The sequence below is a fragment of the Pseudomonas sp. DrBHI1 genome (assembly GCF_002205115.1).
GTDB classification, from domain to species: Bacteria; Pseudomonadota; Gammaproteobacteria; order Pseudomonadales; family Pseudomonadaceae; genus Aquipseudomonas; species Aquipseudomonas mosselii.
This window is the reverse complement of the sequence record NZ_NIBE01000069.1, coordinates 64,539-122,209: the sequence shown is the minus strand read 5'-3', so window position 1 is coordinate 122,209 and position 57,671 is coordinate 64,539. Positions and strand designations below refer to the sequence as shown.

The window sequence follows — 57,671 nt, the reverse complement described above, 5'->3', positions numbered from 1 at the left end:
TGGAGTCGTGCATGGGCTACATGTCCACCCTCGGCGGCAAGCGCGTGCTCACCATCGAGTACACCCTGCTCAAGGACGTCAACGACCAGCCCGAGCACGCCGCGCAGATGATCGAGCTGCTGCGTGATGTGCCGTGCAAGATCAACCTGATCCCGTTCAACCCGTTCCCGCACTCGGGCTACGAGCGACCGAGCAACAATGCCATCCGTCGCTTCCAGGACCTGCTGCACCACGGCGGCTTCAACGTGACCACGCGCACCACCCGCGGTGACGACATCGATGCCGCCTGCGGTCAGCTGGTGGGTCAGGTCAACGACCGTACCCGCCGCAGCGAGCGCTACATCGCCGTACGCCAGCTGGCTGCCGACGAGCCGCAAGACAGCGCCGCGCGCCCCTGACGAGCACCTGCCCCATGAGCCTGCGCGCCGCGCTGTCGATCCTGACGCTTTCGCTGCTGGCCGGCTGCGTGTCCGGCGGCGCGGGTGACCCTCTGGCCAGCCGCCAGGGGCGTGAGGCGGCGGGGCAAGCCTACGTGCAGTTGGGGCTGGGGTATTTGCAACAAGGTTTAACTGAGCGCGCCAAGGCGCCGCTGGGCAAGGCCTTGGCCCTGGACGCTCGTGACGGCGAGGCCCATGCGGCACTGGCCCTGGTGTTCCAGGCCGAGGATGAGCCGGTACTTGCCGGCGAGCACTTCGCCAAGGCCTTGGCCATCCGCCCGGATGACACACGAATCCGCAACAACTACGGCAGTTTCCTATATGCTCAGGGCCGTTTCGACGAGGCCCGGGCGATGTTCCTCCAGGCTGTCGCCGATACCCTGTATCCTGAGCGTTCCCGCGTGTACGAGAACCTGGGGCTCACCGCCTTGAAGCTGGGGCAGGGTGAGCAGGCGCGTGTCTACCTGGAAAAAGCCCTTCGGCTCAATCGGCGGCAACCGAGGGCATTGCTCGAAATGGCTGAGTTGTCCTACGAAAACAGGCATTATGTGCCGGCCCGGGATTACTACGATCGATTCAGCCAGCTGAGCGACCAGGATGCCCGCAGCCTGCTGCTGGGCCATCGCCTGGCAATCGCCCTCGACGAACAGGGCACAGCGACCCGTCTGGGCCAGCAATTACAACGACTTTATCCCGGTACGCCGGAATATCAGCAATACCTGTCGGAGCAACGATGAAAGCCGCGCACACTGAAGTAGCAGCAGCGACTCGCCAGAACCCCGGTGATGTCTTGCGCCAGGCCCGCGAAAAGCGCGAATGGAGCCAGGCCGAGGTCGCTCGCAAGCTCAACCTCACGGTATCTTCGCTGAACAACCTGGAAAACGGCGCCTTCGACAAGCTGCCCGGGCACACCTTCGCCCGTGGCTATATCCGCGCCTACGCCAAGCTGATGGACATGGACCAGGCGCCCCTGGTCGAGGCCTTCGACCAGATCACCGGCACCCACGCCCAGGGCAGCGAAGTGCACGCCCTCGGTCGCATCGAAGAGCCGGTGCGGCTGTCGCACAATATCCTGCGGGTGGTCAGCCTGTTGCTGCTGGTCGCGGTGGTCGGCGGTGGCTTCTTCTGGTGGCAGGACCAGAGCAGCCTGCGCGGCAAGGACTTGGCCAAGATCGCCCTGGAGCATGTCGAAGTCGAGAGCGCCGACGGCACCACGCAGATTCATCCGCTGGACGAGCCGGAAGACCAGGCCGTGAGCGAGGGCCAGCAGCCCGAGGGCCAGGCTCTGCCACTGGAACCTAACGTTACCGAGCAGGCGCCGGTCGTCGAGGCCCAGGCGCCAGTTGCGGCCGTGACACCCGCCGCGCCAGCCACCGGCGCCGCGCCGACCGCCGTCGCTCCCGCGGCACCGGTTGCCGCGCCTGTTGCGGCAGCGCCAGCCGCTCCTGTCGCGCCGACCGCAGCAGCTGCGCCCGTTGATGCCGCACCGGCCCCGGCCGGCAGTGCCAAGGTCCATATCCAATTCACCGCCGATTGCTGGACCCAGGTCACCGACGGCAACGGCAAGGTGCTGTTCAGCGCCATCAAGCGCAAGGGCGACAGCCTGGAACTGACCGGCAAGCCACCGTTCGCGGTGCGCCTGGGCTTCGCCCGCGGCGCCCAGGTGAGCTACAACGGCCAGGCGGTCGATGTCGCCCCGTTCACCAGTGGCGAAACCGCTCGCCTGAAGTTGGGACAGTAAGTCATGCACGGCGAATCTCCGATCAAACGTCGCGAATCCCGCAAAATCTGGGTCGGCAATGTGCCGGTGGGTGGTGATGCGCCCATCGCGGTGCAGAGCATGACCAACACCGACACCAACGATGTCGCCGCCACCGTGGCGCAGATCCAGCGCCTGGTCGATGCCGGCGTGGACATCGTGCGTGTCTCGGTGCCAGACATGGACGCCGCCGAGGCGTTCGGCCGCATCAAGAAACTGGTCAGTGTGCCGCTGGTCGCCGACATCCACTTCGACTACAAGATCGCCCTGCGCGTGGCTGAGCTTGGCGTCGACTGCCTGCGCATCAACCCGGGCAACATCGGCCGTGAGGACCGTGTGCGCGCCGTGGTCGACGCGGCCCGCGACCGCGGCATCCCGATCCGTATCGGCGTCAACGCCGGTTCCCTGGAAAAGGACCTGCAGAAGAAGTACGGCGAGCCCACTCCGGCGGCGCTGGTCGAGTCGGCGCTGCGCCATGTCGAGCACCTCGACCGCCTGGATTTCCAGGACTTCAAGGTCAGCGTCAAGGCCTCCGATGTGTTCATGGCCGTCGAGGCCTACCGCCTGCTGGCCAAGCAGATCATCCAGCCGCTGCACCTGGGGATCACCGAAGCCGGCGGCCTGCGCTCGGGGACGGTGAAATCCGCCGTCGGCCTAGGTATGCTGCTGGCCGAAGGCATCGGTGACACCATCCGCATCTCCCTGGCCGCCGATCCGGTCGAGGAAGTGAAGGTCGGCTACGACATCCTCAAGTCGCTGCACCTGCGTTCCCGTGGCATCAACTTCATCGCCTGCCCGAGCTGCTCGCGGCAGAACTTCGATGTGGTCAAGACCATGAACGAACTGGAAGGGCGCCTGGAGGACCTGCTGGTACCGCTGGACGTGGCGGTGATCGGTTGCGTGGTCAACGGTCCGGGCGAGGCCAAGGAATCGCACGTGGGCCTGACCGGCGGCACGCCGAACCTGGTCTACATCGATGGCAAGCCATCGCAGAAGCTGAACAACGACAACCTGGTCGACGAGCTGGAAAAGCTCATCCGCCAGAAAGCGGCCGAGAAGGCCGAGGCCGACGCGGCGCTGATCGCCCGCGGCTGAGACACAGATTCGTAAGGACTACTCGTGAGCAAATCGCTGCAAGCCATCCGTGGCATGAACGACATCCTGCCCGACCAGTCGCCGCTGTGGCGCTATTTCGAGGGCACCGTGGCCGGCTTGCTGGACAGCTACGGCTACAGCCAGATCCGCACGCCGATCGTCGAGTTCACCGAGCTGTTCAAGCGCTCGATCGGTGAAGTCACCGATATCGTCGAGAAGGAAATGTACACCTTCGAGGACCGCAACGGCGACTCGCTCACCCTGCGCCCCGAAGGCACCGCAGCCTGCGTGCGTGCCGTGCTCGAGCACGGCATCACCGGCAACGGCCAGGTGCAGAAACTCTGGTACATCGGCCAGATGTTCCGTCACGAGCGTCCGCAGAAGGGCCGCTACCGCCAGTTCCACCAGATCGGTGTTGAGGTGTTCAACCTCGATGGCCCGGACGTCGACGCCGAACTGATCATGCTGACCTGGCGCCTGTGGGGCCTGCTGGGCATCCAGGACGCGGTCGAGCTGCAGCTCAACAGCCTGGGCACCAGCGAAGCCCGCGCCCGCTATCGCGACGCGCTGGTCGAGTTCCTCTCGGCCCGCCTCGAGCAACTGGACGAGGACAGCCAGCGCCGCCTGAAAAGCAACCCGCTGCGCATCCTCGACAGCAAGGATGCGAACACCCAGGCGGTGCTGGTCGGCGCGCCGAAGTTGGAAGACTACCTGGACGAAGAGTCCCGCGTGCACTTCGAGGGCCTGAAGGCCCGCCTCGACGCCGCCGGCATTCCGTTCGTGATCAATACCAAGCTGGTGCGCGGCCTGGACTACTACAGCAAGACCGTGTTCGAGTGGGTCACCGACAAGCTCGGCGCCCAGGGTACCGTCTGCGCCGGTGGTCGTTATGACGGCCTGGTCGAGCAGATGGGCGGCAAGCCGACCCCGGGCGTCGGTTTCGCCATGGGCATCGAGCGCCTGATCCTGCTGCTGGAGACCCTGGGCAAGGTGCCCGAGTCGATCAGCCGCACCATCGACGTCTACCTGTGCGCCTTCGGCGAGCCGGCTGAGTTGGCCGGCCTGCGCCTGAGCGAAAGCCTGCGCGATCGCCTGCCGGGCCTGCGCCTGGCGGTCAATGCCGGTGGCGGCAGCTTCAAGAGCCAGTTCAAGAAGGCCGACAAGAGCGGCGCGTTGTTCGCGCTGATTCTGGGTGACGACGAGCTCGAGAAGCAGCAGATCGGTCTGAAGCCCCTGCGTGGCCAGGGTGAACAACAGAACATTGCCTGGGATGCGCTTGCCGCGCACCTGGAAACCGCGATCGCCCAGGCGTGACGCGGTCTGACAACGAATAGGCGAATAGGAGTATTGGGGTGTCGAGTACCGATGATGAGAGCCTGGCTGCAGCCAAGGACTGGTGGAACCGCAACGGCAAGCCGCTGCTGACCGGCGCCCTGCTGGCTGGCGTGGTGGTGTTGGGCTGGCAGACCTGGCACAAGTATCAGGCCAACCAGTCCCAGGGCGCCTCGGCGCTGTACCAGGCGCTGCTGGAAACCTCGTTGACGCCTGACGGCAAGCCCGACGCGAGCAAGGTCGCCGAGCTGTCCGGCAAGCTCAAGAGCGAGTTCGGCGGCACCGCCTACGCCCAGTACGGCAGCCTGTTCGTGGCCAAGGTCGCGGTCGAAAGCGGCAAGCTGGACGATGCGGCCAGTGAGCTGAAGAGCGTGCTGGACAAGCCGGCCGACGCCACCCTCGGCGAGATCTCGCGCCAGCGTCTGGCCCGCGTGCTCGCGGCCCAGGACAAGGCCGAGGACGCGCTCAAGCTGCTCGAGGGCGATACCGACAAGGCCTTCCTGGCCAGCCGCGAAGAACTCAAGGGCGACCTGCTGGTACAGCTGGGCCGCGCCGACGACGCGCACAGCGCCTACGAAAAAGCCAAGGCCGCGCTGTCCGACGACGCCGCGATCGGTGGCCTGCAACTGAAGCTGGATGACCTGGCCAAAGGGGACGCCTGAAGTGAAGGGTTGGAAACAAGCAGCAGTGCTCACCCTCGCCGTGCTGGCGGCGGGTTGCAGCAGCAACAGCAAGAAGGAACTGCCCCCGGCCGAGCTGACCAAGTTCACCGAGGAAGTGGTGCTGAAGAAGCAGTGGAGCCGTTCGATCGGTGACGGCCAGGGCGAGACCTACAACACCCTGGTGCCGGCCATCGAGAACGACCGCATCTACGCCTCCGACGTCAACGGCGAGGTCTTCGCGCTGAACCGCATCACCGGCGACGTGGTGTGGAAGAAGGACCTCGAGCTGCCGGTATCCGGCGCGGTGGGCGTGGGCTACGGCCTGGTCATGCTGGGGACCCTCAAGGGCGAGGTCATCGCCCTGGATTCCAGCACCGGCGAGGAGCGCTGGCGCTCGCGCGTCAGCAGCGAAGTGCTGGCGCCGCCCGCCAACAACGGTGACGTGGTGGTGGTACAGACCCAGGACGACCGTCTGGTCGGCTTCGACGCCGCCACCGGCGACCGTCGCTGGATCTACGAGAACAGCCCTGCCGTGCTGACCCTGCGCGGCACCGGCGCGCCGGTGGTGACCAACCGCCTGGCCGTGGCCGGCCTGTCCACCGGCAAGGTGGTGGCGGTCGATATCAGCAACGGCGTGCCGGTGTGGGAGAGCCGCGTGGCGATTCCGCAGGGCCGTTCCGAGCTGGACCGTGTGGTGGACATCGACGGCGGCCTGCTGCTGTCCGGTGGCACCCTCTACGTCAGCACCTACCAGGGCCGCGTCGCCGGCCTGGACCTGGAAAGCGGCCGCGTGCTGTGGCAGCGCGATGCTTCCAGCTATGTGGGTGTCGCTCAAGGCTTCGGCAACGTCTACGTGAGCGAAGCGTCGGGTACCGTGCAGAGCGTCGACGAGCGTTCTTCCAGCTCGCTGTGGAGCAACGATTCGATGGCCCGCCGTCAGCTGTCGGCGCCGGAAGTGTTCTCCAGCTACGTGGCGGTGGGCGACTTCGAGGGTTACCTGCACCTGCTCAGCCAGGTCGATGGCCGCTTCGTCGGCCGTGAGCGTATCGACAGCGATGGCCTGCGCGCCCGACCCCTGGTGGTCGGCGACACCATCTACGTCTTCGGCAACAGCGGCAAGCTCGAGGCACTGACCATCCGCTGAAGCTATGCTTGAGCTCGCTCGCGGGCTCAGGCCGCGGCGCATGAAGCGCCGCCCGAACTCCGGCCGCTGCCTTGCAGCGGCCTTTGCATTTTCAAGAATTCAAGAGTGGAGAGCCGCATGGTTCCCGTAATCGCCCTGGTGGGCCGGCCGAACGTCGGTAAATCCACCATGTTCAACCGCCTGACCAAGACCCGCGACGCCATCGTCGGCGACCTGTCGGGCCTGACCCGTGACCGCCAGTACGGCGATGCCAGCTGGCAAGGTCGTTCCTACATCCTGATCGACACCGGTGGTATCACCGGTGACGAAGTGGGCATGGACGAGAAGATGGCCGAGCAGTCGCTGATGGCCATCGAGGAAGCCGACTACGTGCTGTTCCTGGTCGATGCCCGCGCCGGCATGACCGCCGCCGACCAGATGATCGCCGATCACCTGCGCAAGCGGAACAAGGAAGCGATCCTGGTCGCCAACAAGATCGACAACATCGATCCCGATATCGCCCGCGCCGAGTTCTCGCCGCTGGGCATGGGCAACGCCATCCCGGTGGCGGGCTCCCAGGGCCGCGGCATCAACGCCCTGATGGAATCGCTGCTCGGCCATATTCCCCGTGACCCCGAGGAAGAAGCCCTCGAAGAGGATGTCGCCGAAGGCGAGGAAGCCACGCGCATTCCCGGCCCGAGCGAGAAAGACGGCATCAAGATCGCCATCATCGGCCGCCCCAACGTCGGCAAGTCGACCCTGGTCAACCGCATGCTCGGCGAGGAGCGCGTGGTGGTGTACGACCAGCCGGGCACCACCCGCGACAGTATCTACATCCCGTTCGAGCGTGATGGCGAGAAGTACACCTTCATCGACACCGCTGGCGTGCGCAAGCGCGGCAAGATCCACGAGGAAGTCGAGAAGTTCTCGGTGGTGAAGACCCTGCAGGCGATCAAGGACGCCAACGTGGTGATCTTCGTCATGGACGCCCGCGAAGGCGTGGTCGACCACGACCTCAACCTGCTGGGCTTCGCCCTGGACGCCGGCCGCGCCGTGGTCATCGCCCTGAACAAGTGGGACGGCATGGAGCCGGGCGAGCGCGACTACGTGAAGACCGAGCTGGAACGCCGGCTGTTCTTCGTCGACTTCGCCGACATCCACTTCATCTCGGCGCTGCACGGCACCGGCGTGGGCCACCTGTACAAGTCGGTCCAGGCCGCGTTCAAGTCGGCGGTCACCCGCTGGCCGACCAGCCGCCTGACGCAGATCCTCGAAGACGCCATCAGCGTGCACCAGCCGCCGTTGGTCAACGGTCGCCGCATCAAGCTGCGCTATGCCCACCTCGGTGGTGCCAACCCGCCGCTGATCGTGATCCACGGCAACCAGACCGACAAGATCCCCAACTCGTACTCGCGCTACCTGGAGAACACCTACCGCCGGGTGCTCAAGCTGGTCGGCACGCCGATCCGCATCGAGTACAAGGGCGGTGACAACCCGTTCGAGGGCAAGAAGAACACCCTCACCGATCGCCAGGTCAACAAAAAGCGCCGCTTGATGTCGCACCACAAGAAGGCCGAGAAGAAGCGCCGCGACAAGCGTTAGTAACAACGCTTGCAGAACCCTCGTTGGGAGGGGCCCCGCGATGAGAGTGTTCAGGTCAGTTGACTGCCTGATCTGATCTCATCGCGGGGCAAGTCGCATCGGCGCACCGCCGCTCCCACGCTTCATTCTGCTGTTGGGTTGCAACGATTGACCCACCGCAATCCCCCTATTGTTTCAACCTTTTTCCTGACTGCTCGATCCGCTATGCTCGGACCCAACCCCGTGCCGGACAAACCCCAGGAAAGAGGGCTCCATGATCCGCAGCAAACTGCCGAACGTCGGCACGACCATCTTTACCACCATGTCGCAACTGGCCATGCAGACCGGTGCACTCAACCTGTCCCAGGGCTTCCCTGACTTCAATGGACCCCAGGCCCTGCTCGATGCCGTTGGCCGGCATGTGGCCGCCGGGCACAACCAGTATTCGCCGATGACCGGCCTGCCAGCCCTGCGCCAGCAGGTTGCAGCCAAGATCGCCCGGCTGTATGGCGTGGCAGTGGATGCCGATCACGAGGTGACCATTACCCCGGGCGCCACCGAGGCGATCTTCTGCGCCATCCAGGCGGTGATCCACCCCGGTGACGAGGTGATCGTCTTCGACCCCAGCTACGACAGTTATGAGCCATCGGTGGAGCTGGCCGGTGGCCGCTGCGTGCATGTGCCGCTGCGCGACGGCAGCTTCAGCATCGACTGGCAGAGGTTCAGCGACGCCCTGAGTCCGCGCACGCGCATGGTCATCCTCAATTCGCCGCACAACCCCAGCGGCGCCTTGATCAGCCGCGAAGACCTGGACCAGTTGGCCGCGTTGATCGGCAACCGCGATATCTATCTGATCAGCGACGAAGTCTATGAGCACCTGATCTACGATGGCGTGCGCCACGCCAGCGTGCTGGCCCACGCGCAGCTGTACAGCAGAGCCTTCGTCATCAGCTCGTTTGGCAAGACCTATCACGTCACCGGCTGGAAAACCGGTTACGTGGTTGCGCCACCGGCGCTCAGCGCCGAATTGCGCAAGGTGCACCAGTACGTCAACTTCTGCGGCGTGACTCCCTTGCAGTGCGCCCTGGCCGACTTCATGGCCGAGCACCCTGAGCACATCGACGAACTGCCGGCTTTCTACCAGGCCAAGCGCGACCTGTTCTGCGATTTGCTGCAGGCCTCGCGCTTCACTTTCACCCGCACCCCGGGCACTTACTTCCAGCTGGTGGACTATTCGCAGATCCGCCCCGACCTGAACGATGTCGACATGGCCCTGTGGCTGACCCGTGAGCATGGCGTGGCCAGCATCCCGGTGTCGGTGTTCTACCAGCAACCCATCCCCGAGCAACGCCTGGTGCGCCTGTGCTTTGCCAAACGCGAGGAGACGCTGCGCCAGGCAGCGGAGAAACTATGCGCGATCTGAGCCAACTGCCGAACCTGAAAATCGCCCTGGTGCAGACCACCCTGGCCTGGCACGACCGCGAGGCCAACTACGCGCACTTCGAGGAGCTGATCGGCCAGGCCGGCGAGGTGGACCTGGTGGTCCTGCCGGAAATGTTCACCACCGGTTTTTCGATGGAGTCCGAAAGCCTGGCGGAGCCGGAAAACGGCCCGACCTACAAGTGGCTCAAGGCCCAGGCGAAGAAAGCCAACGCGGTGATCACCGGCAGCGTGATCATCCAGGCCGCCGACGGCAGCCACCGCAACCGCCTGCTGTGGGCACGGCCCGACGGCGAGATCCTGCACTACGACAAGCGTCACCTGTTCCGCATGGCCGGCGAGCACAAGCACTACACTCCTGGCGAGCGCCAGGTGCAGTTCGAGCTCAAGGGTTGGCGGATCCGCCCGTTGATCTGCTACGACCTGCGCTTCCCGGTGTGGAGCCGTGACGCCCAGGACACCGACCTGCTGCTGTACACCGCCAACTGGCCGGCGGCGCGGCGCCTGCACTGGAACCGCCTGCTGCCGGCGCGGGGCATCGAGAACCTGTGCTTCGTCGCGGCGGTGAACCGGGTCGGCACCGATGGCAAGGGCTTCGCCTACTCCGGCGACAGCCAGGTGTTGGACTTCCAGGGCGAGAGCCTGCTGAGCGCGGGCGAGGCCGACGGGGTGTTCACCGTGGTGTTGCGGGCGGCGGAGCTTGCGGCGTACCGGGCGCGGTTCCCGGCGAACCTGGATGCCGATACCTTCGATCTGCATTAAGGGCCAATCGCGGGGCCAGCCCGCTCCCACGGTATCGTGGGAGCGGGCTGGCCCCGCGATGCTTTCAGGCTTCAGTACACATCTCGCCGATACCGCCCATCCTCGATCAACTGCTGTACGACAGCCTCGCCCAGGATTCCCTGCAACGCCGCATCCACCCCGGCCGCCATGCCTTGCAGGCTGCCGCAGACATACACGCAAGCGCCATCCTCGATCCAGCGCTTGAACTCGGCGGCCTGCTGCAACAGCACGTCCTGCACATAGATCTTCTGCGCCTGGTCCCGCGAAAACGCCAGGTCCAGCCGTTGCAGGTCGCCGCTTTCCACCCAGCCCTGCAGCTCCTCGCCGCACAGCAGGTCGTGCGCCCGGTTGCGTTCGCCGAACAGCAGCCAGTTGCGTTGCTCGCCTCCAGCAATGCGGGCCTTTAGCAGGCTGCGCAGACCGGCCAGGCCGGTACCATTGCCGATCAGCACCAAGGGCGCCGATTCGACGGGCAGGTGGAAACCGCTGTTGCGACGCAGGCGCGCGCTGACGCTGCCTTCCAGCGGCAGGTATTCGGTCAGCCAGCCGGAGCCAAGGCCCAGGTTGCCATCGGCGTGGCGCTCCTGGCGCACGATCAGCTCCAGCACGCCATCGCTGGCGATGGAGGCAATCGAGTATTCACGGGCGGTGAGTGGGATCAGTGCGTCGACCAGTGCCTGGGCATGCAGGCCGATCAGGTGTTCGCGGCTGACCGGCAACTGGCGGCTGGCCAGGGCCTGCGCCAGGGTTTCCTGCAGGCCGTCGAGCTGCACCGGGCTGCCTGGGTCAAGGCCCAGGCCGGCAAGGAAGGCATCGACACGGGGCTGGCCGTTGCGTGGCAGGACTTCGATCAGGTCACCGGCCTCCCAGGTTGCGGGCGCTTCTGCCTGCAGGCCCAACAGGTACACCGGCGCCCCCTGGCTGCCGGGGTTGAGCTGATCGCGGCGCGACAGGCGCCAGTTGCCGAAGCTTGGCGGCTGCCAGGCGGCGACCGGGCGGGCGCCGGTCAGGTGCGTCAGTTCCTGTTGCCACAGCTGCAGGGCGACGGGGTCGGCGTTGTCCACCTCCACCGGGCTGAAGGCGCAGGTGGCGCCACGTTCGCCGAGCCAGGCCTGGAGCCGGCGGGCGAAGCCGCAGAAGTGCGGGTACTGGCGGTCGCCCAGGGCCAGCAGGGCGTAGTCCAGGTGATCCAGCGGCCAGGCTTGGCCGAGGACCTTGCGCTCGAAGCCACGGGCGCTGTCCGGAGCTTCGCCGTCGCCGAAGGTGCTGACCACGAACAGTGCTCGGTTGGCCTGGCGCAATTCGGTTTCGCCCAATTCGGCCAGCGGGCGTACCTGCACCGGCAAGCCGGCGGATTGAAGTTGGCCGGCGCTCTGCCAGGCCAGCTGTTCGGCGAAGCCGCTCTGGCTGGCGAAGCCGATCAACCAGCTATCTCCGTCATTGGCCTGAGGGGCCACCGCGCCACGTGCGGCGCGAACCTGACGCTTCTTGCGTCGACGGTCGAGGTACAGCAGCCAGCCGGTGACGAAGAACAGCGGCATGGTCAGGCTGGCGAGGGTGACGATGATTCGCCCCGGCAGGCCGAAGTAGCTGCCCACGTGCAGGGCGTAGACGCTCTGCAGCAACTGGGCCTTGAACGACTTGTCGGTGTAACGCTCGTGACGTTTGACCTGGCCGGTGGCCGGGTCGAGGGTGAGGGTGTTCAGGGCGCGCTCGTGGTCGGCGCCTTGCAGCAGGTAGAACAGGGTCGCCGGTTGCCCGCCGGCCGGCGGCAGGCGCAGGTTGTAGGTGGACAGGCCGGGGCCTGCGGCGGCCTTGAGATTGGTCCAGATGGCATCGTAATCGACAACAAGAGGTGGGGCGTTCTTGTCCACCCTGGTCGGGCCATGGCGACCGCCGCGACCTTCGCCACGCTTCTGCTCGCCGGCCGCGGGTTGGTCGGCCAGCAGGCGATTGAGGCCTTCGCGGTACCATTCGTAGGACCAGAACAGCCCGGTCAGGGCGAACAGCAGGTAGAACAGCAGGCACCAGGTGCCGAATACCGCGTGCAGGTCCCAGTTGAAGGCGCGGCCTTTCTTCGCCCAGTCCAGCGTCAGCCAGGCCCGCCAGTCCAGTGCCTTGCGCGGCCAGCGCAGGTACAGCCCCGAGAGGCAGAAGAAAATCAGCATCAAGGTGCAGGCGCCGGTGATCTGCCGGCCTGTGTCGCCCATGGCCAGGAACCGGTGCAGGTTGAGCATGAGGTTGAAGAAGCCCAGGCCAGCCACGTCACCCTTGAGCTCGCCGGTATACGGGTCGGCGTAGCGCAGCGCGCCACGGCGCTCGCCGGGGGCGGGGGTAAAGAAGATTCGCGCGGCGTTGCCCTCGCGGGTATCGACCCAGAGCATGGAGACCTTGTCGCCTTGCGCGGCCTCGACCCGGCGCACCAGTTCAGCCGGCGCCAGCACGCCTTCCTGGCGGATCTCGACCTTCAGTACCTCGGCGTTGAATGCCCGCAGCAGTTCTTCCTGGAACGACCAGATCGCGCCGGTCACGCCCATCAGCGCCAGCACCAGGCCGGCGGTGATGCCAAGGAACCAGTGCAATTGGAACAGCGTCTTCTTCACCACATCGATTACCTTGTATTGCCGCCAGGGACTGCGCGGTGTGCATTATGCCTTGATACGCAAAAGCCCCGTTCAAGCGAATGAACGGGGCCTGGTGCTGCTGCATCAGAAGTGGAAGTTGGCGCTCATCAAGGCAGTGCGGCCAGCGGCCACATGGGCGTAGTGGGTCGAGAACACCTGGTCGAAGTAGCGTTTGTCCGTCAGGTTCTGCAGGTTCAGCTGCAGGTCCACATTCTTGGTCAGGCGATAGGTCGCCATGGCATCGTAGCGCCAGTAGGACGGTACTTCGACGGAGTTCGCCTCGTCACCGAAGCGGGCGTCGACGAAGGTCGCGCCAGCACCGAGGGTCAGCTGCGGCACGATGTCGTAGGTCGACCAGAAGGTGAAGTTGTTCCGCGGCGTACTCGGCATATGGTTGCCTTGGTTCGCTGCCGTGGTGGTCTTGACGATCTCGCTCTCCATGTAGGTGTAACCGCCGTAGACCTTCCACTTGCTGGTCAGGTTACCGGCGTAGGTCAGCTCCAGCCCCTGGACTCGCTGCTCACCATCGAGCACCTGGTACGTCGCATTGTCAGGGTCGGTGACCCGTGCGTTGGTCTTGTCGGTACGGAACAGTGCGGCAGTGAGCGAGAGGTTCTCGTCGAAGAAGTCCCACTTGGTGCCTATTTCGTAGTTGCGATTGCGTTCCGGATCAAGATTGCTGTTGTTGGCGGCCAGTTCCAGGCCACCGTTGCCGCTGGATTCACCCGACGGGTTGCTGGACGTCGACCAGGCCGCGTAGACGCTGCCGTTTGGCAAGGGCTTGTAGACCACACCCACTTGGTAGTTCCACAGGTGCGCATTGTTTTCACGGGAGAAGTCGCCGGCCACCGAGCCTCGACCGCCGGTGCTGTAGCCGCTGGACTTGGTCTGGTAGTCGTCGTAGCGCAGGCCGAGGTTCAGCGACCACTGTTCATTGAACGTGAGGGTGTCGAAGACATAGGCGGCGCTGGTCTTGGTGTCGGTGTCGGTGTAGGCCGGACTGTCGGTGATGGTGCCCGACCAGCTATCGTCCGGGGAGGGATCGTACAGGCTGGTGCAATCGCCGGAGGCGAGCAGCGCGGGGTTGCAGGTCGTGCCGGTTCCCGCGGCGGAGGTGATCACATAGCCACGGTTGTGGGTGTCGCTGTAGGTGAACTCCAGGCCAGTGACCAGGCTGTGTTCGATGAAGCCTGTGTTGAACTTGGCACTCAGGTCGGTCTGGTTGACCCAACCCTTGGAGGTGGAGTTGCGGTTCTTGGTGGAGCGATAGACTGTGCCGTTGGCAACGTTGCCCTTGCTGTCATCAGGGTTGGTGACGATGTAGTCGAGCGTCGAGCGCGACATGCGCAAGCTGTTGGACAGTGTCAGGTTGTCGTTCAGGTCATGTTCGATGCGCAAGGTGCCACTGTCGTTGCTGGTCTTGCGATAGTCGCGACCGTTCAGGCCATAGAAGTTGTCGCGATCGACATGTGCCGGCCCGTCCACGTTGTACTTGCTGCGCGTGGCACTGCGGTTCAGCGGGATGCCGTAGTCCGGCATATCGTCGGTCTTGAGATGGTAGTAACCCACCGTGACCCGGGTATCGGTGCCCAGGCCGAAGGCAAAGGAGGGGGCAACGCCCCAGCGACTGACATCCACATCGTCACGACCGGCGACATTGGCCTCGTGCTTCATCAGGTTCAGGCGAAAAGCCGAGCTGTCGGTCAACTGCTTGTTCAGGTCCAGGGTCGTGCGCTTGGTCTGGTCGCTGCCCCAGGTGAAGCCGCCATTGTAAGCATCACCCAATTTTGCAGTCTTGGTGACCAGGTTCAGACTGCCGCCAGTGGAGCCGGCGCCGGTAAAGGCCGAACCGGGGCCTTTGCTCACTTCGACCGACTCGACGTTGAAAATTTCGCGGCTTTGCGAGGCGACATCACGCATGCCGTCGACGAACACATCGCTTTCGGCATTGAAGCCGCGGATGATCGGTCGATCACCTGCGGGGTTGCCGCCCTCGCCCGCACCGAAGGTGATGCCTGGGGTCGTGCGCAATGCGTCCACCAGGGTGGTAGCCCCGGTGTCACGGATGACCTGCTGCGGGATGACAGTGACACTCTTCGGCGTTTCACGCAGGGGGGCCGTGTACTTCTTCGAGCTGGCCGTGTCCGACTTGTAGGTGGTGGCATCCTGCGTCGCATTCACGCTGGTGGCGTCCAGCGAGATGACGGCATCCGTGCTCTGCTCGGCAGCCAGCGCCCCTTGTGAAGCGGCGGCGGTGACGGCAACGCCGATGGCGGAGGCGAGCAGACGTGGTGAACTCACAGCAGATGGCACGTGACGCATTGTTGTAGACCTTCCCCAAGGTATGAAGGCCGTGGATGTTAATGTAAGCGAATGTAAGGAACAATTGAGAAGCGTTACCATTCGCCAGAAATTTACATTCTTTACAATTTTGCCTTACGGTTTTTGCGGTCTCATCCGTCGTGCCATGAATAAAGGGGCTTGTGGTAGGTAAAAGTGAATCAATATCATTGACGCTCCTATGGTCATATCTGGTGCCGCCGCCATGCTGCTTCACATTCCCGGGCTGTTCGACGCCGATGAGATCTCGCGCATCCGCGAGGCCCTGGAGCAGGCCGACTGGGCCGACGGCAAGATCACCGCGGGGTACCAGTCGGCCAAGGCCAAACACAACCTGCAATTGCCCGAGGGCCATGCGCTGGCCAAGGAGATTGGCAGTGCGTTGATCGAGCGGCTGTGGCGCAACCCGTTGTTCATGTCGGCGGCGCTGCCGCACAAGGTGTTCCCGCCGCTGATCAACTGTTACCGCGAAGGGGGCAATTTCGATTTCCACATCGACAACGCCCTGCGCCAGCCCAAGGGCAGCCCGGAGCGGGTGCGCACCGACCTGTCCTCGACGCTGTTCCTCAGCGATCCGGACAGCTACGACGGCGGCGAGCTGGTGATCCAGGACACCTATGGCGTGCGCGAGGTCAAGCTGGCCGCCGGCGACATGGTGCTGTACCCCGGCACCAGCCTGCACAAGGTCAACCCGGTCACCCGCGGTGCGCGCTATGCGGCGTTCTTCTGGACCCAGAGCTTGGTGCGCGAAGACAGCCAGCGCACCTTGCTGTTCGAGATGGACAACGCGGTCCGCCAGCTCACTGCCGATGTGCCCGAGCATCCGTCGCTGCTGCAACTGACCGGCACCTATCACAACCTGCTGCGCCGCTGGGCCGAGGTCTGAGCCGTGTCCTATCAGTTGCGTCGTGAGGATGTGGTGGATGTAGCCGGGTTGCAGGCGATGCTCGAACACAGCCCGGGTCAGGCCGCCCAGGCGATCCTCGCGGCGGCGGGGCAGGGGGTGGTCGAGGCGCAGTTGCTGCTCGGGCAGATTCTGCTCGATGGGCGCGGTATCGAAGAAGATGCCGGTGTGGCCCGCCGTTGGTTCGCCATCGCCGCCCAGGGCGGCAGCGCCATGGCGCACAACATGCTCGGCCGGTGCCTGGAGCACGGCTGGGGCGGCGAGGTGGATCTGGCGCAGTCGGCCATTCACTATGCCCGTGCGGCCGACGCCGGCCTGGACTGGGGGATGTACAACCTGGCCAACCTGCTGGCCACCGGGCGCGGGGTGCCGGCCGACCAGGCCCAGGCGTTGATGTGCTATGAGAAAGCCGCACAGCTGGGGCATGCCAAGTCGATGAACCTGTATGGGCGCTACCTGGAGCAGGGCATTGCCACCGCGCCAAGCCCTGCCCGGGCCGTGCGCTGGTATCGGCGTTCGGCCGAGGCCGGGGATTTTCGCGGGATGTTCAGCCTGGCGCTGGTGCTGGCCGAGCGGGGGGAGATCGGCGAGGCCGGGCCATGGCTGGAACGGGCCAGGGTCGAGGGCAACCTGAATTTCCTGCGCAGTGCGCTGGTGACGTTGCAGGGGGCGGGGCCGGCGCTGATGGCCCATGCGGCGCGCTATGCCGAAGAGATCGAACTGCGCGGTACTTGAGTATGTCCGTTCCGGTCATATCGCGGGGCAAGCCCGCTCCCACGGGTATTCACCACAGGCGTGGGAGCGGGCTTGCCCCGCGATGGAATTGAAAACGGGGCCTTGCGGCCCCGTTGTGCATTACAGGTAGTAGGCTTTCAGCGGCGGGAAGCCGTTGAACTCCACCGCGCTGTAGCTGGTGGTGTAGGCACCGGTGGACAGCCAGTACAGGCGATCGCCGATCGCCAGGTTCAGCGGCAGGCCGTACTTGTAGTTCTCGTACATGATGTCGGCGCTGTCGCAGGTCGGGCCGGCGATCACCACTTCCTCGGTCTCGCCTTTCTTCTCGGTCCAGATCGGGAACTTGATCGCCTCGTCCATGGTTTCGATCAGACCGGAGAACTTGCCCACGTCGGTGTAGATCCAGCGCTCGACCGCGGTGCGCGACTTGCGCGCCACCAGCACCACTTCACTGACCAGGATGCCGGCGTTGGCGATCAGCGAGCGGCCAGGCTCGAGGATGATTTCCGGCAGGTCGTCGCCGAAGTCTTCCTTGAGGAAGCGGATGATTTCCTCGGCGTAGGTCTCGAGGCTGTTGGTACGGGTGATGTAGTTGGCCGGGAAGCCACCGCCCATGTTGATCAGCTTCAGTTCGATGCCGTCTTCTTCCTTCAGGCGCTCGAAGATCACCTTGACCTTGGCGATGGCCGCGTCCCACACGCTGATGTCGCGCTGTTGGGAGCCGACGTGGAAGGAGATGCCGTAAGGCACCAGGCCCAGGTCGCGGGCGAGGATCAGCAGGTCCATGGCCATGTCGGTCTGGCAGCCGAACTTGCGCGACAGCGGCCAGTCGGCGGTGGTGGAACCTTCGGTGAGGATGCGCACATAGACCTTCGAGCCCGGCGCGGCCTTGGCAATGTTGCGCAGGTCGGCTTCGGAGTCGGTGGCGTACAGGCGCACGCCTTTCTCGAAGAAGTAGCGGATGTCCTTGGACTTCTTGATGGTATTGCCGTAGCTGATACGGTCGGGGCTGACGCCACGGCCCAGCACCTTGTCCAGCTCGTAGATCGAGGCGATGTCGAAGCTCGAGCCTTTCTCCTTGAGCAGGTCGATGATCTCGACCGCCGGGTTGGCCTTGACCGCGTAGTAGACCTTGGCGAATTCGAAACCGGCGCGCAGGTCGTCATAGGCCTGGCTGATCATCTGGGTATCGATGAGTACGAACGGGGTTTCCTGCTTGTCGGCGAACGCCTTCATCTTCTGGAAGGTGTCACGCGCAAAGTAGTCTTCGACCTGGATCGACATGCTCAAGGGCTCCATGGGCAAACTGAAAAGATAAGTGGCAGCACACTGAACGTCCTCCGTATCCCCACTTTGGTTCGCCTACTTCCCAAGGCATGTCGCCGAAAGCAAAAAGGTCAACCGTGCCGGGAAAGGGCGGCGGGTGACCTTGCTGTCTCGTCGTCAGTACTTGAGCCGGATGGATCGTTTCCAGCATGGACGTTCGGCGCGCACTTTAGGATGTGAAAACCGCAAGATCAACAGGCAGGTCCGGGGTGTTCGTCGTGTATCGACGCTCCACCGCTGCAATTACCGACCGGTGTGTGGCATGGATGTTCCGGAAAAGGCCGCAAGCGTTAAAAATTGTGGAATAGGTGGCGATCTGGTCGCGAACGGCTGAAAGCTGGGTTCTTTGCATGTTGGCTGGCTTTCGCCGCGAAAGAGCCGAAGAATCGGCAGAAGACCGTTTGTCGGAGTTGTGTGGTGAACGGGCTTTTTCCGGAGAGTGTTCATATTTATGGCCACGGTGTGACGCCCGTCATTTTTTTTGAATTCGTCATAAATTTTTTGTTACCGACACTGGAAACCACCCTTGGTCGGCTCAAGGCAGGGCCAATTGCCGTCATTGATGAGAAGCATTACTATTCGCGACCTCATCTGCCTCCCTGACGACCCCGAACGTGTCCGGACACAAAGGCTTTCTCGACCACTACCATGAGTTGATCGGCACCTGGACGCGCAAGTTGCGCAGTCGTCAGCAGGCCGAGGACCTCACCCACGACGCCTTTGTCCGGGTTCTGGAAAACCCGAGCGAGCAGGTCGAGCAGCCGCGTGCCTACCTGCACCAGACCGCCCGCAACATTGCCGTCGATGGCTTTCGCCGCGAGGACCGTCGCCAGGCACTGGAACTTGAGGCGTTCGCCGACGGCGCCGCCAATGGCAGCGACCCGGAGGCCTACGTGCAAGCCCTGGAACTGGCCGACAGCGTCGAGCGGGCGCTGGCCGAGTTGCCGCTCAACTGCCGCCGGGTGTTCATCTGGCAGAAACTCGAGGGCCTGACCCAGGCCGAGATCGCCGAGCGCATGGGTTTGACCAAGAACATGGTCGAAAAGTATATGATCCGCACGCTCCGACACCTGCGTGAGCACTGTCGGCCAGATGAGTCAGGAGACCCCATTGTTCAGACAGCACGCGCCCGACCCCGTGGGTGAGCAGGCGGCCAGTTGGTTCGCCCGGGCCCAGGAGGCGCCGCATGACAGCGCCGTGCAGCAGGCCTTGCAGGCCTGGCTGGCGCAGCACCCACGTCATCGCGAGGAGTATCAGCGCCTGGTACAGCTGTGGCGCGCCGCCGATTTCATCCCCCGACAACGCCTCGAAGCGCTGTGCCAGCCCGAGCCGGCGCGCCCGCTTGCGCGCCGCCGCCTGCTGCGCCAGGCCTTGGCGGCCGGTGTAGCAGTGGCCGCGCTGGGGCTGGGCTGGACAGGTTGGCAGTACCAGCAGCTCAACCATCAGGACACGTTGAGCACGGCCCTGGGCGGGCGGCGTCAGGTCGAACTGCCGGACGGTTCAAGGCTGGAACTCAACAGTGCCACCCAGGTGCAGGTGATGTTCTCTGCGGGGCGTCGCCATGTGCGCCTGGAGGCGGGCGAGGCGATGTTCATCGTCGCCCACGACAGTGGCCGGCCATTCGTGGTGAGCACCGCCCAGGGTGAAGTCACCGTCACCGGCACCCGCTTCGATGTGCGCCAGGACTTGAGCAGCACCCGCGTGGCGGTGGAACAGGGTTCGGTGAAGGTGCAGGGCGCGGCCGAGTCGCTGGCGCTGCTCGGCGCCGGCCAGGGTTCGCACATCGACGCCCAGGGCAAGGTCGCCGCGCCCTATGCCGTCGACGCCAATGCCGTGACCGCCTGGCGCCGGGGCAAGCTGGTGTTCGACAACGCGCCGCTGAGCGAGGTGGTGGTGGAAGTCTCCCGTTACCGCGCCCAGCCGCTGCATGTGGCACCCGGCAAGGCCGCCGCGCTGCGGCTGTCGAGCACCTTTAGCACCGACGACCCGGACGCACTGTTGCGCGCACTGCCGAGCATCCTGCCGGTGCAGGTGAAGACCCGTCCGGATGGCTCCAGCGAAATTATTTTGAAATAAATTCAGGTTTTTTTCCGTTCGTTCGTCTTCCCCGCCAGCTGCAACTGCCAAGCATTTCCATTTGCATGCGGTTGGCGTTTATCCCGATTCTCAGGACCCCTCGAAGACGTGAACAACAATAAGCCCCTTCTCCAGCTGCGCCGCCTGGCGCTGGCCCTGGCGGTCAGCGCCGCCGGCACCAGCTACGCCGACAGCATCCAGATCCAGGCCCAGCCATTGGCGGGCGCACTCAAGCAACTGGGTCAGCAGACCCACCTGCAGCTGTTCTTCAGCCCCGAACTGGTGGACGGCAAGCAGGCCCCGGCGGTGTCCGGCAACCTGGCGCCGGAGCAGGCCCTGCAGCAACTGCTGCAAGGCAGCGGGCTGACCTTCGAGCAGTCCGCGGACACCGTGGTGGTCAAGCCGGTCCAGGCCGCCGGCACCCTGACCACCGGCAGCCTGGAGCTGGCGCCCACCGATGTGAAAGTGGTTGGTGACTGGCTGGGCGACGCCCAGCAGAGCGTGGTGCAGAATCATCCCGGTGCTCGTACCGTGGTGCGTCGCGAAGCGATGGTGGAGAAGGGCACGATGAGCGTGCGCGATGCCCTGCGCGGCATCCCCGGCGTGCAGGTGCAGGACTCCAACGGCACCGGCGGCAGCGACCTGTCGCTGAACGTCGGCGTGCGTGGTCTTACCTCGCGCCTGTCGCCGCGCTCGACCGTGCTGATCGACGGCATCCCGGCGGCCTTCGCCCCTTACGGCCAGCCGCAGCTGTCGATGGCGCCGATCTCCTCGGGCAACCTCGACAGCATCGACGTGGTGCGCGGCGCCGGTTCCGTGCGCTATGGCCCGCAGAACGTCGGCGGGGTGATCAACTTCGTGACCCGGGCGATTCCCGAGAAGGCCTCCGGCGAGTTGTCCACCACCCTGGAGACTTCCCGCCATGGCGGCTGGAAGCACACCGAGTCGGCCTTCGTCGGCGGCACCGCCGACAACGGCATGGGCGTGGCGTTGCTGTATACCGGTGTGAACGGCGACGGCTACCGCAGCAGCAACAACGACAACGATATCGACGACGTGATGCTCAAGACTCACTGGGCGCCGACCGATGTCGACGAGTTCTGGCTCAACTTCCACTACTACGACGGCCGTGCCGACATGCCCGGTGGCCTGACCCAGGCCCAGTACGACCACGATCCCTTCCAGTCGGTGCGCGACTTCGACTATTTCAGTGGCCGGCGCAAGGACGTGTCGTTCAAGTGGCTGCGGCAGATCGACGACGCCACCCAGTTCGAGGTGCTGACCTACTACACCGACAGCTTCCGGGGCAGCGCCATCGCCGCGCGCGACATGAAGACCCTGTCGTCGTACCCGCGCAACTACCACACCTTCGCCATCGAGCCACGCCTGTCGCGGATCTTCTTCGTCGGCCCGACCACCCAGGAAGTCAGCGTCGGGTATCGCTACTTGAAGGAAGCCATGCGCGAGCAGTCCACGCGCCTGGCCCTGGTCGACAACGTGCCCACTGTCACCCCGACCTCCGACGGTCATGTGTTCCAGGACCGCAGCGGCGGCACCGAGGCCAGCGCCTATTACATCGATGACAAGATCGACGTCGGCAACTGGACCATCACCCCGGGCATCCGCTTCGAGCACATCAACACCGACTGGCGTGATCGCCCGGTGCTGGACGCCAACTACCGCCCGGTGCCGGAGAAGAACCGCAGCATCACCAGCAACGAACCGCTGCCGGCGTTGAGCGTGATGTACCACCTGTCCGACGCCTGGAAGCTGTTCGCCAACTACGAGACCTCGTTTGGCAGCCTGCAGTACTTCCAGCTGGGCCAGGGCGGTACCGGCAACAACACGGCCAACGGCCTGGAGCCGGAGAAGGCCAAGACCTACGAAGTGGGTACGCGCTATGACAACGGCGGCTTTGCCGGTGAGTTGACCGCGTTCTACATCGACTTCGACGACGAGCTGCAGTACATCAGCAACGACATCGGCTGGACCAACCTGGGGGCGACCAAGCACCAGGGCATCGAGGCCTCGGTGCGCTACGACCTGGCCGGTCTCGACCCGCGGCTGGAAGGCCTGTCGGTCAATGGTGGCTACACCTACACTCGCGCCACCTATGAAGGTGATATCCCCGGCTTCAAGGGCCGCGACCTGCCGTTCTACTCGCGCCAGGTGGCCACCGCCGGGCTGCGTTACGCCGTCAACCGCTGGACCTGGAACCTGGACGCGTACGCCCAATCCAAGCAGCGCGCGCCGGGAACCGGGATGAATGCCAACGGCAGCTTCAACGGCAACTACATCACCGAGCCGAGTGCCGACGGGCAGTATGGCGATATTCCGGGGTACGTGACCTGGCATGCCCGTGGCGGCTATGACTTCGGGCCGCAGCTGTCGAACCTGAAGCTGGCGGCGGGGGTGAAGAACCTCTTCGACAAGCAGTACTTCACGCGTTCCAGCGACAACAATGCCGGGATCTATGTGGGGGAGCCGCGCACGTTCTATGTGCAGGCCAGTGTAGGGTTCTGATTCGAGATTGCCGGGGCCGCTGCGCGCCCCCGGCTATCCATCAGGAGACTACTGCCTCCGCCGGCGACACGATACTGGTCTTACCGCCCCGCGACCTGCCCGAGCTCAGGTACGCCGCAATCGACTCCTGCGTCACCTCCCCCAGGAACACGCCTTCGCTATCCAGCACCGGCAACCACGCCCGATTGAACTCGTACATCCGCGACAGCAGGATGCGCAGGTGCTCGTCATGCGCCGCCGTGGCGTTGAACGGTCGCAGGAAATCCCCACACGTCCCGTGCTGTCGGTGCATGTCGCGCCGGCGCACATAGCCCAGCGCCTTGTTCGCGGCATCTGTCACCACTGCATAACGGCGATCGTGCTCATCCAGCAGTTCCAGCGCCTCGCTCACCGACGTATCCGGGCTCAACGCTGGCGCGTTGTCCGCCGCATCCTCGGCGCGCACCAGCAGCAGGCGTTTCAGGGTGCTGTCCTGGCCGACGAAGTTACTGACGAAATCGTCCACCGGATGGGCCAGCAAGGTGTCCGGGTGATCCAACTGCAGCAACTTGCCGGCGCGGAAGATAGCGATCTTGTCGCCCAGCTTGATGGCCTCGTCGATGTCATGGCTGACCATGATCACCGTCTTGTTCAGTGCCCGCTGCATCTCGAAGAACTCGTTCTGGATCATCTCGCGGTTGATCGGGTCGACCGCGCCGAACGGCTCGTCCATCAGCAGCACCGGCGCCTCGGCGGCCAGGGCGCGGATCACGCCGATGCGCTGCTGCTGGCCGCCGGAGAGCTCGCGCGGGTAGCGCTGCAGGTACTGCTTGGGCTCGAGCTTGATCATGTGCATCAGCTCGCGAGCGCGGTCGTGGCATTTCTGCTTGTCCCAGCCGAGCAGGCGCGGGACCACGGTGATGTTCTCCTCGATGGTCATGTTGGGGAACAGTCCGATCTGCTGGATCACATAGCCGATATGACGACGCAGGGTTACCTCGTCCAGCGCGCTGGTGTCTTCGCCGTTGATGAACACCTGGCCCGAGGTCGGGGTGATCAGGCGGTTGATCATCTTCAGCGTGGTGCTCTTGCCGCAGCCCGAGGGGCCGAGGAACACGCAGATTTCGCCCTCGTTGACGGTGAGGCTTACCGCGTCGACGGCTTTGACGTCCTTGCCGTTGACGTTGAAGGTCTTGCTGAGGTTCTTCAGTTCGATCATGGGCGCAGTCCTTCCGGAGTCAGGGCACGTTGCAGGGTTTGCAGGAGCAGGTCGGCGATGATCGCCAGCAGGCTGACCAGCACGGCGCCGACCAGCAGCATCGACATGTCGCTGCGGCTGATGGCGGTGAGGATGAGCACGCCCAGGCCACCGGCGCCGATGGTCGCGGCGATGGTCATCACGCCGATGTTCATCACCACGGCGGTGCGCACGCCGGCGAGGATCACCGGCACGGCAATGGGCAGCTCGACCATGCGCAGGCGCTGGCCGAAGGTCATGCCGATGCCGCGGGCGGCCTCGCGGATGCCCGGCTCGACGTTGGTCAGGGCCAGGTAGGTGTTGCGCAGGATCGGCAGCAGTGAATAAAGGAACACGGCGGTGATCGCCGGCAACGGCCCCAGGCCCTGGCCGAACTTCGAGTAGAACGGCAGCAGCAGACCGAACAGGGCGATCGAGGGGATGGTCAGCAGCACCGTGGCGCTGGCCTGCAGGGGGCCGGCGAACACCGGGAAGCGGGTCATCAGGATGCCCAGCGGCACGCCGACGACGATGGCCAGGCCCACGGCGATGCCGACCAGGGTGATGTGCTGCCCGGTCAGTTGCAGGACTTGCGCCCAGTCGAGATGGGCAAAGGTGTCGAGCAAGTTCATGGTTGTACCTCGCCGAGTGAGTGCTCACGCAGGAACGCCGCGGCGACCACGGTCGGGCTCTGGTGCTCGACATCGACCTGGGCGTTGAGCTTGCGCATGGTCTGGTCGTCGAGCTGACTGGCCAGCGGCTCGAGCAGGGTGGCCAGTTGCGGGTGGGCGTCGAGTACTGCCTTGCGCAGCACGGGCGCCGCGGTGTAGTCGGGGAAGTAGTGCTTGTCGTCTTCCAGCAATTTGAGATCGAAGGCGTCCAGGCGCCCGTCGGTGGTGTAGACCAGGCCGGCGAACACTTGGTTGTTGCGCATCGCGGTGTAGACCAGGCCGCCATCCATCTGGCGGATGTTGCGCCGGTCCAGGGGCAGGCCGTACATCTCGCGCAGGCCGACCAGGCCATCGGGGCGGTTGGCGAACTCGGTGTCCAGGGCCACCAGGTGGTGACGGTCGGGCTCGTCACGCAACACGTGGTTGAGATCGCTGATGGTGTTGACCTGCGGGTAGGCCGCGGCGACCTCCCTGGGCAGTCCCAGGGCATAGGTATTGCTGAATTTCGACGGAGTCAGCCAGACCAGTCCTTTCTTCGCATCGAGTGCCTTGACCCGGGCGTAGGTGGCTGCGGCGCTGGGCATGCGCTCGTCGATATGGTTGTAGGACACCAGCGAGACGCCGGTGTATTCCCACATCAGGTCGAGCTGGCCGGTTTCCTGGGCCTGGCGGGCGATGTTGCTGCCAAGGCCGGCGGTCACCCGTACATCGAAGCCGTTGGCACGCAGGTACTGGGCGGTGATTTCGGCGAGCACGGTCTGTTCGGTGAACACCCGCGCGCCGATGCGGATCAGCGGTTTTTCCGCCGCCTGGGCAAAGCCTGCGCATAGCAGGGCCGCGCCCAGCAACAGGGCGATTGTCTTCTTCATGGTTTCCCTCTCGTTAACGGGCCAGGCCACGTTCCAGCCAGCGCTTGCTGGAGAAACTCACCAGCGCGTCGAGCGCCAGGGCCAGCAGCGCGGTGCACGCGGCACCCAGCAACAGCTGCGGCTGGTTGTTCAGGGCGATGCCGGGGAAGATCAGGCTGCCCAGGCTGTTGGCGCCGATCAGGAATGCCAGCGGCGCGGTACCCACGTTCAGCGCCAGGGCCACGCGCACCCCGCCGACGATGATCGGCACGGCATTGGGCAGTTCCACCTGCCACAGCTGCTGGCGCGGGGTCATGCCGATACCGGTGGCGGCTTCCTTGAGCGAGGCGGGGACGTTTTTCAGGCCCTCGTAGGTATTGCGCACGATGGGCAGCAGGGAGGCGAGGAACAGCGCGAAGATCGCGGGACCTGCGCCGATGCCCAGGATGCTCAGGGCGATGGCCAGGACGGCCAGGGGAGGAATGGTGTTGCCAACGTTGAAAAACTGCATGAAGCGCTCGGCCTTGTCGACCCGGTGCGGTCGACTCAAGGCAATGCCGGCGGGGATGCCCACGGCCAGCGCCGCCGCCATCGAAGCCAGCACCAGGACCAGGTGCGCTTGCAGGTAGAACCCAAGATCGTCGCGGTAGCGGGCGATCGTGTCGATGCCGATCCAGTGGACCAGCAGGGCCAGGATGACGAGCACGGCGGCCCATCCCAACAGCCCTTTTCCGTAGCGTGCAGCCACAGGCGGACTCCTTTTTTATAGTCGGCGATCACACCCCCGTGCGGCCGGCCATTCCTGGCGGCGGGCAGCGTGGTCGCGAGCAGCAGCCCGATGCGCGGCATCAGGCCATGAGCCGAACCCCGTCGGGCTCGTGAAGCAGGTGAAACCAGCCCTGAACCAAAGCGGGTTGCAGGGGAGTGGACGTCTCCGTGGAGGGAAAGGTTCCCATCTTGGGCGGCATTTGGCCAGTGTTAATAACTGGTTGCTTGTAAAAATGACGAGAAAAAACGGCGTATTTAAGTGCTGAAGGCGTTGAAGTAACTGTCCTGTGGCCATTTGTCGTGATAAAGCGATTGTACGGTAGATTGGTTGTGGTTGTTCCGGTCCTTTCGCGGGCAAGCCCGGTCCCACGAGTGCCCGTTCGGGGGGCGCCTTTCGTATCTTCGGTTTTGGCCCGCGCCCCGACTTCAGGTATGATATCGCCCCTTTTTGAATCCCCAGTCAGGCGATTTCCCATGACCAACCAGGCCGCCGAAGTCGCGAAGCGCCGCACTTTCGCAATCATTTCCCACCCCGACCTTACCCTCTAGGTCAGGCTGCGACAGGCCCTGCCATATTCTTAAACAATCTACTGATTTTATTGAAGAATCCCTGGTCACCCGCGACAATCAAAGACATCCGAAGACAGGCTAAGCCGCTTAAGTTATGAATCGCCCCTGGTTTCCTAGACACTCTCCAAGCTCAGAAAATAGCGTTTCTCATACTCTACTGGAGACAGCTGCATAGCACTGCTGTGTCGACGCTTGGGGTTATAGAACATCTCGATGTAATCGAAAATATCACTTCGGGCTTCGTCACGCGTTGCGTAGATCTTTCGTCGGATTCGCTCCCGCTTCAAAAGCTGGAAAAAGCTCTCGGCTACGGCATTGTCGTGGCAGTTTCCCCGTCGGCTCATGCTGCTGATCACATTGTTGGCCTTCAGGAAGCTTGTAAGCGATCCATGAACCCCACCTACCGAGAATAGGAAGTCGCAGTTATCGTGGCATCTCCGGCGAGCAGTTCCACGGCAGTAGCGCTTCATAGTCTGCTACAGACTGCGCGTGGGGCAGTCGCTCCAGTACGTGGCGCAGCCACGTATAAGGCTCTTGGCCGTTGATCTTTGCAGTCTCGACCAATCTGTAGATCTGGGCACTGGCCGTGGCCCCCTTGGGCGTGTCGCTGAACAGCCAGGCCTTGCGACCGATGACAAACGGCTTGATCGAGCGCTCAGCCAGATTGTTGTCGATTGGTAGATAACCAGCCTCGACGTAACGCACCAACCGGCTCCAGTTATTCGCCAGATAATTCACGGCCTTGCCCAGCACGCTTTGCGGCGTCACTTGGGATTGGGCCTTGTCCAACCAACTTTTCAACTGGGTCAGGACTGGCAGGCTTTGCGCCTGTCGCGCTACATAACGCTGCTCGTCACTGGCGTCTTTCAGTTCGCGCTCGATGCCATACAGCTTGTTGATCATTGCCAGTGCGACATCGGCCCGTCCGGTTTTGCCTTTAGGCTGCACTTTCTGAGCGTCGACGAATTTGCGCCGGGCATGCGCCATGCACGCCAACCGTTCCACGCCAGGCTGCAGCGCCAACGCGTTATAGCCGGCGTAATCGTCCGTCATGACATACCCGCGATAACTTTCCAGCAGGCGCAACGGCACTTCCTGCGCCCGACTGGAGCTGTAGTCGAACAGCACGATTTTTCGGTCAGGCGGTCCGCTGACTTGCACCCACATCCAGGATTGGCTGGTCGGGTCTCGATCCGGTTCTTTCAGTACCAGGACACGGGTTTCATCGCAATGGATGACCGGACTTTCCAGTAATCGCTCACGCATCAAATTCAGCAGCGGCTGGACATGTTCGCTGCATTGGATGATCCAGCGCGCCAGTGTCTGACGTGGAATGTCGATCCCGTGCCGGCTCAGGACACTTTCAAAACGGTGCAGCGGCAAGCCATCGACATACTTGGTGGTCAGCAACATCGCCAACACGCTCGGGCTGGCCATGCTCTTCTCGATCAGTTGAGCCGGTTTGTCTGCCGTGATCGGGGCAACTTCACATCCCCGGCAGCCGTAGACCTTACGGACATGTTTGAGCACGCGGATCTGCATCGGCACGATATCCAGCTGCTCGCTGATTTCCTCACCGATCTCATGCTTGCGGCAACCGCATGCACAGGTCAGTTCGTGTTCAGGCAGTTCGTGGATGACTTCGATACGCGGCAGATCAGCCGAGAGTGGCTTGCGTTTTCCCCGGCGTGGCGCTGGTGTGACGACTTCTTCATCCGGCGTCTCCACCGTCAACAGAGGCTCGCTCTCTGCCTCGTTGAACATCGCCAGTTGCGGCGTGTTGGGGTCGATGGCCTGCTCGGACTTGCGGCCGAAAAGACGATCACGCAGCAACTTGATCTGTTCTTTCAGATCAACGATGTGGGTGGCGTAGGCTTCTTTGACTTCCTGCTCACGCGAGCGTGCTGCGTAAGCCTCAAGGAGCATTTGCTTGAGCAGGACAGGGTCATCGGGAAGGTCATCGGGCATGGAATTCATGCCGAGGATTATACCGATTCAGGCAACGAAACGAGGGGTCAAAACCTGATGCGGACGGTTGCGCCAGAGGTCGAAGCCGTCGAGTAGCCAGTTCAGCTCCTGAACAGTCAGGACAATGGCTTCGTCAGTGATGTCGGGCGAGGTTTTGAAGCGCTCGGATTCCAGGCGCTTGAGCCAGAGACAGAAACCGTTGCGCTCCCAATAGAGGATCTTCACGCGATTGCGCGGTTTGTTGAGGAACACGAAAAGAACCGGGTCGAACACGGCCACCTTGATATCCAGTTCAACCAAGGCTGCGAGGCCATCGATGGATTTTCGAAAGTCGACGGGCTTGGGGTAGAGATAGACTTTTTCGACTTTGGCGTCGGGGCGCATCATCGTCGGCAGGCTCCAGAAAGAAATCGGGAGCACAGCATCGGGGATCAGGTAAGCGCTTTGAATGTGGGGTTCATGGAGCGCTTACCGATGTCATGGCTGCCTTCGAGCAGGCGCGCCAGGCGCCGCGCAACCCGTTCCCGGACGTGATGGCAGCGTTTGAACGCGCCACTGCTGTATTCCGCCGGGAAAGAAAGGAGCAGCGCGAAGGTGAGGGGCCAAAGAAGCCCAGGCCGTTAACGCCGTCGCGTCACCGCAAAGGCCATGAGCCTGATCGGGAGCGTTAAAATAGAAGGCTCAAATGTCTCAGCATACGTCACTCATCTTGCTTGCTGTTGGACAGGACGTAACCAGCTACAGTCCCAAGAAGTGCTGCCAGTGTTTCAATTTGGAATTTAGTAAGTAGTGCAAGTATTAACAATGTTGGGATGAATAGGACAACACCAATTGCCTTGAGTGAGTTAGGCCCAAACCCTTGATTCTTTGCTTTAACCCGTTTGTAAACAATGTTTAAGCCGTAAAGCATTGCTATTACAGCGCCTAGAACTGCTATGAAATGCACCCATGTAATATCTGGTTGTGTAGGCACTATGCTCTCCTTGCTGCGTGATTGTAATACATAACTATAGCCTTTCCCTTGGTGCTGCAAGTCGCTGGTTCTCTCAGGCTATGGAGTTTAACCGGCGAATTTTGGGGTGATTCTCTCTCAGCGGGTCACTAAGTAACCCGCTGAGAGAATCCATTCACACATTAATTAGCTCAGGATTTGCTTGAGCTTTTCAGTCAAGATGGGTCTTCTGGCCTCAATAAATTCTCCAAAATCTTCAAATTCCAGACTGACATCCGGTATTAAATGATTATTCAGGAAAGTGACGCGATCCTGACTTTTCGTCTGTGAATTGACCCAAGACGACAGATCATTGTGCTGTTTCGACATGTTTTCGTTCGCGTCCAGCATCTGAAGATTTAATATGGAGTTGTAAGTCCACCAGCCATATTCTTCGTTGTCGTCTACCGAAAGATCGTTAAACATCCCTTCTGGATGCATATGATCTTTATGGAAGTTGTTGTTTTTATAATCAAGATTTGGATAAAGTAACGCCAGTATGGAGAAGGCGTACATGTCATCTTTTTGAGTCAGCAGAATGTCGGCGATGAATTCGTCTGTAATGCCCGTATCTCTTTTCGTATTTTCATTGATGCTGTTAACGGGGAAAAGAGGTGCATCAAACTCAATGGCGGCCAGGGATACATCATTGGTAAATGCCTTGCGGATTTGACTCAGTACGCTATCAGATGTGCCGCCAAATATTCGTTTGATCAAGACAACATGAAGCCATTTTTTAATGATGCTCCGGTCATCTGCGCATGAGACTTTGGTGTGAAAGTCTTTATAGATGTCTTTGTGGTAGAGATAATATATTATGGGGATTAGCGCATTTTTAGATGTCAGGGTTGAATCCGAAAATCCAAATGATTTGACGAGATCAAAAACAGACAGCACAGAGTCTCTGATTTTGTCCCACTCTTTTTCAAACTCAATAGCATTGCTTTTTGAGAAGTTCGTGACTTTGAATTTGATGTCCTTGCTGTGAAGGTAGAGGAATGCCTTCAGGATAAAATCTTTTGAGATTGTGAATCCTTTGTCTCGCACATTGTCGACGAGAGTATGGATTTCTTTTCGGGCGTCTTTTTTATCCCAGTTTGCAACAGCAATGGACATTATCAGGTCAGAGAAATTCAATGGCTCGCCGCCACTGTTTATTCTGATGAAAATGTTCAGCGCCTTATCAATGCTTTGCTCTGTTTCCAGGAAGAAGTTGATGATTGGCTTTGAGTGAATTACGTTTTTGAGTGTTGCCAGGCTTCTGTACGAAAACTCACTTGATTTCAGGTTGTGAAGATCAAGGTATTTATTGAACTCGAAGTCGTCTGAAAGGGCCAGGATTTCAGAGACCTTAAACCACTTTGCCCTGTTTGATTCAAACTCGTTTTTTGTCAGGAACTTGAACTCATAAATTCTGCCGTCCTCTTCATTTTCCAGCGGGTTCTCGATGTTCAAATACAGATGCCTAGTTGGATAGACGCGCTCTGTGTTTTCCTCGTGGAGACGTGGTGTCCGATATGCATAACTTCCGCGCAGGCCGATGTAAAGAGATGTTAATCGTTGCTGGCCATCCAGAACCGCTGTGAAGTCATTGTGGGTGCTGGTGCTGAATTCTTCATTATGGGTCTTGTAGCGCTGTCTGAAGTCTTTCAGGAACTGATAGAATTTATAGTTTGTCTTTGTTTCGCCTTCGACCCGCCAGAACAGGAATGAACTGATGGGGTAGTTTCTCATTATTGAGTCAAATAACCATTCAATCTTGTCGTAGCTCCACTCAAATTCACGCTGGATAGCGGGGAGCAGGTATTGATTGTTTTCAATGTTCCTGATGGCAGCTGAAATGGTGATGGGGGTCTGGAATGACATTTAAGGTTCCTGGCGCTTGTATTTTGAGTGGTAAGCACACTCCTAACGCCTGACGCTACCAATTTGCCATCAGCCCGTCCAGTAAGGGTTTAGGGCTTATCCCGTGGGCGTTTGGAGGTGCTTTTTGTTACAATGCGCGATTTCCTGCGCTGGCCTGTAGCAATTGGCCAAGGGCACCTTTTCAGCTGTGTACATAACAGCGTACACAATCGAGATCCAGAACGATGTCCGACAGCAAAATTGTCAATGAAGTCAACAGCCGACGCACGTTTGCCATCATTTCCCACCCCGACGCCGGTAAGACCACCATCACCGAGAAGCTCCTGCTGATGGGCAAGGCGATCTCCGTCGCGGGTACCGTGAAGTCGCGCAAGTCCGACCGCCACGCCACCTCCGACTGGATGGAAATGGAGAAGCAGCGCGGCATCTCCATCACCACCTCGGTGATGCAGTTCCCTTACCGCGAGCACATGATCAACCTGCTCGACACCCCCGGCCACGAGGACTTCTCGGAAGATACCTACCGCACCCTGACCGCGGTGGACTCGGCGCTCATGGTGCTCGACGGTGGTAAGGGTGTAGAGCCGCGTACCATCGCCCTGATGGACGTCTGCCGCCTGCGCGACACGCCGATCGTCAGCTTCATCAACAAACTCGACCGTGACATCCGTGATCCGATTGAACTGCTCGACGAGATCGAGGCAGTCCTGAAGATCAAGGCCGCGCCAATTACCTGGCCGATCGGTTGCTACCGCGACTTCAAGGGCGTGTACCACCTCACCGGCGACTACATCGTCGTCTACACCCCGGGCCACGGCCACGAGCGCACCGAAGCCAAGATCATCCAGAACCTGGACTCCGACGAGGCCCGCGCGCACCTCGGTGACCAGTACGATTCGTTCGTCGAGCAACTGGAACTGGTGCAGGGTGCCTGCCACGAGTTCAACCAGGACGAGTTCATCAACGGCCAGCTGACCCCGGTGTTCTTCGGTACCGCCCTGGGCAACTTCGGTGTCGACCATGTGCTCGACGCGGTCGTCGACTGGGCGCCACGCCCGCTGGGCCGGGTGGCCCACGAGCGTACCGTTGAGCCCGTGGAAGAGAAGTTCACCGGTTTCGTGTTCAAGATCCAGGCGAACATGGACCCGAAACACCGCGACCGCATCGCGTTCATGCGTATCTGCTCGGGCAAGTACGAGAAGGGCATGAAGATGCGCCATGTGCGGATCAACAAGGACCTGCGCATCGGCGATGCGCTGACCTTCTTCTCCTCCGAGCGCGAGCAGCTGGAAGAGGCCTATGCCGGCGACATCATCGGCCTGCACAATCACGGCACCATCCAGATCGGCGACACCTTCACCGAAGGCGAGGCCCTGGGCTTCACCGGTATCCCGCACTTCGCCCCGGAGCTGTTCCGCCGCGTGCGCCTGAAGGACCCGCTGAAATCCAAGCAGCTGCGCCAGGGCCTGCAGCAGCTGGCCGAAGAGGGCGCGACGCAGGTGTTCTTCCCCGAACGCAGCAACGACATCATCCTTGGCGCGGTCGGTGTGCTGCAGTTCGACGTGGTCGCCAGCCGTCTGAAGGAAGAGTACAAGGTCGAGTGCGCCTACGAGCCGATCACCGTCTGGTCGGCGCGCTGGATCAGCTGCGACGACAAGAAGAAGCTCGAGGAATTCCAGAACAAGGCCATGGAGAACCTGGCCATCGACGGCGGCGGTCACCTGACCTACCTGGCCCCGACCCGGGTCAACCTGTCGCTGATGGAAGAGCGCTGGCCGGACATCAAGTTCCGCGCTACTCGCGAGCATCACTGATCGTACAGGCCTTCATCTGATCCTGTAGCAGCGGCCTTGCCGACGCCTCGGCAAGGCCGTTCCTACAGGGGCTGCGTAATACCCGCAATCAATTCCCTGCTTTTATGCTGGTCCAGATCCGCGTCCTGATCCGGTCGATCTTCGCCGGCATCGCCTCCAGGGCATACAGCTTGCCCATCACATCCGCGCTCGGGTAGATCATCGTGTTGCCCTTCATCGCCGGGTCCACCAGCCCGTCGGCCTGCTGGTTGCCATTGGCGTATTGCACGAAGTTGCTGATGTTCGCCATCACTTCCGGCTGCAACAGATAGTTCATGTAGGCGTACCCGGCTTTCTCGTTGGGCGCATCGGCCGGCATGGCGACCATGTCGAACCACATCGGCGCGCCTTCCTTCGGAATCGAGTAGCCCACCTTCACCCCGTTCTTCGCCTCCTCGGCGCGGTTCTTTGCCTGCAGCACGTCACCCGAGAAGCCCACCACCAGGCACACATCGCCATTGGCCAGGTCGCCGGTGTACTTCGAGGAGTGGAAGTAGCTGATGTACGGGCGCACTGTCATCAGCAACGCCTTGGCCTTGTCGTAGTCCGCCGGGTTCTGGCTGTGGTGCGGCAGGCCCAGGTAGTGCAGGGCGATCGGCAGCAGCTCGGGGCCATTGTCCAGTACGGCCACGCCGCAGCGCTTGAGCTTGGAGAGGTACTCGGGCTTGAAGAACAGGTCCCACGAGTCGATGGGCGCGTTGTCGCCGAGCACCGCCTTGACCTTGTCGATGTTGTAGCCGATGCCGGTGCTGCCCCACAGGTAGGGGAAGCCGTACTGGTTGCCCGGGTCGTTCACCTCCAGCGCCTTGAGCAGCACCGGGTTGAGGTTCTTCCAGTTCGGCAGCTGCGACTTGTCGAGTTTTTTCAGGGCCTTGCCCTGGATCTGCCGGGCCATGAAGTGGTTGGACGGGAACACCACGTCGTAGCCGGAGTTGCCGGTCATCAGCTTGCCGTCGAGTGTCTCGTTGCTGTCGAACACATCGTAGGTGGGCACGATGCCGGTGGTTTGCTGGAAGCTCTTCAGGGTGTCCGGGGCGATGTAGCTCGACCAGTTGTAGATCTTCACCGAGTCGGCGGCGCCGGCAACGCTTGCGGCCAGCATCAGGGGAGCGATAAGGAGCGTGCGCATGTCGGGGTTACCTTGCTTTGTCTGTTGTTATCGAAGGCAGGCGATCAGCGGATCAGAAAATCAGTACGTAGGTCTTGCGCACGGTCTCCTGGATATCCCAGGTGCCGACGCTGTTGGCCGGTAGCATCAGGGCGTCTCCGGCTTCTATGACTAGCGGCTCGCCGCCATCTGGGGTGAAGGTGCAGCGGCCCTTGATGAAGTGGCAGAACTCCTGTTGCACGATCTGCCGCCGCCAGCGCCCCGGGGTGCACTCCCATATCCCGGTCTCGACGCCGTCATTGCGTTCGATGCAGGTGACCGAGGTGACCGCAACCGGCTCGCCGAGGGGCACGGCAACCGGGGTGGCGCTGTCCAGGATAACGCTGTCGGTGTGCTTGAACTGGGTGATGCTCATGACCGGTGGATCCTGTGTGGTGATGAAGGGAAGTCAGTGCATGAAACCTTCCATGAAGTCGGCCAACCCGCTGGCCAGGCGCCGCCGCCAGGGGGCACTGGCCGGGTTGGCGAGGGTCCGGTCCTCGTGGACGAAACTCTGGATGATCGCGTTGTAGCCCAGCCAGCGGCAGGGCTCAGGTGGCCAGCTGGCCAGGCTCGCCAGCGGGCGGTTGTCATGCACCCAGGGCTGGGCGGTGAGCGCGTTGTGCTGGCCGAGGATCAGGGCCGCCAGGGTGCGTCCGCCCAGGTTGGTGGCGCCGACGCCTTCGCCGCCGTAGCCGCCGGACAGGGCGATGCCGCGCTGGCGATCGCACAGCATGTGCGGGCGGAAGCGCCGGGCCATGCCCAGGTTGCCGCCCCAGGAATGGGTGATGCGCACATGCTTGAGCTGCGGGAACAGCTCGCCGAACAGGTAGCGGCGTAGCTCGATCTCGTTGTCGGTGAGGGTGAAGTTCTCGCGCAGGCGACCGCCGAAGCGGTAGCCGCCGCGGGCACCGAACACCAGGCGGTTGTCGGCGCTGCGCTGGCCGTAGGTGACCTGGCGGCTGTTTTCGCTGAAGGCCTGGCCCTGGCTCAGGCCGATCTGTTCCCAGGTCGACTCGGGCAACGGCTCGGTGGCCACCAGCAGGCTCTGCACCGGCAACTGGTGCCGCCCGAGCGGGGGCAAGCTGGCGGCGTAGCCTTCGACGGCCGGCACCATCCAATGGCTGCGGATGCGTGCCAGTGGGGTGCGCACTTCGCCGGTCTGCCAGTCGATGGCCGGGGTGTTTTCGTAGATCGGCACGCCCATGGCCTCGACCGTCCGTGCCAGGCCGCGCACCAATCTGGCCGGTTGGATCGTGGCCACATGCGGGCTGTAGAGGGCGCCGTAGGGGTTGCTGACCTTCAACTGGGCATCCAGCTGTTCGGGGCGCAGCCAGCGGTAGTCGTCCTCGTTCATGCCCTGGCGGTAGAGGTCATCGAGCCAGGCGCGCAGGCTGCGTTCCTGTTCCGGGTAACGGGCGGCGCAGTACAGCACCCCGCCCTTGCGGTAGTCGCAGGCGATGCCTTCGCGCAGGAGCACATCGTGGACTTCGTCGGGAATGCCGTGCAGCAGGTCGATGCTTTCACGCCGCTGCTGCGGCGAGAGCGTGGCCAGCAGGCGATCCTCGCCCAGCAGGTTGCCCATCAGCCAGCCGCCGTTGCGTCCGGAGGCGCCGAAGCCGGCGATATTGGCCTCGATCACGGCGATGTTCAACTGCGGCGCCTGGTGCTTGAGGTAGTAAGCGGTCCACAGGCCGGTGTAACCGGCGCCGATGATGCACACATCGACATCAAGGTCCTGGCGCAGGGCCGGGCGCGCGCACAGGGGCTCGTCGAGCTGGTCCATCCACAGGCTGATCGTGCGCAGGGGTTGCATCGGGTCGGGCTCCACATCCGGTCGAGGTCTGTGGGCGATCCTAGTGAAGCGCAAGGCGGGCTGTCTTACGTGCGTGCACGCAGGGAAATTTGCTTGAGGTAGGCCTTGGGCGACAGTCCCGTGTGCTCGCGAAAGCACTTGTAGAAGGCTGACAGCGAGTTGAAGCCGGCATTGAACGCCAGTTCGTCGATAGCTGTACGCGCGCTGCCAGCATCGAGGCTGGCTATCAGGTGTTGCAGGCGCGCCTGGTTGACGTAGCGGTAGAAGCTCTGACCGAGCACCTGGTTGAGCAGGTAGGAGATCTGGTTGCGGCTGTAGCCGCTTTCGTCGGCAACCTGCTGCAGGTCGAGCTCCGGGTCGAGGTAGGGACGTTGGGCCTGGAAGTAATGCTCCAGGTCCTGGGCCATGGTCGACAGCTGGCGCGGTGACAGGCCCAGGCGGCTGGTCGCCGGGCGCGGGCCGTGCGGCAGGCTGGCATTGCCGCCCTGGCGCACCAGGGTGGCGTATTCGTTGACCCGCCAGATCAGCCCGTCCCGGACCGTGATCGCTTCGCTGGACTGGAACGCCACCAATCCCTGGCCGCCCTGGACCGTGACCTGGTACTGGATGAACGCTGTGCAGCCGTCGACGCGGATGCGGTCGCTGTGGACGATGTCCTCGCCGGCTTCATGGGGTAGGCAGGCGCGCACGTAGTCGCGCAGTTCGTCGAAGCCGAGCACGCGGTTCTGGAAGAAGTCGTGGTACTGGATGTCTGGGTGGTACAGCGCCATCACCCCGTCCAGGTCGCGATGCTTCCAGCACAGGTGGTAGCGCATGACGGTGTCGGCGGTGAGCGGGGTCTGCCCAGGGCCGTCGGGGACGGTGGTGATAGACATGCCGCTGATGGTGCCTCGTCATGTCCCGGTCTGACAAGAACGCTTGCATTCAGGATTGCAGAAGGCCATGTCTTTTTCGGCACGATCTGGCATTTTGCATGATGTTCAGCGATTTCCTACAAGCCAACTACCTGATTTATAAAGAAGTCATGTTTTGACACAAAGTGGCACAGCACCTGCACCGCCTTACCCGAGAACGGACCTCCCCTCAGATAAGGCGTCGAAATCATGATCACACCTGCCGATTACCCCACCAACGACCCCAATCGCTCCGGTGTTTCCTGGGCCGCGATCTTCGCTGGCGCAGCAGCAGCGGCCGCATTGTCCCTGATCCTGGTGATATTGGGATCAGGGTTGGGGCTGGCCGCCACCTCGCCTTGGGCCGACGAAGGCGCCAGCGCCAAGGTCCTTGGCATTTCAACCATCATCTGGCTATTGATCACCCAGATACTGGCCTCGGGTCTAGGTGGTTACATCGCGGGACGTCTTCGCGTGAAATGGGCCAACCTGCACGGCGACGAAGTGTATTTCCGCGACACTGCCCATGGCTTCCTGGCCTGGGCGGTTGCCACGCTCGTGGCCGCCCTGTTGGTGCTGGGTACTGCGGGCAACCTGCTGGGAGCCGGTGTTACTGCAGCGTCCGGGGTGGCTGGCGCCACTGCGGCTGCAGGCGTGGCTGGCAGCGATCGTCAAGGCCGGGACTCGATGGGCTACTTCGTCGATGGCTTGTTCCGCGGCCAAGGCCCGGTGGCGGTCAGTGACGACGCGGCAAATGGTGTGGCGGCGCGCATTCTGACACGCTCGCTAGTCCAGGGGGGCGCACTTTCGCCGGAGGACCGGACCTACCTGGCCCAGGTTGTCGCCCAGCGCACACGCCTGACACAACCCGAGGCTGAAGCCCGGGTCGATCAGGTCTATGCGCAGCTGCAGCAAGCCAAGCTCGAGGCCAAACAAGCTGCAGACGTTGCGACCAAGGCGGCGGCCTGGACGGCGTTGTGGACCTTCGTCGCCCTGCTTTGCGGCGCCTTCTTCGCCAGCCTGGCGGCATTGTTCGGCGGCCGGCAGCGTGACCGGGTGCAGTGGCTGCAAGGCAGTCCGGCCGACTACAACGTGCGCCACACCGCTGCACCGATCCGATAACTTGGAACAAGGAGATCTGTCATGCGCTCATTATTGCTGTGGATGCTCGGAGTACCTATTCCCGTGATCATCCTGATTGCATTGTTCATGCACTGAAAAATGAAAACGCCGCCCCGAAGGGCGGCGTTCTCATTGGGGCATCCCGCTACAGGAACTGCTCGGCATAATGGCAAGCCACCTGCCGTGTACTCACCTGCCGCAACGCCGGTACTTCCTTGGTGCAACGGTCGGTGGCATAAGGGCAACGCTTGTGGAACGCGCAACCATCCGGCGGATTCAGTGGGTTGGGCAGTTCACCGGCGATGCGGATCTTCGGCTTGAGCGGATCCGGGTGGATCGCCGGGGTCGCAGACAGCAGCGCCTGCGTGTACGGGTGCAACGGCTTCTCGTAGATATCTTCCTTCGGTCCCATCTCCGCCGGCCGCCCCAGGTACATCACCAGCACCTGGTCGGCCACATGACGTACCACCGCCAGGTTGTGGGAGATGAACACGTAGGCGGTGTTGAACTCCTTTTGCAGGTCCATGAACAGGTTCAGCACCTGGGCCTGGATCGACACGTCGAGGGCCGAGGTCGGCTCGTCGGCCACCAGCACCTTGGGCTGCAGCATCATTGCCCGGGCCAGGGCGATGCGCTGGCGCTGTCCGCCGGAGAACATGTGCGGATAACGCTGGTAGTGCTCGGGGCGCAGGCCCACCTGCTCCATCATCTTCTGCACTTTCTCGCGACGCTCGGTCTTGCTCAGCGAGGTGTTGATCAGCAGTGGCTCGGCGAGCTGGTCGCCGATCTTCTGCCGTGGGTTGAGCGAGGCGTAGGGGCTCTGGAACACCATCTGCACGTCGCGACGCAGTTGCTTGCGCTGGTCCTTGCTGGCGCCCTTGACCTCGTGGCCGGCGATTTGCAGCGAGCCGGAGGAGGGTTCCTCGATCAGGGTCAGGGCCCGGGCCAGGGTCGATTTGCCACAGCCGGACTCACCGACCACGGCCAGGGTCTTGCCGGCCTCCAGTTCGAACGACACGCCGTTGAGCGCGCGGACCAGCGCATGCCCCTTGAACATGCCGCGGGAGACTTCGTAGTGGCGGGTCAGCTCACGAGCGGAAAGAACGACGGCCATCACGCCACCTCCTGGTTCAGCGGATAGAAGCAACGCACCAGGCTGTGGGCCTGGGGATCGAGGGCCGGGCGCTGCCGGCGGCAGTTTTCCTGGACATAGGGGCAGCGCGGCGACAGCAGGCAGCCTTGCGGGCGGTCATAGCGGCCGGGGACGATGCCGGGCAGGGTGGCCAGGCGCTCGGCGCCGATGCTGTGCTCGGGGATGGCCGCCAGCAGCGCTTCGCTGTACGGGTGGGCGGGGATGTCGAACAGCTCCGGCACCTGGCCGACTTCGACGGCCTGGCCCGCGTACATCACGCATACGCGCTTGGCGGTCTCGGCGACCACCGCCAGGTCGTGGGTGATGAGAATGAGCGCCATGTTGCGCTCCTTCTGCAGGTTGACCAACAGCTCCATGATCTGCGCCTGGATGGTCACATCCAGGGCAGTGGTCGGTTCGTCGGCGATCAGCAGCTTCGGCTCGCCGGCGATGGCCATGGCGATCGCCACCCGTTGACTCATGCCGCCGGACAGCTGGTGCGGGTAGGCGTCCAGGCGGCTTTCGGCGGCCGGGATCTCGACTTTCTTCAGCAGCTCAAGGGCACGCTGGCGCGCGGCCTTGCCTTTCAGGCCGAGGTGCTGGCGCAGCACTTCCTCGATCTGGTAGCCCACGGTGTAGCTGGGGTTGAGCGCGGTCATCGGGTCCTGGAAGACCATGGCGATGTCCTTGCCCACCACTTTGCGGCGCTGGCGGCCGCTGAGCTTGAGCATGTCGATGCCGTCGAAGTTGAGCACGTCGGCGGTGATGCGCCCAGGGGCGTCGATCAGGCCCATCAGGGCCATCATGGTGACGGACTTGCCGGAGCCGGACTCGCCAACGATGGCGAGGATCTCGCCGGCGTCCACGCTCAGTTCGAGGCCATCCACCACGGGCACGGCATTGGCGTCGCCGAAGCGCACGTTCAGGTTGTTGATCTGCAACAGTGACATGGCGTTCTCCTCAGGCGGCGTTCTTGAGTTTCGGGTCCAGCGCATCGCGCAGGCCGTCGCCCATCAGGTTGATTGCCAGCACACTGAGCAAGATGGTCAGGCCGGGCAGGCTCACCACCCACCAGGCGCGCTCGATGTAGTCGCGGGCCGAGGCCAGCATGGTGCCCCACTCGGGGGTCGGCGGCTGGACGCCGAGGCCGAGGAAGCCCAGGGCGGCGGCATCCAGAATGGCCGAGGAGAAGCTCAGCGTTGCCTGGACGATCAGCGGCGCCATGCAGTTGGGCAGCACGGTGACGAACATCAGGCGTGGCAGGCCGGCGCCGGCCAGGCGCGCGGCGGTGACATAGTCGCGGTTCAGCTCGCCCATCACCGCGGCGCGGGTCAGGCGCACGTAGGAGGGCAGCGAGACGATGGCGATGGCGATCACCGTGTTGATCAAGCCTGGGCCGAGGATGGCGACGATGGCCACGGCCAGCAGCAGCGATGGCAGGGCCAGCATCACGTCCATCAGGCGCATGATCGAGGGGCCGAGGATCTGCGGGAAGAAGCCGGCCAGCAGGCCCAGCAGGATGCCCGGGATCAGCGACATCACCACCGATGACAGGCCGATCAGCAGCGACAGGCGGGCGCCCTGGATCAGGCGCGAGAGCAGGTCGCGGCCCAGTTCGTCGGTGCCGAGGATGAACTGCCAGGTGCCGCCTTCGAGCCACACCGGTGGGGTGAGCAGGAAGTCGCGGTACTGCTCGCTGGGGTTGTGCGGCGCGACCCAGGGGGCAAACAGGGCGCAGAACACCACCAGGGTCATGAAGGCCAGGCCGGCCACCGCGCCCTTGTTGCGCGAGAAGGCCTGCCAGAACTCTTTGTATGGCGAGGGGTAGAGCAAGCTTTGGTCGACCACGCTGGGCGGGGTGACGGATTTTGGAATCGGGCTGGTCATGGCGGAGTCCTCAGCGCTGATGACGGATGCGTGGGTTGGCCAGGCCGTAGAGGATGTCCACGACGAAGTTGACCAGGATCACCAGGCAGGCGATCAACAGGATGCCGTTCTGGACCACGGGGTAGTCACGGGCACCGATGGCCTCGATCAGCCATTTGCCGATGCCCGGCCAGGAGAAGATGGTTTCGGTGAGCACGGCGCCCGCGAGCAGCGTGCCGACCTGCAGGCCGAACACGGTCAGCACCGGGATCAGCGCGTTGCGCAAGCCGTGGATGAACACCACGCGCGACGGCGAAAGGCCCTTGGCGCGGGCGGTACGGATGTAGTCCTCGCGCAGCACCTCGAGCATCGACGAACGGGTCATGCGGGCGATCACCGCCAGCGGGATGGTGCCCAGCACGATGGCCGGCAGGATCAGGTGCATCACTGCATCCTTGAACGCGCCTTCCTCGTCGCTGAGCAGCGTGTCGATGAGCATGAAGCCGGTTTTCGGTTCGATGTCGTAGAGCAGGTCGATGCGTCCGGAGACCGGCGTCCAGCCCAGGCTTACCGAGAAGAACATGATCAGGATCAGGCCCCACCAGAAGATCGGCATCGAGTAGCCGGCCAGGGAGATACCCATCACCCCGTGGTCGAACAGCGAGCCGCGCTTGAGCGCGGCGATCACCCCGGCCAGCAGGCCGATGACCCCGGCGAACAGCAGGGCGGCCATGGCCAGCTCCAGGGTTGCCGGGAATAAGGTGAGGAACTCGTTCCATACGCTTTCACGGGTGCGCAGGGATTCGCCGAGGTCGCCCTGGGCGAGCTTGCCGACATAGTCCAGGTACTGGGCCGGCAGCGGTTTGTTCAGGCCCAGGCGCTCCATGGCCTGGGCGTGCATTTCGGGGTCGACCCGGCGTTCGCCCATCATCACTTCGACCGGGTCGCCGGGGATCAGGCGTATGAGCGCGAAGGTCAGCAGGGTGATACCGAAGAAGGTCGGGATCAGCAGACCCAGGCGTCGGGCAATAAAACTCAACATTGTCAGGGGTACCTCATCAGCCGGTAACGGCGCGCCGCCGGGGCCTCTTGCACAAGGTCCGGCGGCTGTTGTTGTTCTACTTCACCCGGGTGGTGGCGAAGTTGTTGTTGGTCAGTGGGTTGATCACATAGCCTTCGACGTTCGCGCGCATGGCGGTGAACATTTTCGGGTGGGCCATGCTGATCCACGGCTGGTCTTCATCGTACACCGCCAAAGCCTCGTTATAGAGCTTGGCGCGCTCGTCGTTGTCGATCACTTCGCGGGCGCGGGTGATCAGGTCCTGGAATTTCTGGTTGCACCAGCGCGCGTAGTTCTCGCCACTCTTGGCCGCATCGCAGCTGAGCATCGGCGTGAGGAAGTTGTCCGGGTCGCCGTTGTCGCCGGCCCAGCCCGCCGACACCAGGTCGGCCTCGCCCTTCTTGGCGCGACGCAGCATTTCGGCCCATTCCATCACGCGGATGTCGAGCTTGATGCCGATCTTGGCCAGGTCGGATTGAAGCATTTCGGCCGACAGACGCGGGTTGGGGTTGGTCGGGCCGCCGCCGTTGCGGGTGAACAGGGTGATCACCGTGCCTTCCGGCACGCCGGCTTCCTTGAGCAGGGCACGGGCCTTGTCGAGGTCGTGGGGCGGGTTCTTGTTGTCGGTGTTGTAGCCGATCATGGTCGGCGGGTACGGGTTGACCCCCGGTAGCGCGTTGCCCTTGCCGAACAGCTGGTCGACGTGGGTCTGGCGGTCGAAGGCCATGTTGATCGCCTTGCGCACGCGCACGTCGCTCAGGTACTTGTGCTGGGTGTTCATCGAGATGTAGCCGGTGACCAGCGCCTCGATCTCGGCAACCTTGAGTTTTGGATCGGTCTTGATCCCCGGCACGTCGTCAGGCTTGGGGTACAGGGCGATCTGGCACTCGTTGGCACGCAACTTTTGCAGGCGCACGTTACTGTCGGTGGCGATGGCGAAGATCAGCCCGTCGGCTGGCGGCTTGCCGCGGAAGTAGTCCGGGTTGGCCTTGTATCGAACCTGGGCGTCCTTGCTGTAGCGCTGGAACACGAACGGGCCGGTGCCGATCGGCTTGCTGTTGAGATCGCCGGTCTTGCCGGCCTTGAGCAACTGGTCGCCGTACTCGGCGGAGTAGATCGAGGTGAAGGCCATGGCCAGGTCGCGCAGGAAGGGTGCTTCCGGGCGGGTCAGGGTAATCACCACGGTGTGGTCGTCGGTCTTTTCGACCGACTTGAGCAGGTCCTTGAAGGCCATGCTCTCGAAATAGGGGTAGCCGACGCTGGTCTTGTCGTGCCATGGGTGGTCTTTCTTCAACTGGCGGTTCAGGCTCCACAGCACGTCATCGGCGTTGAAGTCGCGGGTGGGGGTGAAGTAGTCGGTGGTGTGGAACTTGACGCCTTCGCGCAGGTGGAAGGTATAGACCAGCCCGTCGGGGCTGACGTCCCAGCTGGTGGCCAGGGCCGGCTGGATCTCGGTGGTGCCGGGCTTGAAGTCGACCAGGCGGTTGAAGATGGCCTCGGCCGTGGCGTCGGCGGTCACGGCGGTGGTGTACTGGACGATGTCGAAGCCTTCCGGGCTGGCTTCGGTGCACACCACCAGCGGCTTGGCCGCCAGATTCGATGCGGCGCCCAGGATGACGGCTGCCAAGGCAGCACGTAGCGGTAGCATTTTCATGGAACCTCCCTGCAGTGCTAGTTCCAGCGTAGCCGCCACGGCCCGTGGGGAGTCGGGCCGTGGCGCCAACGGTCAGAGGATGTTGAACGGAATGGTGGTCACGACGCGGAGCTCGTCGAGGCTGCCGTCGGCCTGGGCCTTGCTGGCACGGTGGGCGGTATAGGTGGCGCGGATGGTGGTGTCCTTCAGCATGCCGCTTTGCACCGCGTAGCTGGTGCCGATGCCCCACTCGTAGTGGTTTTCGCCGTCCTGGCCACGGACGTCATAGGCGGTGCCCTTGTAATGGGTGCCGTCGATGCCCCAGCCGCGGGCGTTGTAGACGTTGAACTTCAGGCCCGGCACGCCATACGGCGCCATGTTCAGCACATAGCTGATCTGCAGGGACTTTTCGTTCGGACCGTTGAAGTCCGACAGCAGGGAGTTGGCCAGGTAGATGCCGTTGGTTTCGTGCAGGTAGTCGAAGTATTCGTTGCCGTTGACCTGCTGCCAGGAGGCGCTGAGGGTATGGGCCTGGTGGGTCAGGCCGAACGACAGGCTGTAGGTGTCGTTGTCGATCTCGCCCATCTTCTTGCTGCCTTCGTCCACGGTCTTGTAGTAGTTCAGACCGGTGGTCAGGCTCAGCACCGCGCTGTCGCCCAGCACGTGGTTGGCGCCGAAGTAGTACTGGTTCCAGAAGTCCTCGACCTTGGTGGCGTAGAGGCTGGTGGTCAGGCTCTTGAGCGGCTGGTAGTTGAGGCCGACGGTGCTGGCGCGGTCGGTTTCCCTGCCGTTGCCGTATTCGCTGCGGAACTTGCTCAGGCTCTGCTCGGTACGCGGCGAGACGCGGTCGAAGGTACCCACGTCGAACGACAGGTTCTCGAACTCGGCGCTATGCAGGAACGCACCCTGGAAGCTCGACGGCAATGCGCGGTTGCCGATATAGGCGATCATCGGCGTGTCGACCGACTGGCGGCCCACGGTCAGCGTGGTGTTGGAGATGCGGGCCTTGACATTGCCCAGGCCCATCTTGCTCCACTGGCCGATCGGGTCTCCGTCGCTGTGGGTCAGCGTACGGTTGTTCGGGCCGGCCACGGCGGCGCGGCCCTGCTCGAGGGCGATGGCGTTGTAGGCCGCGGCCTCGACGGCGAAGCCCACGGTGCCTTCGGTGAAGCCCGAGCTGTAGTTGAGGATGGTGCCCTGCACCCAGTTGTCACGGCTGTGGGTGTCGTGGCGGGTGCCGTCACCCTTGGTGTACTTCCACAGCGGCGCACGGGTGGCGCGTTCGCGGGCATACCAGTTGCGGGTGCTGCCGGACAGGCTCTGGCCATCGATGAAGCCTTTGGCTTCGGCCTGCTCACTGCTGGACTTGAGCGCGAACGGCACGAAGTCCTGGCTCACGGGTTCGGCCTGGGCGAGGGCGCAGAAGGCGCCGACGGACAAGGCCAGTGCGGTGGTTGTGGTACGAATCAACATGAAAGCTCCCTGATATTTTTTTAGTTATCACCCGACCTTGTGAGCCGGGCTTGTCACGGTGACGCGGTACTGCAGTGTCTGCCTTGGGGTTGCCAGGCAAATCCGGGCTGCACGCGGGCGTGGGAGTGGGTTGCACTCCCACGCCCGCGTGAAGGGTCAATCGATGCTGACGCCGGAGAAAACGTTGCGTCCGAAGGGGCTGACCTTGAAGTCTTTCACGCTGATGCTCAGCGGCTGGTTGACCGTGGAGTGCGCGACCGGAGTGATCGGCACTTGTTGCTTGAGGCGTTGCTGGGCTTGTTCGTAGAGGCTGGTGCGCTGGTCGCGGTCGGTGACCTGCTTGGCTTTCTTGACCAGGGCGTCGTACTGCGGGTCGCACCACAGCGAGTAGTTGTTGCTGCCGATGGCGTCGCAACTGAACAGCGTGCCCAGCCAGTTGTCCGGGTCGCCGTTGTCGCCGGTCCAGCCGATCAGGGCGATGTCGTGTTCGCCGTTCTTCATGCGCTTGAGGTATTCACCCCACTCGTAGCTGACGATGCGCACCTTGAAGCCGAGCTTGCTCCAGTCGGCCTGGAGCATTTCGGCCATCAGCTTGGCATTGGGGTTGTAGGGGCGCTGCACCGGCATGGCCCACAGGGTGATCTCGGTACCTTCCTTGACCCCGGCCTGCTTGAGCAACTGCTTGGCTTTGTCCGGATCGAAGGGCGCGTCCTTGATCGATTTGTCGTAGGACCACTGGGTCGGCGGCATGGCGTTCGACGCGGCCTGTCCGGCGTCCTGGTAGACCGCCTCGATGATGGCTTTCTTGTTCACCGCCATGTCCATGGCTTGGCGCACCTCCAGCCGGTCGAACGGCGGGTGCTGGGTGTTGTAGGCGATGTAGCCGAGGTTGAAGCCGGGCTGGGTCATCACCTGCAACTGGCCGTCCTGCTTGAGCGCTGGCAGGTCGGCCGGACGTGGGTGCAGGGTGATCTGGCACTCGTTGCGGCGCAGCTTCTGGATGCGCACCGAAGGGTCGACGTTGATCGAGAACACCAGGTTGTCGAGCTTCACCCGGTCCGGTGCCCAATAGTCCTTGTTGCCCTTGAAGCGGATCTGCGAATCCTTCTGGTAGCGCTGGAACACGAACGGGCCGGTGCCGATCGGCTTCTGGTTGATGTCGCTGGCCTTGCCGCCGGCCAGCAGGTGCTCGGCGTACTCGGCGGAGAGGATCGAGGCGAAGGCCATGGCGATGTTCTGCAGGAAGGCGGCATCGACCTTGTTGAGGGTGAAGACCACGGTCAGCGGGTCGGTCTTCTCGACCTTGGCGATGTTCTTGTCCAGGCCCATGCTGATGAAGTACGGGAACTCGGTGGGGTAGGCCTGGCGGAATGGGTGGCTCTTGTCGAGCATGCGGTTGAAGGTGAACAGCACGTCGTCGGCGTTGAAGTCGCGGGAGGGCTTGAAGTCCTTGTTGGTATGGAACTTCACCCCGGGGCGCAGGTGAAAGGTGTACTTAAGGCCGTCGTCGGACACTTGCCAGTCAGTCGCCAGGCCTGGCTGCACGGCGGTGCCGCCACGCTCGAACTCGACCAGGCGGTTGTAGATCGGTTCGGCGGCGTCGTTGTCGGTGGCCGCGGTGTACTGGGCGGTGTCGAAGCCCGCCGGGCTGCCCTCTGAGCAGAACACCAGGTTGTTGGCGAAGCTCAGCGGGGCCTGGCTCAGCAGGCCGAGGGCAAGCAGGGTGGAACACAGTGTGGTCAGGCGCATGGCAGATCCTTTGTCCGTCTTTTTCGGGCCGCGACAGGCAAAACGCGGCTGCAACATCCCGGTCCTGACGATAGGTGCGCCAGAATGTGGGAGCCAGGGCTTCGCTACTGATTTGGGAGTGGGAGCGTTCCGGCGAGCGTGAGGGAATTGCCCTACGTATCGCCCGGTCGTGTCATCGTCCCGCCGGAAAAACCGGCAGGACGATCACGGCCGTTACTTGTCTACGCTGACCCCGTAGAAGGAATTCAGGCCGAAGGGGCTGATCTTGAAGTCCTTCACTTTCGCGCTCATGGGCTGATACACGGTGGAGTGGGCGATGGGGGTCATCGGCACCTGCTCCTTGAGGATGTGTTGCGCCTGCTTGTAGAGCTCGGTGCGCTTGGCCTGATCGGAGGTCGCCTTGGCTTGCTTGATCAGGTCGTCGTAGGGCTTGTAGCACCACTTGGAGAAGTTGTTGCCGTCCATGGCGTCGCAGCCGAACAGGGTGCCCAGCCAGTTGTCCGGGTCACCATTGTCGCCGCTCCAGCCGATCAGCATGGCGCCCTGCTCGCCAGCCTTGGAGCGTTTGATGTACTCACCCCACTCGTAGCTGACGATCTTGGCGTTGATACCGATCTTCTTCCAGTCGGACTGGAGCATTTCGGCCATCAGCTTGGCGTTGGGGTTGTAGGGGCGTTGCACCGGCATGGCCCACAGGGTGATCTCGGTACCTTCCTTGATGCCGGCTTCCTTGAGTAGTTGCTTGGCCTTCTCTGGGTCGTATGCGGCGTCCTTGATGGTGTCGTCATAGGACCACTGGGTCGGCGGCATGGCGTTGACCGCCAGCTGGCCGGCACCCTGATACACCGACTCGATGATCTGCTGCTTGTTGACCGCCATGTCCAGCGCCTGGCGGACCTTGAGTTGGGACAGGGGGTTCGCTTCGTTGCTGCCCTTGACCTTGTCCATCACGTTGTAGGCGATGTAGCCGAGGTTGAAGCCAGCCTGGTGGGGCATCTGCAGGTTCTTGTCCGCCTTCAGCGGCTCGATGTCGGCCGGCCGTGGGAACAGCGTCACCTGGCACTCGTTCTTCTTCAGTTTTTGCATGCGCACCGAGGCGTCAGTGCTGATGGCGAAGATCAGGTTGTCGATCTTCACTTCCTCGGGATTCCAGTAGTCCTTGTTGCCCTTGAAGCGGATCTGCGCGTCCTTCTGGTATTTGCTGAACACGAACGGGCCGGTGCCGATGGGCTTCTGGTTGATGTCGGCGGGTTTGCCCTGCTTGAGCAACTGGTCAGCGTACTCGGCTGACTGGATCGAGGCGAAGTGCATGGCCATGTTCTGGATGAACGCGGCGTCGACCTGGGCGAGGGTGAACTTCACCGTGTGATCGTCGATCTTCTCCACCTTGGCAATGTTCTTGTCCATGCCCATGTCGGTGAAGTAAGGGAACTCGGTGGGGTAGGCCTTGCGGAACGGCTGGTTCTTGTCGAGCATGCGTTCGAAGGTGAACAGCACGTCATCGGCGTTGAATTCGCGGGTGGGCTTGAAATATTCGGTGGTATGGAACTTCACGCCTTCGCGCAGGTGGAAAGTGTAGGTCTTGCCATCGTCGGAAACCTCCCACTTGGTGGCCAGGCCCGGAATCACCGCGGTGCCGCCTCGCTCGAATTGAGTCAGGCGGTTGAAGATGGTTTCGGCGGAGGCGTCAAAGTCAGTTCCGGTGGTGTACTGCCCGGGGTCGAAACCGGCTGGGCTGCCTTCGGAGCAGAACACCAGGTTGGATGCGGCGAGGGCAGAAGGAGCGCCGGCTAGCAAGCCTGCGCCTAACAGGAACGGAATGACTGCGTGTTTGAGCATGGTGGCCTCATTGTTGTCATTTTTCGAATTGAGGCGGCCTCGTGAGCCGACCTGCGGATACTTATGCAGGGGGTGTTCCCAATGCAACACTCAGCAGGATGGTTGGCGCCAAAATTGTGGTACGGACGTACATGGATGTCGCATCCATATAACTTTGGCGAATGTTGATCGTTTGCGTGGGTGAAAAGGGCGAAAATTTCAGGATGTTTCGCACTTTATGCGACAAGCAGATGCACCCGTTTGGTGCGTAGGAAAGGTCTGAAACCGTTGTCCGAGACGTTCTGCACGCCTCGAACATCCGGTTGGGTGGGTCAAGGGACCTGAACTTCGATCAGGCCATCGGCGCTCATGCTGACTTCGCTGGTGCCGGCTTCGATATCCGGTGCCGGCGCAGCCTCGTCGGCGGCGCCCTTGGCCATCATCGCCATCGGCGCGCTGCGCAGGTACGGACGCGGGTAGCCGCTGCTGTTGAGGTTCAGGCTGACCACCTTGTAGCCTTTGCCGCCCAAGGCCTCGGTGGCCAACTGAGCGCGTGCCTTGAAGGCGGCGACGGCATCCTTGAGCAGCTCGTCCTCGTTGCTCTTACGCGTGGCCGGGGCGATGGAGAAGTCCATGCCGCCCATTTTCAGGTCCTGCAGCAGCTCGCCAGTGAGCTTGGACAGGGCCGGGAAGTCGGCTCCCTCCAGGCGCAGCTCGGCGCGCTCGCGCCAGCCGGTGATCTTCTGGCCCTTGGTGTCGTAGATCGGGTAGCTGTTGCGGCTGCCCTGGCTGATCTTCACATCCTTGACCTGGCGGGCCTGCTGCACGGCCTTGTTCATGGTCTCGGTGATCTCCTTGGCGAGCTTGCCCGGGTCGCTGTTCTGGGCTTCGCTGTACAGCGTCACGACCATCAGGTCGCGCGCCACTTCCTTGCTGACTTCGGCGCGCAGCGACACCTGGTTGTAGCGCGGCTCGTCGGCCGCCAGGGCCGGCAGGTTGGCGAGCATGCCGCAGGACAGGGCAACAGCGGCGGCGCCGCGACGGGAAATGTGCATGTGGAGCTCCTTGGCAAGATAAGGCGTGGATGAGGACATCCGTTCCACGCATGGCCGATCAGACCGGCAACAGTGTAGTGGGTTCAAAAATGCCATCATGAGTCTGTGACAAAGTGTGGCGCTTTGCCGCATCGCTGCAGCGAGGCGCCCGGCTTCGGTATACTCCAGCCGATTTTCCTGGAGCACTCATTGGGAGAGCTCATGCTCGCCGTCGCACAACCGTTGTCCGCTACACGCCAGAACCTCTGGCGCCTGACCTTTATTCGCATTCTCGTGCTGGCGGCCCAGGCCGGCTCCGTGGGCGTTGCCTACTGGACCGAGCTGCTGCCGTTGCCGTGGTTCTCGCTGGCGGTGACGCTGGCCCTGTCATCGCTGCTCTGTGCGTTCACCGCCCTGCGCCTGCGCCTGTCGCTGCCGGTCACCGAGCTTGAATACGCGCTGCAGCTGGCCTGCGACCTGCTGATCCACAGTGCGCTGCTTTACTACTCGGGCGGTTCGACCAACCCCTTCGTCTCCTATTATCTGGTGCCGCTGGCGATCGCCGCGGTCACGCTGCCGTGGCTCTACTCGTTGGTGCTTTCGGGCATCGCCCTGGTGGCCTACAGCCTGCTGCTGGTGCAGTACTACCCGCTGGAAACGCTGCCGCTGGCCCGCGACACCATGCAGGTCTATGGCATGTGGCTGAGCATCGCCCTGGCCGCCGGGGTGATCACCTTCTTCGCCGCGCGCATGGCCGAGGAGCTGCGCCGCCAGGAGAACCTGCGCGCCGAACGCCGTGAAGAAAGCCTGCGCGACGAGCAACTGCTGGCCGTGGCCACCCAGGCCGCCGGCGCCGCCCATGAGCTGGGCACGCCGCTGGCGACCATGAGCGTGCTGCTCAACGAGATGCGCCAGGATCATGCCGATCCTCTGCTGCAGGAGGACCTGCAGATCCTCCAGGACCAGGTCAAGCTGTGCAAGGAGACCCTGCAGCAACTGGTGCGCGCCGCCGAGGCCAACCGGCGCCTGGCGATCATCGAGCAGGATGTCACCGCCTGGCTCGACGAGGCACTCAACCGCTGGCACCTGATGCGCCCGGAGGCCAGCTATCGCTTCCAGCGCCTGCGCGATGGCGTGGTGCCGCGGCTGACACCGCCGCCGGACCTGACCCAGGCGCTGCTGAACCTGTTGAACAACGCCGCCGATGCCTGCCCGGATGACCTGGAAGTGCGCCTGGACTGGAACGCCCAGGACATCGTCATCAGCATCCGCGACCATGGCCCGGGCGTACCGCCGGCCATCGCCGAAGCCATCGGCAAACCCTTCATTACCACCAAGGGCAAAGGCTTTGGCCTGGGCCTGTTCTTGAGCAAGGCCAGCGTGACGCGTGCGGGCGGTTCGGTGAAACTCTATAGTCATGAGCAGGGTGGCACCCTGACCGAATTGCGCCTGCCCCATGGCAAGCGAGGAGATGCATGATGAGCGAAGAAAACCAGGTTGAAGGCGAAGAGCTGCCGCACCTGCTGCTGGTGGACGACGACGCCACCTTTACCCGAGTGATGGCGCGAGCCATGGCCCGTCGCGGGTTCCGCGTGAGCACCGCGGGTTCTGCTGAAGAGGGCTTGAAGCTGGCTGAGCAGGACCTGCCGGACTACGCCACGCTGGACCTGAAGATGGAAGGCGACTCGGGCCTGGTGCTGCTGCCCAAGCTGCTGGAGCTGGACCCGGAGATGCGCGTGGTGATCCTGACCGGCTACTCGAGCATCGCCACGGCGGTCGAGGCGGTCAAGCGCGGGGCCTGCAACTACCTGTGCAAGCCGGCGGACGCCGACGATGTACTGGCGGCGCTGCTCTCGGAGCACACCGACCTGGACACCCTGGTGCCGGAAAACCCGATGTCGGTGGATCGCCTGCAGTGGGAGCATATCCAGCGGGTGCTGAGCGAACACGAAGGCAACATCTCCGCCACGGCGCGGGCGCTGGGGATGCACCGGCGCACGCTGCAGCGCAAGTTGCAGAAGCGCCCGGTACGGCGCTGAAGTCCACTGGGGACGCTGCGCGCCCCATCGCCGGCAAGCCGGCTCCCACAAGGATCACCGATGCCCTGTGGAAGTCGGCTTGCCGGCGAAAGGGCCACGTAGTGGCCCCCAGCGTTTTGTCAGGCTTTCCCTCCCGAGCGGTCAACCCGCACCGCCAGCTGCCCAGCCCCCGATGGCGCCTCGAACGCCACCTGTCCCCCCGCCGGCACTTTCGCCCGGCCAATCACCTTGCCAGCACGCAGCAACTCCAGCGGCATGCCCTCCATCGACTGGCCCGAAGCCAGTTCCAGTTTGACCTTGATATTCATCGGTGACCTCCTTGTCACGCGTTGCGATCGATATAGAGCGTGGTCTTGCCGTCCAGGCTGGCAATCAGTTCCGGTGAACCGCCGCGGAACTGGCGGAACAGGTTGCGCCCGCGTTGCTTGCCGTCCGCCGGCACTTGCACGCTCGGGTGGAACTGGTCGGTCAACTCGACATAGGCACTCCACGGGCCGATGTACGACTCATTGAGCTGGTCGGTGACGCTGAAGGCGTAGCGCACCGCGTTGCCCCGTTGCCAGTTCAGGCCATCGGGCTCGCGGCGCTCCCAGCCGGTGATCGCTGGCGAGGTGCCCGGGGCATCGATGAAGCCGGTGGGCTTGTTCGGCTTGTAGTCTTTGAGCAGCAGGTAGGTGCTCCAGCCCCACCAGTCGCCGATGCGGGTGCGATCGTTGAGGTCGTTGACATCCTTGCGCCGCAGTACGGTCTTGCCGTCTTGGAAGTACAGCGGGGCGAAGTTGCCGGGCACCAGGTCCTGCTCGGCGGCCCGCAGGTCGGGCGCCAGGCGCAGCGCCGCGAAGTCCTTCGCCGCCGGCGCGCGGCCTTCGGCGAAGGCCTGGAACACCTCGTCGGCCGACCGTTGCACGGCGCGGCCCACCTGGCGACGGTTGGCCACATCGACGCTGTCGAAGTAGCGCTTGTCGCCGTAGGCGCGCCATTGCTCGCCTTCGGCATTGCGCACGGCCAGGCCGTACTTGCTGTCCTCGTCGTGCATGAAGCGCGAGATCAGCGAGCCGACGTCACTCGGCGTGACGGTATTGGCCAGGGCCTTGCGCGGCACCCGCAGGTGGCCGGCGGAGAACAGGTCGGTGAGGAAGTGGTCGGCGAAGGCGTTCATCGCATAGGCCAGTTGCAGGTCGCGCTCCTCGCCGCTGGCGCGGGCTTTGAGCGCCTGCTGCAGGGCGGCGGCGTGGCCGGCCTGGTAGGCCGCCAGCGCCCAGGGGCCAAAGTGGTCCCAGTTGCTGGCGGCCAGTTTCAGGTAGCGGCCCAGGGGGAACAGGTCGGAGGCGAAGCTGCCGCCCCCGGTGATGCGGTTCCAGCGCGCCGACAGGCTGTCACCCAGCGCGTCATAGGCCTCGTGGGGCTGGCGTCCGTCCTTGATAGCCTGGTTGGCGGCACCGATTTCTTCCTGCATGACCGCAAGGATCTGTTCGGCTTCCGCCTTGGCCGCTGGCAGGCGCGCCAGGGAGTCGAAGGCCTGGGTGAAGCGCTCGACCCGTTCGGCGTCGTTGACGCCATCGGCGATCGGGCGCTCGGGCAAACCGTAGAAGTCGCCGCCCAAGGCAATCACCTGGCCATAGGTCAGGCTCAGGCCGTTGGGCAACGGCAGCGGCGACTGATGGGCGGGGATACCCGGTTGACCCGCTTCAAAGCGCAGCAGGGTGTTGTCGCCGATGGCGGTGTGTTCGCCGCCTTCGAAGAACAGCTCCGGCCCGCGCCGTGCGGATGGGCCGCGTGCCGGTGGCGGCGCAAGGCGGTGATACTTGACGGTGTGGTGGCCATGCATGACCAACATCAGATGGCTGTCGGGGCCGGGCAGGGCGACGCCCTGTTCCTCGAACAACTGCTCGAGGTCGGCGACCACCAGCGTTGCCTGGGCCTTCGCGGCGACAGGCAGAGTGTGCATTCCTGACATGATTTGCTCCTTGCAATGTCTGGATCGTCCATTTTTATACTGTATACATATACAGTAATTCTTACTATATTCAGGAAAATTCCTACGTCAAGATCTCTTTGTGCGGGCATCTGGCTACTGTGGCGGGCGCAACTCCCCGGCACTCACGTATGATTGCGCCCCTGACGGTAATTCCCGGGAACACGTTGCATGCTTGCCCTTCTTATCCAGACACTGAACATCACGGCCCCTGTGTTCGCCATGCTGTTCATGGGCGTGCTGCTCAAGCGCATCCGCTTGATCGACGACAACTTCAACCGGGTCGCCTCGAAGCTGGTGTTCAACGTGTGCATGCCGGCGTTGCTGTTCCTCGGCATCTACCATGCCGACCTGGCGTCTGCGGTGAAGCCTGGGGTGATCCTCTACTTCGTGGTTGCGACGCTGGCGTGTTTCGGCCTGGCCTGGGGCTTGGCGATCTGGCGCTGTCCGCGGGCGGACCGGGGCGTCTACACGCAGGGCGCATTTCGCGGCAACAACGGCGTGATCGGCCTGGCACTGGCGGCCAGCCTGTATGGCGACTACGGTATATCCCTCGGCGCGCTGCTGGCCGGGCTGGTGATCCTGCTGTACAACTCGCTGTCGACGGTGGTCCTGGCGGTGTACAGCCCGGACCTGAAGTCCGACCCGTGGAGCATCTGCAAGAGCATCCTCAGCAACCCGTTGATCATCAGCGTGCTGCTGGCCACGCCCATGGCCTATGGTCAGGTGCCGCTGCCCAACTGGCTGCTGACCTCGGGGGACTACCTGGCACAGATGACCTTGCCGCTGGCGTTGATCTGCATCGGCGGCACCCTGTCACTGACGGCGCTGCGCGACAGTGGCCGGTTGGCCATCGATGTCAGCCTGGTGAAGATGGTCTGGCTGCCGGTGCTGGGAACGCTTGGCGCCTGGTTGTGCGGTTTTCGCGGTGCCGAGCTTGGCATCCTGTTCCTCTACATCGGCAGCCCCACCGCGGCGGCCAGTTATGTGATGGCGCGGGAAGCCAACGGCAACCATGAGCTGGCGGCGTCGATCATCGTGATCACCACGCTGATGGCCGCCGTCACCACGAACATCGGGATTTTCTTCTTGCAATGGGGTGGATGGATCTAGTCCATTGCAAGCAAAACCAATAACACTGCCTCACCTAAAGGACACTTCATGCAAGACCAGAGCACGCCCGAGCGCTTGCAGCGCGGGCTGAAGAATCGCCATATCCAGCTGATCGCGCTGGGCGGGGCCATCGGCACCGGGCTGTTCCTGGGCATCGCCCAGACCATCCAGCTGGCCGGCCCGTCGGTGTTGCTGGGCTACGCCATTGCCGGCCTGATGGCCTTCCTGATCATGCGCCAGCTGGGCGAGATGGTGGTCGAGGAGCCGGTTGCCGGCAGCTTCAGCCACTTTGCCCACCAGTACTGGAGCGAGTTCGCCGGTTTCGTCTCGGGCTGGAACTACTGGGTGGTCTACGTGTTGGTCGGCATGGCCGAACTCACCGCGGTGGGCATCTACGTGCAGTACTGGTGGCCGGACTTCCCCACCTGGGCTACGGCGGCGATCTTCTTCGTGGTGATCAACGCCATCAACCTGACTCAGGTGAAGGTATACGGCGAAATGGAGTTCTGGTTCGCCCTGGTCAAGGTGGTGGCGATCGTCAGCATGATCGGTTTCGGTGCCTGGCTGCTGACCAGTGGCCACGGCGGACCGGATGCCAGCGTCGCCAATCTGTGGCAGTACGGTGGCTTCTTCCCCAATGGCGTCACCGGGCTGATCATGGCGCTGGCGGTGATCATGTTCTCGTTCGGTGGCCTGGAGCTGGTGGGTATCACCGCCGCCGAGGCGGCCAACCCGCGTGAGAGCATTCCGAAGGCCACCAACCAGGTGGTCTATCGCATCCTGATCTTCTACATCGGCGCGCTGGCCGTGCTGCTGTCGCTGTATCCGTGGCAGAAGGTGGTGCAGGGCGGCAGTCCGTTCGTGATGATCTTCCACGAGCTGGACAGCGACCTGGTGGCGACGATCCTCAACGTCGTGGTGCTGACCGCCGCGCTGTCGGTCTACAACAGCTGCGTGTACGCCAACAGTCGCATGCTGTTCGGCCTGGCCACGCAGGGTGACGCGCCGCGCCAACTGCTCAAGGTCAGCCGTCGTGGCGTGCCGCTCACCGCGCTGGGCGTGTCGGCCTTCGCCACCGGCCTGTGCGTGGTGATCAACTACCTGATGCCGGGTGAGGCCTTCGGCCTGCTCATGGCTTTGGCGGTGTCGGCGTTGGTGATCAACTGGGCGAGCATCAGTATCACCCACTTGAAATTCCGCAAGGCCAAGCTGGCGGCAGGTATCCAGCCGTTCTACCGTAGCCTGGGGCATCCGCTGACCAACTACCTGTGCCTGGCGTTCATCGTGCTGATCCTGGTGGTGATGTACCTGACGCCGCCGATTCGTATTTCGGTGATGTTGATTCCGGCGTGGATTGCTGTGTTGTGGGTAGCGTTCCGGATCAAGAAGGCGCGGCAGGCCTGATTTTATCTAGTTCGGTTTCGGGATGCTTATGGTGTCCTGAAGCCGAGCAGGCTTGGATGACGTAATATCGTCATTCAAGTCTGTTTTCAATCTTTCGGTTGCCATCACAGGCAGTCAAAATATTGCCAACTGTCTAATCTCCAAATTCGCATCATTTGATCTTGATCTTGCTTCTAAATGCGCGATAGTTCAGGCGACGCCTGGACTGGCGCAGCTGTCGCTAGTGGACGGGGTGGTTAATCTTCTGATCGCCAAGCTGTATGGATCACCCACATGGGTTACACAGTAGTTCACCCACATAGGTAACAGTCACGAGGCCAGGGCGCCCGCCCTTAATCGCTAGAACTCGCCTGATAGCTATCAATTACTTCCTGCGCCGCCCGAAACGCATCAATCGCCGCCGGCACCCCGGCATACACCGCGCAATGCAGCAGCGCCTCGCGGATCTCCTCAACGGTGCAACCGTTGTTAAGCGCCCCGCGTACATGCCCCTTGAGCTCCTGCGGGCACTTGAGCGCGGTCAGGGCCGCCAGGGTGATCAGGCTGCGGGTCTTCAGCGGCAACCCGTCACGGGCCCAGACACTCCCCCAGGCATGCTCGTTGACGAAGTCTTGCAGCGGTTGAGTGAACGCAGTCGCGTTGCCCAGGGCGCGATCGACGAAGGCATCGCCCATCACCTGGCGGCGAATGCCTTCGCCGGTCTGTTTCGTGTCAGCCATGTTGTTTTCCTTAGTGTTGGCGGCGCCAGGCGCGGGCCGTGGTGTACAGCAGCACGACCCCGAGCACGGGCATCACATAGAACAGCATCAGTCGTTCAAGGCGTCCGGCCAGCGGCATGCCAGTGGTGAAGGCCACCACATGCAGGCCGTAGGCCAGGTACAGGCACAGGAACACCAGGCCTTCGGC

The 57,671-nt window shown here is 62.9% G+C and carries 48 protein-coding genes and 3 pseudogenes (1 of these 51 only partly in view); 22 read left to right on the top strand and 29 right to left on the bottom strand.

Annotated elements, in window-relative coordinates:
• From rlmN to CC207_RS15940, 10 genes are all read left to right on the top strand, one after another.
• Window positions 1-398, top strand: the 3' end of a protein-coding gene (gene rlmN, locus CC207_RS15985; RefSeq protein ID WP_028689594.1) for a 23S rRNA (adenine(2503)-C(2))-methyltransferase RlmN. 745 nt of this gene lie to the left of the window's left edge; only the last 398 of its 1,143 coding nucleotides appear in the window; its start codon lies off the left edge, out of view; it ends in the stop codon at window positions 396-398.
• Window positions 399-412: 14 nt separating this feature from the next.
• Entirely contained in the window at window positions 413-1,174 is a 762-nt protein-coding gene (gene pilW / locus CC207_RS15980) for a type IV pilus biogenesis/stability protein PilW (protein WP_028689595.1), read from the top strand.
• Window positions 1,171-2,178 (top strand): RodZ family helix-turn-helix domain-containing protein, encoded by a 1,008-nt coding sequence (locus CC207_RS15975; RefSeq protein ID WP_088852386.1) that lies wholly within the window; start codon window positions 1,171-1,173, stop codon window positions 2,176-2,178. The genes pilW and CC207_RS15975 overlap by 4 nt, the downstream gene beginning before the upstream one ends.
• Window positions 2,179-2,181: 3 nt before the next feature.
• Window positions 2,182-3,291, top strand: coding sequence for a flavodoxin-dependent (E)-4-hydroxy-3-methylbut-2-enyl-diphosphate synthase (gene ispG / locus CC207_RS15970; RefSeq protein WP_028689597.1), 1,110 nt, complete (start codon window positions 2,182-2,184; stop codon window positions 3,289-3,291).
• Window positions 3,292-3,315: 24 nt separating this feature from the next.
• Complete coding sequence (gene hisS / locus CC207_RS15965; RefSeq protein ID WP_028689598.1) at window positions 3,316-4,605, top strand: histidine--tRNA ligase; 1,290 nt, start codon at window positions 3,316-3,318, stop codon at window positions 4,603-4,605.
• A gap of 38 nt (window positions 4,606-4,643) precedes the next feature.
• Window positions 4,644-5,285: a tetratricopeptide repeat protein gene (locus CC207_RS15960; RefSeq protein WP_028689599.1), complete on the top strand. Its 642-nt coding sequence runs from the start codon at window positions 4,644-4,646 to the stop codon at window positions 5,283-5,285.
• Window positions 5,260-6,429 (top strand): outer membrane protein assembly factor BamB, encoded by a 1,170-nt coding sequence (bamB, locus tag CC207_RS15955; protein WP_088852385.1) that lies wholly within the window; start codon window positions 5,260-5,262, stop codon window positions 6,427-6,429. The genes CC207_RS15960 and bamB overlap by 26 nt, the downstream gene beginning before the upstream one ends.
• A 117-nt stretch (window positions 6,430-6,546) precedes the next feature.
• Window positions 6,547-8,010 carry a ribosome biogenesis GTPase Der gene (der, locus tag CC207_RS15950; RefSeq protein ID WP_028689601.1) on the top strand — a complete coding sequence of 488 codons (1,464 nt, stop codon included), beginning with the start codon at window positions 6,547-6,549 and terminating at the stop codon, window positions 8,008-8,010.
• 253 nt (window positions 8,011-8,263) lie between these two features.
• The gene (locus CC207_RS15945) at window positions 8,264-9,412 is read left to right on the top strand and encodes a pyridoxal phosphate-dependent aminotransferase (RefSeq protein WP_028689602.1); all 1,149 of its coding nucleotides are present in this window, start codon (window positions 8,264-8,266) and stop codon (window positions 9,410-9,412) included.
• On the top strand, window positions 9,400-10,191 hold the full coding sequence (locus CC207_RS15940) for an amidohydrolase (protein WP_050704052.1): 792 nt from the start codon (window positions 9,400-9,402) through the stop codon (window positions 10,189-10,191). The genes CC207_RS15945 and CC207_RS15940 overlap by 13 nt, the downstream gene beginning before the upstream one ends.
• A 71-nt stretch (window positions 10,192-10,262) precedes the next feature.
• Here CC207_RS15940 and CC207_RS15935 read toward each other — a convergent pair whose 3' ends face one another.
• Entirely contained in the window at window positions 10,263-12,818 is a 2,556-nt protein-coding gene (locus CC207_RS15935; protein WP_088852384.1) for a sulfite reductase flavoprotein subunit alpha, read from the bottom strand.
• A gap of 102 nt (window positions 12,819-12,920) precedes the next feature.
• Entirely contained in the window at window positions 12,921-15,158 is a 2,238-nt protein-coding gene (locus CC207_RS15930) for a TonB-dependent siderophore receptor (RefSeq protein ID WP_028689605.1), read from the bottom strand.
• A 223-nt stretch (window positions 15,159-15,381) separates the two neighbouring features.
• Between CC207_RS15930 and CC207_RS15925 the strand changes: the two genes are divergently transcribed.
• Window positions 15,382-16,062 carry a Fe2+-dependent dioxygenase gene (locus CC207_RS15925; protein WP_028689606.1) on the top strand — a complete coding sequence of 227 codons (681 nt, stop codon included), beginning with the start codon at window positions 15,382-15,384 and terminating at the stop codon, window positions 16,060-16,062.
• 3 nt (window positions 16,063-16,065) lie between these two features.
• On the top strand, window positions 16,066-16,815 hold the full coding sequence (locus CC207_RS15920; protein ID WP_028689607.1) for a tetratricopeptide repeat protein: 750 nt from the start codon (window positions 16,066-16,068) through the stop codon (window positions 16,813-16,815).
• A gap of 120 nt (window positions 16,816-16,935) precedes the next feature.
• Here the strand turns inward: CC207_RS15920 and CC207_RS15915 are convergent, their stop codons facing one another.
• Entirely contained in the window at window positions 16,936-18,099 is a 1,164-nt protein-coding gene (locus CC207_RS15915) for a type III PLP-dependent enzyme (protein WP_028689608.1), read from the bottom strand.
• Window positions 18,100-18,755: 656 nt separating this feature from the next.
• On the opposite strand from CC207_RS15915, the gene CC207_RS15910 reads away from it, so the two are divergent.
• From CC207_RS15910 to CC207_RS15900, 3 genes are all read left to right on the top strand, one after another.
• Window positions 18,756-19,286 carry a sigma-70 family RNA polymerase sigma factor gene (locus CC207_RS15910; protein ID WP_051555637.1) on the top strand — a complete coding sequence of 177 codons (531 nt, stop codon included), beginning with the start codon at window positions 18,756-18,758 and terminating at the stop codon, window positions 19,284-19,286.
• Complete coding sequence (locus CC207_RS15905) at window positions 19,234-20,217, top strand: FecR family protein (RefSeq protein WP_088852383.1); 984 nt, start codon at window positions 19,234-19,236, stop codon at window positions 20,215-20,217. The genes CC207_RS15910 and CC207_RS15905 overlap by 53 nt, the downstream gene beginning before the upstream one ends.
• Before the next feature lie 108 nt (window positions 20,218-20,325).
• Window positions 20,326-22,740, top strand: coding sequence for a TonB-dependent siderophore receptor (locus CC207_RS15900; protein ID WP_088852382.1), 2,415 nt, complete (start codon window positions 20,326-20,328; stop codon window positions 22,738-22,740).
• A gap of 40 nt (window positions 22,741-22,780) precedes the next feature.
• Here CC207_RS15900 and CC207_RS15895 read toward each other — a convergent pair whose 3' ends face one another.
• The 4 genes from CC207_RS15895 to CC207_RS15880 are packed head-to-tail and all read right to left on the bottom strand — an operon-like array spanning window position 22,781 to window position 26,223.
• The gene (locus CC207_RS15895) at window positions 22,781-23,938 is read right to left on the bottom strand and encodes a betaine/proline/choline family ABC transporter ATP-binding protein (RefSeq protein ID WP_028689611.1); all 1,158 of its coding nucleotides are present in this window, start codon (window positions 23,936-23,938) and stop codon (window positions 22,781-22,783) included.
• Window positions 23,935-24,588 (bottom strand): ABC transporter permease, encoded by a 654-nt coding sequence (locus CC207_RS15890; protein WP_011532365.1) that lies wholly within the window; start codon window positions 24,586-24,588, stop codon window positions 23,935-23,937. The genes CC207_RS15895 and CC207_RS15890 overlap by 4 nt, the downstream gene beginning before the upstream one ends.
• On the bottom strand, window positions 24,585-25,496 hold the full coding sequence (locus CC207_RS15885) for a glycine betaine ABC transporter substrate-binding protein (RefSeq protein ID WP_088852381.1): 912 nt from the start codon (window positions 25,494-25,496) through the stop codon (window positions 24,585-24,587). The genes CC207_RS15890 and CC207_RS15885 overlap by 4 nt, the downstream gene beginning before the upstream one ends.
• Before the next feature lie 13 nt (window positions 25,497-25,509).
• Window positions 25,510-26,223, bottom strand: a complete 714-nt coding sequence (locus tag CC207_RS15880) for an ABC transporter permease (protein WP_028689613.1) — start codon at window positions 26,221-26,223, stop codon at window positions 25,510-25,512.
• A gap of 494 nt (window positions 26,224-26,717) precedes the next feature.
• On the opposite strand from CC207_RS15880, the pseudogene CC207_RS28370 reads away from it, so the two are divergent.
• A pseudogene (locus CC207_RS28370) lies at window positions 26,718-26,780 on the top strand (hypothetical protein); the annotation flags it as partial.
• 146 nt (window positions 26,781-26,926) lie between these two features.
• Here the strand turns inward: CC207_RS28370 and CC207_RS15875 are convergent.
• The 5 genes and pseudogenes from CC207_RS15875 to CC207_RS15855 form a co-directional block, all read right to left on the bottom strand.
• Window positions 26,927-27,190 (bottom strand): annotated as a pseudogene (locus CC207_RS15875) (IS3 family transposase); the annotation flags it as partial.
• Window positions 27,191-27,236: 46 nt separating this feature from the next.
• Entirely contained in the window at window positions 27,237-28,790 is a 1,554-nt protein-coding gene (locus CC207_RS15870; RefSeq protein ID WP_088852380.1) for an IS66 family transposase, read from the bottom strand.
• Window positions 28,791-28,808: 18 nt separating this feature from the next.
• Complete coding sequence (gene tnpB / locus CC207_RS15865; RefSeq protein ID WP_230384521.1) at window positions 28,809-29,168, bottom strand: IS66 family insertion sequence element accessory protein TnpB; 360 nt, start codon at window positions 29,166-29,168, stop codon at window positions 28,809-28,811.
• Between the two features lie 313 nt (window positions 29,169-29,481).
• Window positions 29,482-29,754 (bottom strand): hypothetical protein, encoded by a 273-nt coding sequence (locus CC207_RS15860; RefSeq protein ID WP_088852379.1) that lies wholly within the window; start codon window positions 29,752-29,754, stop codon window positions 29,482-29,484.
• A 165-nt stretch (window positions 29,755-29,919) separates the two neighbouring features.
• On the bottom strand, window positions 29,920-31,638 hold the full coding sequence (locus CC207_RS15855) for a DUF262 domain-containing protein (protein WP_088852378.1): 1,719 nt from the start codon (window positions 31,636-31,638) through the stop codon (window positions 29,920-29,922).
• A 224-nt stretch (window positions 31,639-31,862) separates the two neighbouring features.
• Between CC207_RS15855 and CC207_RS15850 the strand changes: the two genes are divergently transcribed.
• Window positions 31,863-33,452, top strand: coding sequence for a peptide chain release factor 3 (locus tag CC207_RS15850; protein ID WP_088852377.1), 1,590 nt, complete (start codon window positions 31,863-31,865; stop codon window positions 33,450-33,452).
• An 88-nt stretch (window positions 33,453-33,540) separates the two neighbouring features.
• On the opposite strand, the gene CC207_RS15845 is transcribed toward CC207_RS15850, so the two are convergent.
• From CC207_RS15845 to CC207_RS15830, 4 genes are all read right to left on the bottom strand, one after another.
• Window positions 33,541-34,620, bottom strand: coding sequence for a polyamine ABC transporter substrate-binding protein (locus CC207_RS15845; protein WP_062364535.1), 1,080 nt, complete (start codon window positions 34,618-34,620; stop codon window positions 33,541-33,543).
• A gap of 52 nt (window positions 34,621-34,672) precedes the next feature.
• On the bottom strand, window positions 34,673-35,014 hold the full coding sequence (locus CC207_RS15840; protein WP_028689616.1) for a cupin domain-containing protein: 342 nt from the start codon (window positions 35,012-35,014) through the stop codon (window positions 34,673-34,675).
• A gap of 33 nt (window positions 35,015-35,047) precedes the next feature.
• A complete protein-coding gene (locus tag CC207_RS15835) occupies window positions 35,048-36,454 on the bottom strand; it encodes an FAD-binding oxidoreductase (protein ID WP_028689617.1) in 1,407 nt (468 codons plus the stop codon).
• A gap of 65 nt (window positions 36,455-36,519) precedes the next feature.
• Window positions 36,520-37,329, bottom strand: coding sequence for a nuclear transport factor 2 family protein (locus CC207_RS15830; protein ID WP_028689618.1), 810 nt, complete (start codon window positions 37,327-37,329; stop codon window positions 36,520-36,522).
• Between the two features lie 228 nt (window positions 37,330-37,557).
• Here CC207_RS15830 and CC207_RS15825 point away from each other — a divergent pair, with 228 nt between their 5' ends.
• Window positions 37,558-38,469, top strand: a complete 912-nt coding sequence (locus tag CC207_RS15825; RefSeq protein ID WP_028689619.1) for a hypothetical protein — start codon at window positions 37,558-37,560, stop codon at window positions 38,467-38,469.
• A gap of 145 nt (window positions 38,470-38,614) precedes the next feature.
• On the opposite strand, the gene CC207_RS15820 is transcribed toward CC207_RS15825, so the two are convergent.
• The 9 genes from CC207_RS15820 to CC207_RS15780 form a co-directional block, all read right to left on the bottom strand.
• Window positions 38,615-39,583 (bottom strand): peptide ABC transporter ATP-binding protein, encoded by a 969-nt coding sequence (locus CC207_RS15820; protein WP_069015842.1) that lies wholly within the window; start codon window positions 39,581-39,583, stop codon window positions 38,615-38,617.
• The gene (locus CC207_RS15815; RefSeq protein ID WP_028689621.1) at window positions 39,583-40,551 is read right to left on the bottom strand and encodes an ABC transporter ATP-binding protein; all 969 of its coding nucleotides are present in this window, start codon (window positions 40,549-40,551) and stop codon (window positions 39,583-39,585) included. The genes CC207_RS15820 and CC207_RS15815 overlap by 1 nt, the downstream gene beginning before the upstream one ends.
• A 10-nt stretch (window positions 40,552-40,561) precedes the next feature.
• Window positions 40,562-41,488, bottom strand: a complete 927-nt coding sequence (locus tag CC207_RS15810) for an ABC transporter permease subunit (RefSeq protein WP_028689622.1) — start codon at window positions 41,486-41,488, stop codon at window positions 40,562-40,564.
• Window positions 41,489-41,498: 10 nt separating this feature from the next.
• Window positions 41,499-42,509 (bottom strand): ABC transporter permease subunit, encoded by a 1,011-nt coding sequence (locus CC207_RS15805; RefSeq protein ID WP_028689623.1) that lies wholly within the window; start codon window positions 42,507-42,509, stop codon window positions 41,499-41,501.
• A gap of 76 nt (window positions 42,510-42,585) precedes the next feature.
• Window positions 42,586-44,181, bottom strand: a complete 1,596-nt coding sequence (locus CC207_RS15800) for an ABC transporter substrate-binding protein (RefSeq protein ID WP_028689624.1) — start codon at window positions 44,179-44,181, stop codon at window positions 42,586-42,588.
• A 72-nt stretch (window positions 44,182-44,253) separates the two neighbouring features.
• Window positions 44,254-45,633: an OprD family porin gene (locus CC207_RS15795; protein WP_036985906.1), complete on the bottom strand. Its 1,380-nt coding sequence runs from the start codon at window positions 45,631-45,633 to the stop codon at window positions 44,254-44,256.
• A gap of 156 nt (window positions 45,634-45,789) precedes the next feature.
• A complete protein-coding gene (locus tag CC207_RS15790; RefSeq protein ID WP_088852376.1) occupies window positions 45,790-47,382 on the bottom strand; it encodes an ABC transporter substrate-binding protein in 1,593 nt (530 codons plus the stop codon).
• Window positions 47,383-47,595: 213 nt separating this feature from the next.
• The gene (locus tag CC207_RS15785) at window positions 47,596-49,221 is read right to left on the bottom strand and encodes an ABC transporter substrate-binding protein (protein WP_062364524.1); all 1,626 of its coding nucleotides are present in this window, start codon (window positions 49,219-49,221) and stop codon (window positions 47,596-47,598) included.
• Between the two features lie 311 nt (window positions 49,222-49,532).
• Window positions 49,533-50,255 carry an SIMPL domain-containing protein gene (locus CC207_RS15780; RefSeq protein ID WP_028689627.1) on the bottom strand — a complete coding sequence of 241 codons (723 nt, stop codon included), beginning with the start codon at window positions 50,253-50,255 and terminating at the stop codon, window positions 49,533-49,535.
• Window positions 50,256-50,456: 201 nt separating this feature from the next.
• On the opposite strand from CC207_RS15780, the gene CC207_RS15775 reads away from it, so the two are divergent.
• Together CC207_RS15775 and CC207_RS15770 are read left to right on the top strand one after the other, a co-directional pair.
• Window positions 50,457-51,713, top strand: coding sequence for an ATP-binding protein (locus tag CC207_RS15775; protein WP_028689628.1), 1,257 nt, complete (start codon window positions 50,457-50,459; stop codon window positions 51,711-51,713).
• Window positions 51,713-52,273 carry a response regulator transcription factor gene (locus tag CC207_RS15770; protein WP_028689629.1) on the top strand — a complete coding sequence of 187 codons (561 nt, stop codon included), beginning with the start codon at window positions 51,713-51,715 and terminating at the stop codon, window positions 52,271-52,273. Before CC207_RS15775 ends, CC207_RS15770 begins: the two co-directional genes overlap by 1 nt.
• 119 nt (window positions 52,274-52,392) lie before the next feature.
• Here CC207_RS15770 and CC207_RS15765 read toward each other — a convergent pair whose 3' ends face one another.
• Window positions 52,393-52,581, bottom strand: a complete 189-nt coding sequence (locus tag CC207_RS15765; RefSeq protein WP_062364522.1) for a hypothetical protein — start codon at window positions 52,579-52,581, stop codon at window positions 52,393-52,395.
• 14 nt (window positions 52,582-52,595) lie between these two features.
• Window positions 52,596-54,230, bottom strand: a complete 1,635-nt coding sequence (locus tag CC207_RS15760) for a phospholipase (RefSeq protein ID WP_088852375.1) — start codon at window positions 54,228-54,230, stop codon at window positions 52,596-52,598.
• A 189-nt stretch (window positions 54,231-54,419) separates the two neighbouring features.
• Here CC207_RS15760 and CC207_RS15755 point away from each other — a divergent pair, with 189 nt between their 5' ends.
• Complete coding sequence (locus CC207_RS15755) at window positions 54,420-55,361, top strand: AEC family transporter (protein ID WP_028689632.1); 942 nt, start codon at window positions 54,420-54,422, stop codon at window positions 55,359-55,361.
• 48 nt (window positions 55,362-55,409) lie between these two features.
• Window positions 55,410-56,765: an amino acid permease gene (locus CC207_RS15750; protein WP_028689633.1), complete on the top strand. Its 1,356-nt coding sequence runs from the start codon at window positions 55,410-55,412 to the stop codon at window positions 56,763-56,765.
• A 332-nt stretch (window positions 56,766-57,097) separates the two neighbouring features.
• On the opposite strand, the gene CC207_RS15745 is transcribed toward CC207_RS15750, so the two are convergent.
• Both CC207_RS15745 and CC207_RS27670 read right to left on the bottom strand, forming a co-directional pair.
• Window positions 57,098-57,484, bottom strand: a complete 387-nt coding sequence (locus tag CC207_RS15745) for a carboxymuconolactone decarboxylase family protein (protein WP_028689634.1) — start codon at window positions 57,482-57,484, stop codon at window positions 57,098-57,100.
• A gap of 10 nt (window positions 57,485-57,494) precedes the next feature.
• Window positions 57,495-57,671 (bottom strand): annotated as a pseudogene (locus tag CC207_RS27670) (conjugal transfer protein TraR); the annotation flags it as partial.

Coding starts and splice junctions, on each gene's coding strand:
- pilW (WP_028689595.1), top strand. CDS start 413: ATGAGCCTGCGCGCCGCGCTGTCGATCCTGACGCTTTCGCTGCTGGCC.
- CC207_RS15975 (WP_088852386.1), top strand. CDS start 1,171: ATGAAAGCCGCGCACACTGAAGTAGCAGCAGCGACTCGCCAGAACCCC.
- ispG (WP_028689597.1), top strand. CDS start 2,182: ATGCACGGCGAATCTCCGATCAAACGTCGCGAATCCCGCAAAATCTGG.
- bamB (WP_088852385.1), top strand. CDS start 5,260: ATGACCTGGCCAAAGGGGACGCCTGAAGTGAAGGGTTGGAAACAAGCA.
- der (WP_028689601.1), top strand. CDS start 6,547: ATGGTTCCCGTAATCGCCCTGGTGGGCCGGCCGAACGTCGGTAAATCC.
- CC207_RS15945 (WP_028689602.1), top strand. CDS start 8,264: ATGATCCGCAGCAAACTGCCGAACGTCGGCACGACCATCTTTACCACC.
- CC207_RS15940 (WP_050704052.1), top strand. CDS start 9,400: ATGCGCGATCTGAGCCAACTGCCGAACCTGAAAATCGCCCTGGTGCAG.
- CC207_RS15930 (WP_028689605.1), bottom strand. CDS start 15,158: ATGCGTCACGTGCCATCTGCTGTGAGTTCACCACGTCTGCTCGCCTCC.
- CC207_RS15925 (WP_028689606.1), top strand. CDS start 15,382: ATGCTGCTTCACATTCCCGGGCTGTTCGACGCCGATGAGATCTCGCGC.
- CC207_RS15915 (WP_028689608.1), bottom strand. CDS start 18,099: ATGTCGATCCAGGTCGAAGACTACTTTGCGCGTGACACCTTCCAGAAG.
- CC207_RS15905 (WP_088852383.1), top strand. CDS start 19,234: ATGAGTCAGGAGACCCCATTGTTCAGACAGCACGCGCCCGACCCCGTG.
- CC207_RS15895 (WP_028689611.1), bottom strand. CDS start 23,938: ATGATCGAACTGAAGAACCTCAGCAAGACCTTCAACGTCAACGGCAAG.
- CC207_RS15890 (WP_011532365.1), bottom strand. CDS start 24,588: ATGAACTTGCTCGACACCTTTGCCCATCTCGACTGGGCGCAAGTCCTG.
- CC207_RS15885 (WP_088852381.1), bottom strand. CDS start 25,496: ATGAAGAAGACAATCGCCCTGTTGCTGGGCGCGGCCCTGCTATGCGCA.
- CC207_RS15870 (WP_088852380.1), bottom strand. CDS start 28,790: ATGAATTCCATGCCCGATGACCTTCCCGATGACCCTGTCCTGCTCAAG.
- tnpB (WP_230384521.1), bottom strand. CDS start 29,168: ATGATGCGCCCCGACGCCAAAGTCGAAAAAGTCTATCTCTACCCCAAG.
- CC207_RS15855 (WP_088852378.1), bottom strand. CDS start 31,638: ATGTCATTCCAGACCCCCATCACCATTTCAGCTGCCATCAGGAACATT.
- CC207_RS15850 (WP_088852377.1), top strand. CDS start 31,863: ATGTCCGACAGCAAAATTGTCAATGAAGTCAACAGCCGACGCACGTTT.
- CC207_RS15845 (WP_062364535.1), bottom strand. CDS start 34,620: ATGCGCACGCTCCTTATCGCTCCCCTGATGCTGGCCGCAAGCGTTGCC.
- CC207_RS15840 (WP_028689616.1), bottom strand. CDS start 35,014: ATGAGCATCACCCAGTTCAAGCACACCGACAGCGTTATCCTGGACAGC.
- CC207_RS15835 (WP_028689617.1), bottom strand. CDS start 36,454: ATGCAACCCCTGCGCACGATCAGCCTGTGGATGGACCAGCTCGACGAG.
- CC207_RS15830 (WP_028689618.1), bottom strand. CDS start 37,329: ATGTCTATCACCACCGTCCCCGACGGCCCTGGGCAGACCCCGCTCACC.
- CC207_RS15825 (WP_028689619.1), top strand. CDS start 37,558: ATGATCACACCTGCCGATTACCCCACCAACGACCCCAATCGCTCCGGT.
- CC207_RS15820 (WP_069015842.1), bottom strand. CDS start 39,583: ATGGCCGTCGTTCTTTCCGCTCGTGAGCTGACCCGCCACTACGAAGTC.
- CC207_RS15815 (WP_028689621.1), bottom strand. CDS start 40,551: ATGTCACTGTTGCAGATCAACAACCTGAACGTGCGCTTCGGCGACGCC.
- CC207_RS15810 (WP_028689622.1), bottom strand. CDS start 41,488: ATGACCAGCCCGATTCCAAAATCCGTCACCCCGCCCAGCGTGGTCGAC.
- CC207_RS15805 (WP_028689623.1), bottom strand. CDS start 42,509: ATGTTGAGTTTTATTGCCCGACGCCTGGGTCTGCTGATCCCGACCTTC.
- CC207_RS15800 (WP_028689624.1), bottom strand. CDS start 44,181: ATGAAAATGCTACCGCTACGTGCTGCCTTGGCAGCCGTCATCCTGGGC.
- CC207_RS15795 (WP_036985906.1), bottom strand. CDS start 45,633: ATGTTGATTCGTACCACAACCACCGCACTGGCCTTGTCCGTCGGCGCC.
- CC207_RS15790 (WP_088852376.1), bottom strand. CDS start 47,382: ATGCGCCTGACCACACTGTGTTCCACCCTGCTTGCCCTCGGCCTGCTG.
- CC207_RS15785 (WP_062364524.1), bottom strand. CDS start 49,221: ATGCTCAAACACGCAGTCATTCCGTTCCTGTTAGGCGCAGGCTTGCTA.
- CC207_RS15780 (WP_028689627.1), bottom strand. CDS start 50,255: ATGCACATTTCCCGTCGCGGCGCCGCCGCTGTTGCCCTGTCCTGCGGC.
- CC207_RS15775 (WP_028689628.1), top strand. CDS start 50,457: ATGCTCGCCGTCGCACAACCGTTGTCCGCTACACGCCAGAACCTCTGG.
- CC207_RS15770 (WP_028689629.1), top strand. CDS start 51,713: ATGAGCGAAGAAAACCAGGTTGAAGGCGAAGAGCTGCCGCACCTGCTG.
- CC207_RS15765 (WP_062364522.1), bottom strand. CDS start 52,581: ATGAATATCAAGGTCAAACTGGAACTGGCTTCGGGCCAGTCGATGGAG.
- CC207_RS15760 (WP_088852375.1), bottom strand. CDS start 54,230: ATGTCAGGAATGCACACTCTGCCTGTCGCCGCGAAGGCCCAGGCAACG.
- CC207_RS15755 (WP_028689632.1), top strand. CDS start 54,420: ATGCTTGCCCTTCTTATCCAGACACTGAACATCACGGCCCCTGTGTTC.
- CC207_RS15750 (WP_028689633.1), top strand. CDS start 55,410: ATGCAAGACCAGAGCACGCCCGAGCGCTTGCAGCGCGGGCTGAAGAAT.
- CC207_RS15745 (WP_028689634.1), bottom strand. CDS start 57,484: ATGGCTGACACGAAACAGACCGGCGAAGGCATTCGCCGCCAGGTGATG.